The sequence below is a fragment of the Streptomyces sp. NPDC001606 genome (assembly GCF_053596835.1).
The window spans coordinates 115,343-171,145 of sequence record NZ_JBSFHC010000005.1; the positions used below are offsets into that span (position 1 = coordinate 115,343).

The 55,803-nt window shown below is 70.6% G+C and carries 54 protein-coding genes and 6 pseudogenes (2 of these 60 only partly in view); 33 read left to right on the plus strand and 27 right to left on the minus strand.

What is annotated here, in order from left to right; all coding sequences use genetic code 11:
- Together ACWCV9_RS12085 and ACWCV9_RS12090 are read right to left on the minus strand one after the other, a co-directional pair.
- Positions 1–1,081, minus strand: the 5' portion of a protein-coding gene (locus ACWCV9_RS12085) for a fatty acid desaturase family protein (RefSeq protein ID WP_450785899.1). It extends 38 nt beyond the left edge of the window; the window shows 1,081 of its 1,119 coding nt (coding positions 1–1,081); the start codon lies at positions 1,079–1,081; its stop codon lies beyond the left edge, outside the window.
- Between the two features lie 7 nt (positions 1,082–1,088).
- The gene (locus tag ACWCV9_RS12090) at positions 1,089–2,144 is read right to left on the minus strand and encodes a ferredoxin reductase (RefSeq protein WP_450785900.1); all 1,056 of its coding nucleotides are present in this window, start codon (positions 2,142–2,144) and stop codon (positions 1,089–1,091) included.
- A gap of 87 nt (positions 2,145–2,231) precedes the next feature.
- On the opposite strand from ACWCV9_RS12090, the gene ACWCV9_RS12095 reads away from it, so the two are divergent.
- Complete coding sequence (locus ACWCV9_RS12095) at positions 2,232–3,371, plus strand: PucR family transcriptional regulator (protein WP_450785902.1); 1,140 nt, start codon at positions 2,232–2,234, stop codon at positions 3,369–3,371.
- Between the two features lie 616 nt (positions 3,372–3,987).
- A complete protein-coding gene (locus ACWCV9_RS12100; protein WP_450785903.1) occupies positions 3,988–4,314 on the plus strand; it encodes an IS3 family transposase in 327 nt (108 codons plus the stop codon).
- A 39-nt stretch (positions 4,315–4,353) separates the two neighbouring features.
- On the opposite strand, the gene ACWCV9_RS12105 is transcribed toward ACWCV9_RS12100, so the two are convergent.
- The gene (locus ACWCV9_RS12105) at positions 4,354–4,857 is read right to left on the minus strand and encodes a hypothetical protein (RefSeq protein WP_450786249.1); all 504 of its coding nucleotides are present in this window, start codon (positions 4,855–4,857) and stop codon (positions 4,354–4,356) included.
- 2 nt (positions 4,858–4,859) lie between these two features.
- Positions 4,860–6,062, minus strand: a complete 1,203-nt coding sequence (locus tag ACWCV9_RS12110; protein ID WP_450786251.1) for a molybdopterin-dependent oxidoreductase — start codon at positions 6,060–6,062, stop codon at positions 4,860–4,862.
- Between the two features lie 442 nt (positions 6,063–6,504).
- On the opposite strand from ACWCV9_RS12110, the gene ACWCV9_RS12115 reads away from it, so the two are divergent.
- Complete coding sequence (locus ACWCV9_RS12115; RefSeq protein WP_450785904.1) at positions 6,505–6,948, plus strand: GtrA family protein; 444 nt, start codon at positions 6,505–6,507, stop codon at positions 6,946–6,948.
- Between the two features lie 409 nt (positions 6,949–7,357).
- Here ACWCV9_RS12115 and ACWCV9_RS12120 read toward each other — a convergent pair.
- Positions 7,358–7,630: pseudogene (locus ACWCV9_RS12120) on the minus strand (hydroxylase); the annotation flags it as partial.
- A gap of 11 nt (positions 7,631–7,641) precedes the next feature.
- On the opposite strand from ACWCV9_RS12120, the gene ACWCV9_RS12125 reads away from it, so the two are divergent.
- Positions 7,642–7,860, plus strand: coding sequence for a hypothetical protein (locus tag ACWCV9_RS12125; RefSeq protein WP_450786265.1), 219 nt, complete (start codon positions 7,642–7,644; stop codon positions 7,858–7,860).
- A 140-nt stretch (positions 7,861–8,000) separates the two neighbouring features.
- Here ACWCV9_RS12125 and ACWCV9_RS12130 read toward each other — a convergent pair.
- Together ACWCV9_RS12130 and ACWCV9_RS12135 are read right to left on the minus strand one after the other, a co-directional pair.
- Positions 8,001–8,183: pseudogene (locus ACWCV9_RS12130) on the minus strand (trimeric intracellular cation channel family protein); the annotation flags it as partial.
- Positions 8,156–8,371 (minus strand): hypothetical protein, encoded by a 216-nt coding sequence (locus tag ACWCV9_RS12135; RefSeq protein WP_450785905.1) that lies wholly within the window; start codon positions 8,369–8,371, stop codon positions 8,156–8,158. The pseudogene ACWCV9_RS12130 and the gene ACWCV9_RS12135, both read right to left, overlap by 28 nt.
- A gap of 490 nt (positions 8,372–8,861) precedes the next feature.
- Here ACWCV9_RS12135 and ACWCV9_RS12140 point away from each other — a divergent pair, with 490 nt between their 5' ends.
- The 5 genes and pseudogenes from ACWCV9_RS12140 (at position 8,862) to ACWCV9_RS12160 (ending at position 14,083) form a co-directional block, all read left to right on the plus strand.
- Complete coding sequence (locus tag ACWCV9_RS12140; RefSeq protein ID WP_450785907.1) at positions 8,862–9,644, plus strand: MEDS domain-containing protein; 783 nt, start codon at positions 8,862–8,864, stop codon at positions 9,642–9,644.
- A complete protein-coding gene (locus tag ACWCV9_RS12145) occupies positions 9,641–10,591 on the plus strand; it encodes an anti-sigma factor RsbA family regulatory protein (protein WP_450785909.1) in 951 nt (316 codons plus the stop codon). Before ACWCV9_RS12140 ends, ACWCV9_RS12145 begins: the two co-directional genes overlap by 4 nt.
- A 243-nt stretch (positions 10,592–10,834) precedes the next feature.
- Positions 10,835–11,257: an STAS domain-containing protein gene (locus ACWCV9_RS12150; protein ID WP_450785911.1), complete on the plus strand. Its 423-nt coding sequence runs from the start codon at positions 10,835–10,837 to the stop codon at positions 11,255–11,257.
- 446 nt (positions 11,258–11,703) lie between these two features.
- Positions 11,704–12,796 (plus strand): annotated as a pseudogene (locus ACWCV9_RS12155) (IS110 family transposase).
- Between the two features lie 186 nt (positions 12,797–12,982).
- Positions 12,983–14,083: an IS110 family transposase gene (locus tag ACWCV9_RS12160; RefSeq protein ID WP_450785913.1), complete on the plus strand. Its 1,101-nt coding sequence runs from the start codon at positions 12,983–12,985 to the stop codon at positions 14,081–14,083.
- A gap of 512 nt (positions 14,084–14,595) precedes the next feature.
- Here the strand turns inward: ACWCV9_RS12160 and ACWCV9_RS12165 are convergent.
- From ACWCV9_RS12165 to ACWCV9_RS12180, 4 genes and pseudogenes are all read right to left on the minus strand, one after another.
- Positions 14,596–16,275 (minus strand): SpoIIE family protein phosphatase, encoded by a 1,680-nt coding sequence (locus ACWCV9_RS12165; protein WP_450785915.1) that lies wholly within the window; start codon positions 16,273–16,275, stop codon positions 14,596–14,598.
- A gap of 327 nt (positions 16,276–16,602) precedes the next feature.
- A complete protein-coding gene (locus ACWCV9_RS12170; RefSeq protein ID WP_450785917.1) occupies positions 16,603–17,028 on the minus strand; it encodes a transposase in 426 nt (141 codons plus the stop codon).
- Positions 17,029–17,260: 232 nt separating this feature from the next.
- Positions 17,261–17,611, minus strand: a pseudogene (locus ACWCV9_RS12175) (helix-turn-helix domain-containing protein); the annotation flags it as partial.
- 154 nt (positions 17,612–17,765) lie between these two features.
- Positions 17,766–18,326, minus strand: coding sequence for a TetR/AcrR family transcriptional regulator (locus ACWCV9_RS12180; protein ID WP_030645405.1), 561 nt, complete (start codon positions 18,324–18,326; stop codon positions 17,766–17,768).
- 110 nt (positions 18,327–18,436) lie between these two features.
- Between ACWCV9_RS12180 and ACWCV9_RS12185 the strand changes: the two genes are divergently transcribed.
- The 3 genes from ACWCV9_RS12185 to ACWCV9_RS12195 all read left to right on the plus strand — a co-directional run bounded on the left by ACWCV9_RS12185 (position 18,437) and on the right by ACWCV9_RS12195 (position 21,238).
- Positions 18,437–19,123, plus strand: coding sequence for an SDR family oxidoreductase (locus ACWCV9_RS12185; protein WP_450785919.1), 687 nt, complete (start codon positions 18,437–18,439; stop codon positions 19,121–19,123).
- A gap of 127 nt (positions 19,124–19,250) precedes the next feature.
- Positions 19,251–20,255: an NADP-dependent oxidoreductase gene (locus ACWCV9_RS12190; RefSeq protein ID WP_030645400.1), complete on the plus strand. Its 1,005-nt coding sequence runs from the start codon at positions 19,251–19,253 to the stop codon at positions 20,253–20,255.
- Positions 20,256–20,347: 92 nt separating this feature from the next.
- Positions 20,348–21,238, plus strand: a complete 891-nt coding sequence (locus tag ACWCV9_RS12195) for an alpha/beta fold hydrolase (protein ID WP_351092540.1) — start codon at positions 20,348–20,350, stop codon at positions 21,236–21,238.
- Between the two features lie 632 nt (positions 21,239–21,870).
- On the opposite strand, the gene ACWCV9_RS12200 is transcribed toward ACWCV9_RS12195, so the two are convergent.
- Positions 21,871–22,923 (minus strand): fatty acid desaturase family protein, encoded by a 1,053-nt coding sequence (locus ACWCV9_RS12200; RefSeq protein WP_450785921.1) that lies wholly within the window; start codon positions 22,921–22,923, stop codon positions 21,871–21,873.
- Positions 22,924–23,178: 255 nt separating this feature from the next.
- Between ACWCV9_RS12200 and ACWCV9_RS12205 the strand changes: the two genes are divergently transcribed.
- The 4 genes from ACWCV9_RS12205 to ACWCV9_RS12220 all read left to right on the plus strand — a co-directional run bounded on the left by ACWCV9_RS12205 (position 23,179) and on the right by ACWCV9_RS12220 (position 26,159).
- Entirely contained in the window at positions 23,179–24,156 is a 978-nt protein-coding gene (locus tag ACWCV9_RS12205) for a magnesium transporter CorA family protein (RefSeq protein ID WP_385842444.1), read from the plus strand.
- 190 nt (positions 24,157–24,346) lie between these two features.
- Complete coding sequence (locus ACWCV9_RS12210; protein WP_386417322.1) at positions 24,347–24,883, plus strand: DUF5994 family protein; 537 nt, start codon at positions 24,347–24,349, stop codon at positions 24,881–24,883.
- A gap of 6 nt (positions 24,884–24,889) precedes the next feature.
- The gene (locus ACWCV9_RS12215) at positions 24,890–25,414 is read left to right on the plus strand and encodes a hypothetical protein (RefSeq protein WP_385842446.1); all 525 of its coding nucleotides are present in this window, start codon (positions 24,890–24,892) and stop codon (positions 25,412–25,414) included.
- A gap of 259 nt (positions 25,415–25,673) precedes the next feature.
- Positions 25,674–26,159 (plus strand): DUF5994 family protein, encoded by a 486-nt coding sequence (locus ACWCV9_RS12220; protein WP_450785924.1) that lies wholly within the window; start codon positions 25,674–25,676, stop codon positions 26,157–26,159.
- Between the two features lie 38 nt (positions 26,160–26,197).
- Here ACWCV9_RS12220 and ACWCV9_RS12225 read toward each other — a convergent pair whose 3' ends face one another.
- The 4 genes from ACWCV9_RS12225 to ACWCV9_RS12240 form a co-directional block, all read right to left on the minus strand.
- Complete coding sequence (locus tag ACWCV9_RS12225; protein WP_450785925.1) at positions 26,198–27,466, minus strand: ATP-binding protein; 1,269 nt, start codon at positions 27,464–27,466, stop codon at positions 26,198–26,200.
- A 119-nt stretch (positions 27,467–27,585) separates the two neighbouring features.
- Positions 27,586–28,446 carry a slipin family protein gene (locus ACWCV9_RS12230; RefSeq protein ID WP_450785927.1) on the minus strand — a complete coding sequence of 287 codons (861 nt, stop codon included), beginning with the start codon at positions 28,444–28,446 and terminating at the stop codon, positions 27,586–27,588.
- Positions 28,434–28,757: a hypothetical protein gene (locus ACWCV9_RS12235; protein WP_450785928.1), complete on the minus strand. Its 324-nt coding sequence runs from the start codon at positions 28,755–28,757 to the stop codon at positions 28,434–28,436. Before ACWCV9_RS12235 ends, ACWCV9_RS12230 begins: the two co-directional genes overlap by 13 nt.
- 3 nt (positions 28,758–28,760) lie before the next feature.
- Complete coding sequence (locus ACWCV9_RS12240) at positions 28,761–29,450, minus strand: DUF5994 family protein (RefSeq protein ID WP_450785930.1); 690 nt, start codon at positions 29,448–29,450, stop codon at positions 28,761–28,763.
- Positions 29,451–29,794: 344 nt separating this feature from the next.
- Here ACWCV9_RS12240 and ACWCV9_RS12245 point away from each other — a divergent pair, with 344 nt between their 5' ends.
- Positions 29,795–30,400, plus strand: a complete 606-nt coding sequence (locus ACWCV9_RS12245; protein WP_450785932.1) for a DUF5994 family protein — start codon at positions 29,795–29,797, stop codon at positions 30,398–30,400.
- Between the two features lie 63 nt (positions 30,401–30,463).
- Here ACWCV9_RS12245 and ACWCV9_RS12250 read toward each other — a convergent pair.
- From ACWCV9_RS12250 to ACWCV9_RS12280, 7 genes and pseudogenes are all read right to left on the minus strand, one after another.
- Positions 30,464–31,695: pseudogene (locus ACWCV9_RS12250) on the minus strand (PP2C family protein-serine/threonine phosphatase).
- Positions 31,696–32,049: 354 nt separating this feature from the next.
- Positions 32,050–32,205, minus strand: coding sequence for a DUF6131 family protein (locus ACWCV9_RS12255; protein ID WP_099054839.1), 156 nt, complete (start codon positions 32,203–32,205; stop codon positions 32,050–32,052).
- Positions 32,206–32,290: 85 nt separating this feature from the next.
- Entirely contained in the window at positions 32,291–32,899 is a 609-nt protein-coding gene (locus tag ACWCV9_RS12260; RefSeq protein ID WP_353757239.1) for an alkaline shock response membrane anchor protein AmaP, read from the minus strand.
- Between the two features lie 28 nt (positions 32,900–32,927).
- Positions 32,928–33,554, minus strand: coding sequence for a DUF6286 domain-containing protein (locus ACWCV9_RS12265; RefSeq protein ID WP_450785933.1), 627 nt, complete (start codon positions 33,552–33,554; stop codon positions 32,928–32,930).
- A 112-nt stretch (positions 33,555–33,666) separates the two neighbouring features.
- Entirely contained in the window at positions 33,667–34,074 is a 408-nt protein-coding gene (locus tag ACWCV9_RS12270) for an Asp23/Gls24 family envelope stress response protein (protein ID WP_385842456.1), read from the minus strand.
- Complete coding sequence (locus ACWCV9_RS12275) at positions 34,071–34,238, minus strand: hypothetical protein (protein ID WP_030645371.1); 168 nt, start codon at positions 34,236–34,238, stop codon at positions 34,071–34,073. Before ACWCV9_RS12275 ends, ACWCV9_RS12270 begins: the two co-directional genes overlap by 4 nt.
- 84 nt (positions 34,239–34,322) lie before the next feature.
- Entirely contained in the window at positions 34,323–34,814 is a 492-nt protein-coding gene (locus tag ACWCV9_RS12280) for an Asp23/Gls24 family envelope stress response protein (RefSeq protein WP_450785936.1), read from the minus strand.
- A 153-nt stretch (positions 34,815–34,967) separates the two neighbouring features.
- Between ACWCV9_RS12280 and ACWCV9_RS12285 the strand changes: the two genes are divergently transcribed.
- From ACWCV9_RS12285 to ACWCV9_RS12330, 10 genes and pseudogenes are all read left to right on the plus strand, one after another.
- The gene (locus ACWCV9_RS12285; RefSeq protein ID WP_450785937.1) at positions 34,968–35,543 is read left to right on the plus strand and encodes an RNA polymerase sigma factor; all 576 of its coding nucleotides are present in this window, start codon (positions 34,968–34,970) and stop codon (positions 35,541–35,543) included.
- Positions 35,534–36,205, plus strand: a complete 672-nt coding sequence (locus tag ACWCV9_RS12290; RefSeq protein ID WP_450785939.1) for a hypothetical protein — start codon at positions 35,534–35,536, stop codon at positions 36,203–36,205. Before ACWCV9_RS12285 ends, ACWCV9_RS12290 begins: the two co-directional genes overlap by 10 nt.
- Positions 36,202–36,570 (plus strand): hypothetical protein, encoded by a 369-nt coding sequence (locus tag ACWCV9_RS12295; RefSeq protein ID WP_351092570.1) that lies wholly within the window; start codon positions 36,202–36,204, stop codon positions 36,568–36,570. Before ACWCV9_RS12290 ends, ACWCV9_RS12295 begins: the two co-directional genes overlap by 4 nt.
- Before the next feature lie 376 nt (positions 36,571–36,946).
- On the plus strand, positions 36,947–38,182 hold the full coding sequence (locus ACWCV9_RS12300; RefSeq protein WP_099054838.1) for a PP2C family protein-serine/threonine phosphatase: 1,236 nt from the start codon (positions 36,947–36,949) through the stop codon (positions 38,180–38,182).
- Positions 38,183–38,906: 724 nt separating this feature from the next.
- The gene (locus tag ACWCV9_RS12305) at positions 38,907–40,004 is read left to right on the plus strand and encodes an IS110 family transposase (RefSeq protein ID WP_450785941.1); all 1,098 of its coding nucleotides are present in this window, start codon (positions 38,907–38,909) and stop codon (positions 40,002–40,004) included.
- A 32-nt stretch (positions 40,005–40,036) separates the two neighbouring features.
- Entirely contained in the window at positions 40,037–41,326 is a 1,290-nt protein-coding gene (gene pcaDC / locus ACWCV9_RS12310) for a bifunctional 3-oxoadipate enol-lactonase/4-carboxymuconolactone decarboxylase PcaDC (protein WP_450785943.1), read from the plus strand.
- Positions 41,327–41,398: 72 nt separating this feature from the next.
- Positions 41,399–42,034 carry an MBL fold metallo-hydrolase gene (locus ACWCV9_RS12315; protein WP_450785945.1) on the plus strand — a complete coding sequence of 212 codons (636 nt, stop codon included), beginning with the start codon at positions 41,399–41,401 and terminating at the stop codon, positions 42,032–42,034.
- A gap of 38 nt (positions 42,035–42,072) precedes the next feature.
- Positions 42,073–42,852, plus strand: a complete 780-nt coding sequence (locus ACWCV9_RS12320) for an exodeoxyribonuclease III (RefSeq protein WP_450785946.1) — start codon at positions 42,073–42,075, stop codon at positions 42,850–42,852.
- Positions 42,853–42,868: 16 nt separating this feature from the next.
- Complete coding sequence (locus tag ACWCV9_RS12325) at positions 42,869–43,288, plus strand: DUF6278 family protein (RefSeq protein ID WP_450785948.1); 420 nt, start codon at positions 42,869–42,871, stop codon at positions 43,286–43,288.
- 61 nt (positions 43,289–43,349) lie between these two features.
- Positions 43,350–43,619: pseudogene (locus ACWCV9_RS12330) on the plus strand (amino acid ABC transporter permease); the annotation flags it as partial.
- Between the two features lie 49 nt (positions 43,620–43,668).
- Here the strand turns inward: ACWCV9_RS12330 and ACWCV9_RS12335 are convergent.
- On the minus strand, positions 43,669–45,231 hold the full coding sequence (locus ACWCV9_RS12335) for an alpha/beta fold hydrolase (protein ID WP_450785950.1): 1,563 nt from the start codon (positions 45,229–45,231) through the stop codon (positions 43,669–43,671).
- Positions 45,232–45,357: 126 nt separating this feature from the next.
- A complete protein-coding gene (locus ACWCV9_RS12340; RefSeq protein ID WP_450785952.1) occupies positions 45,358–46,104 on the minus strand; it encodes a hypothetical protein in 747 nt (248 codons plus the stop codon).
- Between the two features lie 107 nt (positions 46,105–46,211).
- On the opposite strand from ACWCV9_RS12340, the gene ggt reads away from it, so the two are divergent.
- Entirely contained in the window at positions 46,212–48,014 is a 1,803-nt protein-coding gene (gene ggt, locus ACWCV9_RS12345) for a gamma-glutamyltransferase (RefSeq protein WP_450785953.1), read from the plus strand.
- 32 nt (positions 48,015–48,046) lie between these two features.
- Here the strand turns inward: ggt and ACWCV9_RS12350 are convergent, their stop codons facing one another.
- The gene (locus ACWCV9_RS12350) at positions 48,047–50,611 is read right to left on the minus strand and encodes an ATP-dependent Clp protease ATP-binding subunit (RefSeq protein WP_450785955.1); all 2,565 of its coding nucleotides are present in this window, start codon (positions 50,609–50,611) and stop codon (positions 48,047–48,049) included.
- Between the two features lie 126 nt (positions 50,612–50,737).
- A complete protein-coding gene (gene map, locus ACWCV9_RS12355; RefSeq protein WP_450785957.1) occupies positions 50,738–51,514 on the minus strand; it encodes a type I methionyl aminopeptidase in 777 nt (258 codons plus the stop codon).
- Positions 51,515–51,587: 73 nt separating this feature from the next.
- On the opposite strand from map, the gene ACWCV9_RS12360 reads away from it, so the two are divergent.
- The 5 genes from ACWCV9_RS12360 to ACWCV9_RS12380 form a co-directional block, all read left to right on the plus strand.
- Complete coding sequence (locus tag ACWCV9_RS12360) at positions 51,588–51,839, plus strand: helix-turn-helix domain-containing protein (protein WP_385842991.1); 252 nt, start codon at positions 51,588–51,590, stop codon at positions 51,837–51,839.
- 126 nt (positions 51,840–51,965) lie between these two features.
- Entirely contained in the window at positions 51,966–53,396 is a 1,431-nt protein-coding gene (locus ACWCV9_RS12365) for a hypothetical protein (protein WP_450785959.1), read from the plus strand.
- Between the two features lie 206 nt (positions 53,397–53,602).
- On the plus strand, positions 53,603–54,445 hold the full coding sequence (locus ACWCV9_RS12370) for a nitrilase-related carbon-nitrogen hydrolase (RefSeq protein ID WP_450785961.1): 843 nt from the start codon (positions 53,603–53,605) through the stop codon (positions 54,443–54,445).
- A complete protein-coding gene (locus tag ACWCV9_RS12375) occupies positions 54,442–55,725 on the plus strand; it encodes an aspartate aminotransferase family protein (RefSeq protein WP_450785962.1) in 1,284 nt (427 codons plus the stop codon). Before ACWCV9_RS12370 ends, ACWCV9_RS12375 begins: the two co-directional genes overlap by 4 nt.
- A 22-nt stretch (positions 55,726–55,747) precedes the next feature.
- Positions 55,748–55,803, plus strand: the 5' end (the start) of a protein-coding gene (locus tag ACWCV9_RS12380) for a PucR family transcriptional regulator (protein WP_450785964.1). Its footprint extends 1,531 nt past the window's final position; 56 of the gene's 1,587 nt are visible here — the first part of the coding sequence; its start codon is at positions 55,748–55,750; its stop codon lies off the right edge, out of view.

A 55,803-nucleotide genomic window follows, 5' to 3' on the forward strand; every position in this document is an offset into this window, starting at 1 on the left:
TGACCTCGGGCTTCTTGTTCGGCAGCGAGAGCCGGAAGACCTTGCGCCACGCGGAGAACACCTGCTTGGGCAGCGGTCCGGTGACGTACTCCAGCTCGTACTTCTCGAACAGCGCGCGCACCTTCACCGCGACCTCGGCGTACCGGTTGCTCGGCAGGTCCGGGAACAGGTGGTGCTCGATCTGGTGCGACAGGTTGCCGGTCATGAAGTGCATGGCCCTGCTGCCGCTGATGTTCGCCGAGCCCATCATCTGGCGCAGGTACCACTGGCCGCGCGTCTCGCCGTCGATCGACCGGCGCTCGAAGACCTGCACGCCCTCGGGGAAGTGCCCGCACATGATCACGGAGTGGGACCAGATGTTGCGGACCAGGTTCGCGGTGAACGTGGCGGCGAGCGTGGGGAGGAACGACGGGCCCGACAGCAGCGGGTGGATCACGTAGTCCTTGAGCACCTGCTTGCGGATCTTACGGCCCACGGCCTTGGCCCGCGCGCGGAACTCCGGGTTCTTGCGGCGGCGCTTGTCCAGGTTCTTGCCGAGCTCCAGGTCGTACGCCGCGATGCCGTACTCGAAGAAGCAGGCGTTGACGAAGTTCCACAGCGGCTGGCCGAGGTGGAGCGGGTGCCACTCCTGGTCCTCGTCGACGCGCATGATGCCGTAGCCGAGGTCGTTGTCCTTGCCGATCACGTTCGTGTACGTGTGGTGCAGCTCGTTGTGCGAGTGCTTCCACTGGTCGGCCGGCGAGACGTGATCCCACTCCCAGGTCGTGGAGTGGATCTTCGGGTCTCGCATCCAGTCCCACTGGCCGTGCAGGATGTTGTGGCCGATCTCCATGTTGTCCATGATCTTCGCCACGGACAGCCCGGCGGTGCCGAGCAGCCACGCGGGCGGGAACATCGAGAACAGCAGCACGCCCCTGCTGACCAGCTCGAGTGTGCGCTGCGCCGAGATGACCTTGCGGATGTAGGCGGCGTCCTTCTCGCCGCGGCCGGCGATCACCTCGTCACGGATCGCGTCCAGCTCGCGGCCGAGCTCCTCGATCTGCTCCGCCGTCAGGTGGGCGGTGGGGTCGATGGCGGTCAAGGTGCTCCTACTGTTCGATGTCGCAAGGGCCCGCCGCGGCGGACACGCAGGTCTGGATGAGGACGCCCGGCTCGGCCTCGGTGATCTCGCCGGTGCGCAGGTCGCGGACGGCGCCCGCCTTGAGCGGCGTGACGCAGCCGAAGCAGATGCCCATGCGGCACCCGGAGGGCATGAGCACACCGGCCTCCTCGCCGATGTCCAGCAACGGCGTGGTGCCGTCCGCGTCGACGGTCTTGCCGGTGGTGCTGAACGTGACCTCACCGCCGTCGCCGGTGGCGACGATGCCGGGGCGGAAGCGTTCGGTGTGCAGCCGCTCCGGTACGCCGTGTTCGCTCCAGTGCTTCTCGGCGGCGTCGAGCAGGCCCGCCGGCCCGCAGGCCCAGGTCTCGCGCTCGGCCCAGTCGGGTACGAGTGCGTCGAGACGGGTGATGTCGAGCATGCCGTGGGTGTCGGTGTGCAGCTCGGTGAGGCGCAGCTTCCCGGCCGCGACCAGGTCGTGCAGTTCGCTGCGGAAGATCACGTCCCGCGGCTGCGGGGCGGAGTGGACCATGACGACGTCGTCGAACTCGGAGTCGCGCAGCATGCCCATCACGGGCGTGATGCCGCTGCCGGCCGTCAGGTAGAGCACCTTGGCGGGCTTGACCCGCGGCAGCACGAAGTCACCGGTCGCCTGGTCGAGCTGGATCAGCGTGCCCGGCTTCACCCTGCGAACCAGGTGGTTGCTGACCTTGCCGTCCGGGATCGCCTTCACGGTGATCGTGACGCGGCCGTCGGGGCGGTGGGTGGGCGAGGTGAGGGAGTAGGCACGCCACAGGCGGACCCCGTCGACGTCGACCCCGATCCGCACGTACTGACCGGCCAGGTGGCCGCGCCAGCCCCGTCCCGGCCTGATCACGATGGTCGCGGCGTCATCCGTCTCGGGGTGCACGGCCTCGATGCGCCCCCGCAGGTCAGCGCCCGCACGCAGTGGGCTGACCAGGTCGAGGTAGTCCGACGGCAGCAGCGGCGTCGTGACCATCTCCAGCAGTTTCCACGCCCTGCTGCGAAGGGCTGCACTCGTCATGACTCCAGCTTGCTGCGTCTCAGCGCGTAAAGTCCTGACCGTAGGACGTGAATCTGGTGGGTTGGATTGTTCGCAGGGAATAAAAACGTGAGTCGTGTAACCCAGAGGGCCAGCGAACTGGCCCTCGATGAGACGACGGTCACCGCACTTCGGGCTGCGCTGAAGACCACCGCCGACGAGGTCGTCCAGGCGATTATCGACGAGGTCCCTTCCTACGCCAACGCCCTGTCGGGCAGCATGGGCGGCACCATCCGCCGAGCCGTTCGCACCGCCCTCGGGCACTACCTGGACCTCGCGAGCGGCAACGCCATGGGCGGCGACGGCGGTGACGCGGCCTACGAGCTGGGCCGTGGCGAGGTGCGCGACGGCCGTTCGATGGACGCCCTGCTCAGCGCCTACCGCGTCGGCGCCCGCGTGGCCTGGCGATGCCTGGCAGCGGGCGCCGTGTCCGCAGGTCTGCCCGCCGCCGAGGTCGCCAAGTTCGCCGAGCTGACCTTCGCCTACATCGACGAGCTCTCCGCCGCGAGCGCCGCGGGCCACGCCGACGAACTGGCCGCCCGGGGCAGGGCCCACGAGCGCCACCTGGAACAGCTGGCGCGCAACCTCCTCGCCGGCGCGAGCCCGGACGTGCTGCTGGCCTCTGCTCAACGGGCCGGATGGCAGCCTCCGGTTACGCTGACGGCGGTCCTGCTGCCCGCCGCCCAGGCCCGGCCGGCCTACCGCGCGCTCGACCCGTGCACCCTCGTCCTCGACGATCTGCCCGACGCCACCGGTGTGCTGCTCGTCCCCGATGCCGACCGATCACATCTCCTGCGGCAGCTGACCGACCGCACCGCCGTGGTCGGCCCGGCCCGGCCATGGACGCGTGCGTCCGCTTCATACGCACGAGCCCTACGCGCGCGCTCCCTCTCCTCCGATATCCGCGACACCGAGGACCACCTGCCCGAGCTGGTGCTGAGCGCCGACGCGGACGCGTTCGCAGACCTGCGTGCCCGAGCCCTCGCACCGTTGCGGACCTTGCCTGTCGCGACCGCACGGCGGCTGGAGGAGACGTTGCGGGCGTGGCTGCTGCACCAGGGCAGGCGGGACGAGGTGGCGGCGGCGTTGTTCGTCCATCCCCAGACGGTCCGGTACCGGATGTCGCAGCTGCGGGAGCTGTTTCCGGATCTCGCATCGCCACACCGGGTCCTTGAACTGACGCTGGCGGTCGGTCTTCGGGCCAGTTGACGCGTACAAGCGACCGCGGCCGGGAGGTCTTCCACCTGGTCAGACCTGTGTAGCCGCAACCTCCGTTATAGGGGCAGTCTGTGACAGCGCCAGTGATAGGGCGAAGCCCCGCCGGGAAGCAGCCTCTGCCCAGAGCCAGGAGACGAAGCCCCACCGGAGCGTTCCGGTGGGGCTTCGCCGTGAGCTCGACTGTGCTTCCGCGCATAACGCGTTCGGCCCCTCATGCGTCCGTGTTCCTGCGATGCTCTCGGGACGCTGGATTTGTGATCGCACCGATCGACATGGGATCCGTGAGACGACGCGGCCCCGCCGAGATGTCGGGCGGGGTTCTGTCATGTGGTGGGTCGATGCCGTGTGCCCTCCTCCGGCGAGCCCAGTGGTACGCCGGCTGTCAGTGGGGGTGTGCCGAAGTGGCCACCCTTGATGCTGAACATGTGACGCACGCCGGACCTGGTCGTGTGTGCCGGACGTTGGGCGGTCACAGGGCACATGAGCTGACCCCGGATCAAAGCCGCGAGCGCGTTTTTTGCAGCCGAACTCGACCGTCCCCGGACGAGGCCGACCAGGTGATCGAGCACCTCAAGCACAAGGGTCTCGGGGTCGGGTTCGCCTGCCGGTGCTGGGGCTGTCCGAGTGGGCGTATTACGCACGCAAGAAGCGGCCGAAGTCGGCCCGCCGGCTGCGCGACGAGCAGCCCATGCCGCTGATCGAACAGGTCCATGCCGAGTCCGGCGGCACCTATGGTGTCCGCCGGATCACCCGCGCGCTGCGACGCAGAGGCGTCCTCGTGGCACGCTGCACCGTCGAGCGGCTGATGCGTGAGCTGGGCCTGGAGGGCGTAATCCGCGGGCAGCGTCGCCGCACCACGGTCCCGGAGCCGTCGGCACCCAGGCCGCCGGACCTGGTCACCGGTTCTCGGCCGGGGTGCAGGGCGAGCGCGTAGGGGTCCTCGTCGGCGTCGTACAGTTCGCCTCGTCCGTTGTCACGGTGCTGCGCCGTGCCCTGCGGCGGGTCGGTTCTTGTCGCCGCGGCCGGCCCGCCTCAGGCGGCGCAGTCTCATCGCGAAGGCCACGGCGGAGGCGGCGAAGAGTGCGCCGGTGATCGCCAGCCATCGGCCGAGGTAGACGCTGTCGGACAGCCCGGTGTCGCCGGGGTAGGGGCCCGCCAGACGGAGGACGAGGGGGAACCAGACCAGCAGGAGCAGACCTGACAGGAAGACGGGGACGCGCAGGTAGTTGATCCACGGCACCGTCGGCCTGTCGGCGGCTCGGTGCCGCAGTACGGAGAGGGCCGACAGGTCGGCCAGCGAGTACAGGGGCAGCAGGATGAGGTCGTGGAGGATCGCCGCACCGACGAACCAGATCGCCACCTCCCAGGGCTGGGCGGCGAACAGGCGCAGCATGGCGTAGCCGGTCAGGGCGAACGAGGCGATCAGGACGAGCAGGTGCAGGGGCCCGGAGCCGTACCAGCGTGCGAATCGTGTCATCGTCACGCCCTGAAGGTGAGCCGGTGGACCCACTTGGTGTTGTTCACGCCGGGGTTGGCCGGGACGATGATGCGGGCCGGGTAGCCGTGGTCGAGTGAGAGGTTCGCGCCGTTGACGCGGAGGGCGAGCAGCGCTCGCGGGTCGTGGATCTGGTTGCCGCGCAGCACCACCCGGGTGAAGGGGCCGGGGGGTTGAATGGACTGGACCAGGACGCTTGCGGCGTCGGGCAGTCCGGCCAGAGCGGCGAGGTCGGCCAGCCGCAGGCCGCTCCAGTGCTGGTCCTCGGTGGACCATCCCTCCACACAGGCGATCGGCAGTGCGGCGGCGTGCTGGGGCATCGCCAGGAGCTGCTCGCGGGTGAAGACCCGTGGCGCTCCGTGTCCGTGGACCTCCAGCCGCCAGGTGGGGCCGACGAGCGCGGGGGTGATGCCCACTTTCGCCGCCGTCTTGTTGATCTGGAAGCTGTGCGGCCCGCTGCCGGGGTTGCGGTTGTGTGGCGCGAGCAGCGCTGTACCGCGCAGCCGGCCGCCGATGCTCTGTCCGGCGGTCACGACGAGGAGGAGCAGCGATCCCGCTCCCACCATGCCCACCGCGCCGCGGCGGGTCATCGTGGGCGGTGCGGGCGCGGTTGCCACCAGGCCGTCGGGATCGGGTGGTTCGGGCACGGTGTGGGCGAGGTCGGTGCGCAGTTCGGTGCCCAGGTTGCGTGAGCGCAGTGCCCGTGTCATCCGGCCGAGTCTCAGGCACACGTGGACGACGAAGGCGGCGATGAACACCCAGGCGCCGTAGAAGTGCAGGCGGTAGAACGAGCCCGGGAAGACGTAGTAGAGCTGGATGTTGAAGATGCCGGTGACGAATTCGAAGATGACGCCGCCGACCAGCATCAGCAGGGACAGTCTCTCCAGGCCGTGGGCGATGGAGCGTACCGGAAGCCATTCGAACAGCTTCGGGATCACCGACCACAACTTGGCCAGCAGCACCGGCACCAGCACCACGCCCAGCGTCACGTGCACGCCCTGAAGCAGCCGGTACAGCCAGTACGGGTGCGTGGGCCAGCTGAAGAGGTAGAAGCCCAGGACACCCTTGTCGGGGGTCTCGTCGTTGAAGGGGCTCAGCCCGGGGTTGTAGGCGGCGTAGGAGAGCAGTCCGGTGACGAACAGCAGCGGAATGCCGATCAGGAGGACCAGTCCGAACACCGATGTCAGCCAAGGCCCGCGGATCGGACTGCGCCAGAATCCAGGGCGGAACGGACCCGGGGGCGGAGGAGTCCGCTCGACCCGGCGCACGAGGGCCCTGGTATGAGCGGCCCCCTTGGTGGCCCGCGCCGCCGCGGCAGCGCGAACGCGCTTGAGGCGCCCCTGCGCGTGACCCTCGTCCGATCCCCGCCGCTGCGGCCCGCCGGAGCCCGCAGCCGGTGGCCGTCCGCCACTGTCCAACGACTGCCTCCCCTGTCCTCGGGCCGTCTCTCAACCTGGGGATCGAACCCCGCAGCTCCGTCAGTTCCTGTCACATCGTCAGCTACAAACCGGCACAGATCGGGTCGGCTCTCCGCGCCTGTCTTGCATGCGGGTGTCCGTCGTCAGGCGAACGGTTCAACCGGCGCTGCGCACGACTCGACGGGCCGCACGGCGGCCTCATGATGGTGGGGTGCGACGCCTCAGCGCACGGCGCAGCGCCACCACCTGGCTCAGCCGCACCTCGCTGACCCGGGAAGTGTTCTGGTTCGTCGTGATCGGCGTCGCCTCCACTGTGGCCCAGGCCATGCTGTACTGGGTTCTGCGCCAGTGGTCGCAGCCCATCCTGGCCAATTTCACCTCCCTGCTTGTCGTCACCGTCCTCAACACGGAGGCCAACCGCCGACTGACCTTTCGCGAGTCCCGGGTCCGCGTCCTCCAGGCGCATCTGACCGCAGGCGGCCTGTTCGTCCTGGCGTACCTGGTCACCTCAGGCGCTGTCCTGCTCTTCCGTCACTACCGGCCCACCGCCTCACCGGCAGCGGAGACCCTGGTACTTGCGCCGAGCTTCGCCCTGGTGACCGTGGTGCGCTTCACGGTCCTGCGGATGGTCGTCTTCAGACGCCGTCGCCAATGACCCCCTCGCGCCTATGCGACCGACACGCCTCGAACGATGGACGCCGAGACAGATCGAAGCGGCACACGCCGGCACCGGCCAGTCCGGCCAAGGACAATCCGAGGACAGGCGCCGGCCACTCGCCGCTCGCTTCCGACAGCTCGTGCAGTGGTGGCAACGGCACTAGTCCGGGCTGCGGTCGACCCTGGCCAGGGGTGCGGCCGGCGTCGTGTCAGGACTCCTGCCGCCACCGGTGCGATAGGTCGCGGCAGGAGTGTTCAGGGGAGGGTCAGACCAGGACGCGTATGCCGGCCGGCAGTCCGAACTGGTCGCGGGACCAGCCTTCGTAGATGCTGTCGGCGACGTTACGTAGGTGGTTCATCGTGGCGTGGACGTCGCGCCAGTGGCGCTGCAGGGACTGGTCGAGGCGGAGGGAGCCGCCGCCGGCGCGGCGGAAGAGTTCGTCGACGGCGTCGGTTGCGCGGCGGGATGCGCGGACCTGGTTGCGGCGGGCCGCGGCCCGGGCCTAGATGCCGTTGGTCCGGCCTGCGAGGACGTCCTCGTACATCCGGTCCATGGTGGACAACAGGTGGCTACGGCTGGCGTCCAGGTCGGCTGCGGCCTCGCCCAGACCGGTGGGCTGGTGCGGGTCCTCAGCGGCGCGGCTGTCGGCGATGGTGATGCGCTGACGGGTGTAGGTCAGGAATGCGGCAAGTGCGCGCCCTCGGCGATGCCGAGGGCGGCGGCGCTGATCGCGCTGGAGAACAGGACGCCGAACGGCATCGCGTACAGCGGGTTCCCGGGCCGGTTGCGCTCGGCGAGGATGCCTTCGCTGACCTCACGGGCATCCAGGGTGCGCTGGTCAGGGACGAAGGCGTCCTTGACGACGTCCTTGCTGCCGGTGCTGGCGAGGCCGACGACTTGCGCGAATGAGTTGCTTCCCCAGGGGCGGATGGCCCAGTCGACGGCGTTTTTGAGGGCACCCGGAATGGATCGGTTGCAGGTCCCGGATGGCCCCCGCCGCCGACCGCTGTGATGGTGCCCAGCAGCACGGCCGGCAGCCAGCCCAGGCCGACAGCGAGTGTCTTCTGCGCGCCGGCGACCGCCCATACACTGAGCGCCGAGGCATCCAGGAGGGTGAAGGCCCAACCGGAGGTGTGGCGGCTCAGGTCGGCCAGGAAGGCCAGCAGGGTGCCGGCGATGGCGACCGTGAGATAGGTGTAGTCGGTCAGGGCCACGGGGGTGCCGTGCTGCAACAGGGTGTCGCGGAGGATTCCGCCGCCCAGGCCCGAGACGATGCCATGACCAGGAAGCCGAACAGGTCCAGACGACTGGCCCGGGCCAGCACCCCACCGAGCGTGCCGTTGGCGACCACTCCGCTCAGGTCCAGCGCCCGGGTCAGCTCGGTCAGACTCTCTGGCGACAACGCCCGGGCCACAGACACCGGCGTCTCCCTTCACCCTTCCACCATCGAAACAGCCGGAGATGCCACGTGCCCGCGGGGCATGGCATGCGAGGCAGCTTCCCCGGCCGGCCGGACTGCGACGGTGACGTCCGTTCGCAGATGAGGTGCCATACGGGTGGCGAGAACCACTGAGCAGGTATGGGGTCACCCCGAGCAGGGGAGCGCCAACGGCATCCGACGCCGTCACCGGCTACCTCTCCGGGCGCGATCCCAAGGACCCCGGGGTCCTGGCCCAGGCCGGCCTCGCGGGCTGCTCCACGGCCTACTGGTGGTCGGCGGCCGTCTTCGTCGCCGGCCTGGTTGTCACCGCCCTGCTCTACCGCCGTGGGGTATCCCGGCAGAACGGGAACGCTTCACCTGTCGTGCACATGCAGGAGGGCAGGTAGTGCCGCTCCGAGAGGCCACCTCCGAGGCCGGGCACGTGTCGGCACCCTGTCAGTAGAGTGAGACGCGTGAGGATGGAGGAGCAGTGAGAGCGCCGCGCACTCTGGCCACTCTGGACGAGGTCGACACCGGTGATCACGTCTGCCAGGTGTTGGACCGGAGCGACCACGTCATCGATCGCAGCCGGTCCTTCGTCGCGGACGGGGCCCTGTACGGGGACAAGGTGGTGATCGTCGGGCCGCCTCTCGAAGCGGGGAGTGAGTTCGCGCAGCTCGTGCTCGACCCGGCTCGGCTGGACGGCTCTCTGCTGGCCGCGGTGCGCCGGGAGGCGGCCAACGCCGACCGCGAGGGGTTCCGCTCGCTCCGGGTGCTGCACCACGTCGGGCCCGACTGCCGTCCGGAGCGGACGAAGGAACTGTTGCGCAGTGAACTCGATCTCGAGGAGTTCGCCGCCGACACCGGAGCCCTGGTGGTCTGCGCCTACAGCGGTGCGGACCGGGATCCCTCCCTCCTGGAGCGGATCAGGTGCGTGCACCCCCACAGTCTGGGCAGCCGTCCGACGGCACCGGCGTTCCAGGTGTACCGCACGGGGAAGGAAGGCTGGACGGTGAACGGGATCGTCGACAGCGAGGGCGCGGTGGCCTTCGGCTCCATCCTGTGCGCCCTCCTCGCCCAGAAGGCCACGGTGCGCCTGCTCTGCCACGCACTTGAGTTCTTCGACGCCGCCGGCATGAGCGCCCTGGCTGATGCGGCCAGGCACCTTCCGGACCGCAAGGTCGTTTTGGAGGGGACCAACGACACCGTCCGGCTCACCTGGCAGCTGTCCGGCTTCGCGATCCCCGAGATTCCGGTGGTGATGGCGCCGTGACCTCCTCTACTCCCTCCGACGCTCCGGGCACCGGATACCGGCACGAGCTGTATCCGTACTCCGGCAGGGACGCGTTCGTCGAGGGCGCCCTCAGTTTCATCCAGGACGCCCTCGCGGGTGGTGAGGCCGTCGTCGTGGCTGTCCCGCAGGACAAGGCGTCCCTGCTGCGCGCCGAGATCCGCGACGAGGATGCCGTCCGCTACGTCGACACCGCAGAGGTCGCGCACCATCCCGGTCGGCTCATCGGAGCCTGGCAGGAATGGCTCCAGGAGTACGCCTCGCAAGGGCGGCCTGTGCGCGGGATCGGCGAATCACCCTGGGACAAGGTCCGCAGCCCGGCCGAAGCCGAGGAGCTGCGCTATCACGAATGGCTCCTCAACAAAGCCTTCGCCCGGGGCCCGGCCTGGTGGCTGCTGTGCCCCTACGACATCGCTCACGACAAGGCATCACTGGCGGAAATGGCCCGGTGCCACCCCGAGCTGCGCCAGGACGGCCGCACGATGCCGTGTGCGGACTACGACCCGCAGGCACCGTACCGCTTCACACCGCTCACCGACCCGTGCGACCCGTACGAGGAATTCGCCTACAGCAGCGGTGACCTGCCCGCCCTGCGCGAGAAGATCACCGCGTGCGCCGAACGGCACGGCCTGACCGGCCGACGCCTGAGAGAACTGCACCTGGCCGCCACGGAGGTGGCCACCAACAGCATTCGTCACGGCGGCGGACACGGTGTGCTGCGCACCTGGAGCGAGGAGCGCCGACTCGTGTGCGAGTTCCGCGACGCGGGCTACATCGAGGACCCCCTGATCGGACGGAGAAGGCCGGACGCCACGCAGGTCGGTGGTCGCGGCCTCTGGCTGGTCCATCAGCTCTGCGACCTCGTGGAGATCCGCTCCGCACCGGATGAGGGGACCAGGGTCAGGCTCCACACCGAGCTCCCGGAGTAGACCCACGGCATAAACCGCACCGATCTCACCCGGCCCGGACGGTGGCCTGAAGCCAGGCACCCTCCCGGGCGGGACGGCGGATGGCGTTGCATGCGGCAGACCGCCACCCGCGGCGGGCATCGCACCCGCATATGCATAGGTCTGCCCCAAGACAAATGGGGCAGACGGTGGAACAGAGGCAAGGCCCGCAGCACACCTGGGACCCGGCCCGATGAGAACGATCTGGAACGGAGTCCCTTCTTCATGCTCACTGTCCGGATGCAGCACGAGGACGCGACGATCGCACAGCTCCCGGAGGCGGTCGACTACGACAACGCGCCCCTTGTCGGCGCCCAGTGCGAGGACTTGGTCAACCGCGGCTGCACCACCCTGGTGCTGGACGCATCCCAGGTGCAGTACATGGACTCCTCCGGCATCAGCATGCTCATCACGCTGTCGCGCACCCTCAACCGCCGCGCCGGCACCCTGCGCGTGGCCGTTCTCAGCGCCCACTACGAGCAGGTGTGGCGCATGCTCGGGCTCGAGGAAGTGTTCCCCGTCTTCCCCACAGTGAACGCCGCCCTCCAGCCTCCTGCCGCAGGCAACATCCCCGGGACACCCGAGGAATGGACCACGCCTGACATGCCTGCCGCATGGGCAACCCGGACGGAGAAGACGCCGGGGTAGGGCGTGCCGACCTCATCGGTGCGGCGGCTGCACACGGAGATCCGCCGCAGTACCGACGTGGCCGGGATCTTTTCCGACCGCGTCGCCCTGGTGAGGTTTTCGGCGCCGTCCCGGCCGAGCAGAACGGCGAATGGACCGCGTTCACCGTTGCGTGGCAACCACTTCAGTCGTTCGTACATTTTCCGGAGGTGCCGACGCCGCCGCCGACTTCTGCCTGGCTGAAGATGCCCGTCGACGTTTCCTGTTCCGTGCTGCTGTCGGCGCACGGTCGGAAGTCGAGAACTCCGGCAGCGTGCGGAACCCGCGATCAGCCATAGCTCGCGCAACTATCGACACGTACTGTCCCAATAGGGGCCTTGCCGAGTTCAGGCGCCATCACGGTTCAGACCGCCCGAGCAGGCCGGTGCCATCCATCCAGCACGTCACCATGCGAGAGGCGAACCACCATGACGATCAGACAGCTCAGCACCTCCTCGAGCACAGACCCTCCCGTGCGGAAAGAGGTCGTACTGGGCGTGGACACGCACGGCGAGGTGCATGTCGCCGCCGTGATCTCCCCGCTGGGGAAGGTAGGTCCTGGGCACCGCGTCCTTTCCGGCCACGGCGGCCGGCTATCGGCAGCTTCTCGTGTGGGCCCGCAAGCGGGGGACGGTGCGCCGTGCCGGTGTGGAGGGCACCGGCACCTTCGGCGCGGGCCTGGCCCGCTACCTGCTGGCGCAGCAGGTCGAGGTATACGAAGTGAACCGCCCCGACCGCTCGGCCCGCCGCCTGCTGGGGAAGTCGGATCCGCCTGACGCTCAGGCCGCCGCGCAGGTCGTGCTCAGCGGTCGCGCCCGGGCCCGGGCCAAGTCCGGCGGCGGTCCGGTGCACAGCGCCCGGATGTTCAAGCTCGCCAAGGACTCCGCGGTCAAGGCCCGTACCCAGGCGATCAACCAGCTCAAGGCCGCCCTGGTCATCGCCGATCCCGCCCTTCGGGAACAGCTGTCCAGCCTGGGCAATCGTGAGCTGTTCCGCACCTGCGCACGCCTCGGGCCAGACGACGGCGAGGACGCGGTGGCCCAGGCCACCCACCTGACCCTGCGCATGCTCGCCGAGCGCATTGAGCAGCTCACCGGGCAGATCGACGAGCTGAACCAACGCCTGACCCGGCTCGTCGAACGCCACGCCCCACAGCTGTTCGTGCCGGTGGGGATCGGTCCGGACAGCGCCGTCACTCTCCTGATCACCATGGGGGACAACCCCGAGCGGCTGAACACTGAGGCGTCCTTTGCTGCCCTTTGCGGAGTCAGCCCCATCGAGTACTCCTCCGGTCGGCGGCGCACGCGTCGGCTCAACTACGGCGGCGACCGGCAGGCCAATGCCGCCCTGCACCGCATCGTCTTCACCCGCCTGCGCCACGACCCGCGCACCCAGGAGTACTACGAACGCCGCACACAGGAGGGCAAGACCCGACGCGAGATCATCCGATGCCTCAAGCGCTACGCGGCCCGCGAGGTCTTCAACCTGGTCAGACCGGTTGCCCGCACCCCTGCGTTATAGGGGCGTCTGACCGGGGTGTCCTGATCACACTGTGTCGACCACCGGCCGGGGGCGGCGCGTTGCTGGTCTCGGGCTGACCGGGCGTGTCTCGATAGGGGCCTGCCAGAAAGGCGTCATCACGATTCTGACCGTCCGCACGGCCCGGTGCCGGCTAGCGATAGGCCGTCGGCCTGAAAGGGAACGAACGTGACCGGCACACCATCCGCTTCGCGTTCTCGTCGGCGCCGGCCGACGGCGGAGGTGGTCCTGGGAGTGGGCACGCACCGGGATGCCCATGTTGCCGCGGTGCTCTCCCTGGTGGGGGAAGTGATCGGCACCGCAGAGTTCCCGGCCAGTGCGGCTGGGTACCGGGACCTGCTGGGGTGGGCCAGGGCGTCGGGTACGGTGCGCCGGGCCGGAGTGGAAGGGACCGGTTCCTTCGGGGCGGCCCTGTCCCGCTACCTGCTGGCCCAGGGCGTGGACGTTTTCGATGTGAACCGGTTCGACCGGGCCGACCGCCGACGGCGAGGCAAGTCCGACCCGCTCGATGCCGAGAACGCGGCCCGGGCGGTGTTGAGCGGACGGGCGCGCGCCCAGGCCAAGACTGGCGACGGGCCGGTGGAGATCGCCCGGATGTACAAACTGGCCAAGGACTCGGCGGTCAAGGCCCGCACCCAGGCGATCAACCAGCTCAAGGCCGTCCTCATCCGTGCCGATTCTCAGCTGAGGGAGGAACTTGCCGGGCTGGGCAACGCAGAACTCTTCCGCACCTGCGTCGGGCTCGTCGACGACAGTCTGAACCACGAGGCCGACGAAGGGGCGGTGCTCCACGCTACGCACATCACCCTGTGCCTGCTGGCCAGGCGCATCAGTCAGCTCAGCGAAGAGATCCAGGACCTGGAAGGCCGCCTGACCCGGCTGGTGGAACGCCACGCTCCGCAGTTGCTCGCGGTGGTGGGCATCGGTCCGGATACGGCCGTCACTTTGCTGATCACGGTGAGGGACAACCCGGAACGCCTGGGCAGTGAGGCGTCGTTTGCAGCGCTGTGCGGGGTCAGCCCGGTCGAGCGTTCCTCGGGCAGTCGGCAGTACCGTCGCCTCAACCGCGGCGGCGACCGGCAAGCCAACGCGGCCCTGCACCGTATCGTGCAGACCCGCCTGCGCGTCGATCCGCGCACCCAGGAGTACTACGAACGCCGCAGCAAGGAGGGCAAGACCCGGCGCGAGATAGTCCGAAGCCTCAAGCGTTACGCGGCCCGGGAGGTCTACCACCTGGTCAGACCTATGCAGCCGCAACCCGCGTCATAGGGGCAGTGTGATAGCGGTGTTCGACGAGAAGCCTCGCCGGTGCGGTCCGACGGGGTTTCTCACAGGTGCGTGCAACGTCCGCCGAGGGCACCGTTTTGCCCGGCTTCTCCCCTCCTGAGCACCCGAAGCAAGGAGGGGGCGACGCCGCCGCTCTGACGGCCGAGGCACAGCCTGTCACCCAGGGACTCTCCGCCCAAGCGGGAGGCACTCTTCGCTTCTGCAAACTCATCGGCCTTTGAGGAGTGTCTACGGCACGGCATGTCTCTCCGAGGCCGGGCGGATCGCGAACCGCGCCCACGCGACCAACCGAGCGTCGGTGAACTCGGTGCGTGGTCGTGCGGCCGACGTACTGGAAGCGGTCGCGTCCACGTCACACCAGATCCCTTCCACCAAGAAGGGCAGGCGTGCGGGTCTCACGCGAACCCGTCTCCTCGTCATCGACCAGGGGGAGGTAACGCTCCGCGACCGCTCCGCAAGATGAGGTCCACGCCTGTAGTTGCCCACGTCATGGTTCAGGACGGCATCCGCAGGGCGAGCAGGGCCACGTCATCGGTGTTGCCGGGTGGCATGCGGCCGAGTAGCTGATCGCACAGGGTGTCGAGCGGTTCGTGGGCGAGAGCGAGGGCGTGGTGGCGCAGACGGGTGAGGCCGGTGTCGAGGTCGCTGCCGGGGATTTCGATCAGGCCGTCGGTGTAGAGCAGCAGGGTGGAACCCGGCGGCAGCGACTGCGCGGCGTTCGGTCGGCTGCCGACGGTGCTCGAACCGGCGCCAAGGAGGAGCCCCTGCCCGGCTTCGAGGTACTGCGCGTGTCCGCCCTGGGCCAGCAGGAGGGGCGGCGGATGCCCGGCGCTGGTCCACCGCAGCGTCCATGGGCCGGTGTGCGGGCTGCCTTCGAGCAGGGCGAGGACGAGGGTGGCCATGGGGACGGTGGTGATGGCCGGCAGGGCGTCGTCGAGGCGGTCCACGACAGCGCCGGGTGGGCCGGCGCGGTCCCAGGCCAGTGACCGCAGGATGCCGTGCAGTTGTGCCATGCCGGCCGCGGCGGTGAGATCGTGACCCAGGACGTCGCCGATGACCAGCGCGAGCGTGCCGTCCTTCAGCTCGAAGGCGTCGTACCAGTCGCCACCGACCTGGGAGCCGGCCGGGGCGGGCTGGTAACGGGCGGCCAGTTGCAGGCGGCCGAGCCGGGGCAGCGGGGCGAGCAGGTTGCGCTGCATGGCCTCGGCGACGGCGCGCTGGCGGCCGAACCGGCGGGCGTTGTCGATGACCAGGCCGACCCGGCGGCCGATGTCGCCCACCACTTTCAGATCGTCGGTGTCGAAGGGGGTCTCCGGGGCGGTGCGCACCAGCGTCAGGGCGCCGGTGACCTGACGGGCGGAGCCCAGCGGCACGGTGAGGGCGGATGTCGCGCCCACCGCCCGCAGGAAGCCGCTGTGGACGGCGGCCAGGGCAGAGCCGGCCGGCTCGGCGACGTCTGCTTCGCGCTGCAGAACGGGATCACCGCCGTTCAATACCTGGACGAGCGGAGAGTGGGCTTTTCCCACCTCCGTCTGGGGCAGGCGCTCGCGCCAGTCCTCCTGCGCGGCGTGGCGGCCCCCCGGGCCCGTCACCGCCACACGGTGGACCTGTCCGGTACCGACCCGCAGGTCTACCGCCGCCCAGTCGGCCAGGCGGGGAACCAGCAGGCGGCCCAGCCGGGCGAGGGCCTCGTCGATCTCGAGTGTCTGACCCAGCACGTCGGTGATCTCCGCCACCAGCGTCAGCCGCTCGGTGCGGTCCTCCAGAGCCCGCGTGTAGGCCGCACGCTCCCGGCGCGTGCTGCGGTTGCCGGCGGCGTCGGTCAACAGCACGGCCATGCCCTGGAAGGCGCTGTCGTCCCTCAGAGGGGAAGCGGACCAGGAGATCGCGGTCAGACGGCCGTCACCGCGTAGACAGATCTCACCCTCCCCCCGTGCCTCGGCTCTCTCGGCCAGGGACCGCAGTAGTGGGCACTGCTCCCGGGGCACCGGGCCGCCGGCCGCGTCCCGGTGCAGCAGGTCGTGTGCGTCCTCGCCCCGCATGGCGGCGGCGGCACGGCCCAGCAGGCGCTCGGCAGCCGGGTTGACCGCGAGAATCCGTCCAGTGGGGTCCACCACGATGAGAGCTGTGCCCAGCCGTCGGACGACCTGCCGCCAGAAATCCGGCTCGGCCACCGACCGGCACCGCCCCTCATCTCCCATGTCCTCCACCATGCCGCCTTTCCAGCCATGCAAACCCTCGCCGGAAACCGCGGACGCGTTGGCAGGCCGACACACCAGCGGATCGACGACTGCGGAGTTGACAACGATCGGTACGACCTGCATCAACGCTATGCCCGAGCGGCAGGGAACGGGCTCGTCTCGACCGGTCTGAGTAGTCTTCGTCGTAAGTCCTTCGGGGGTTGATCATGCGGCGAGTCGGGGCAAGGATTCTTCTGGGCGATCGGCGGCGTGTCGGTCGAGCCTGGCCAGCAGATCGTCCAGGTCGGAGGTGGTGAACTTTCACTGGAACGGCTGCGCCGTGGCGTTGTAGCGGTCTTCGAAGGCTCGGAGCCGGTTCCCGACTTGGCAAAGGTCGGTGAAGTCGTTGGGCGAGAGGGCCTTGCGCTGTACGGCGGAGAAATAGACCTCGACTTGGTTCAGCCAAGAGGCGCGCACGGGGGTGTGGACCAGTACCGCGTTCGAGAACCCAGTGGTCAGCCGGGCTGTTGCGGCCTTGCCGCAGTGGGAGGAGCCGTTGTCGACGATCCAGAACACGCGTTTCGCGCTGGCGTAGGGTTCTTGGCTCATGACCTGGGTGACCAGGTTCATGAACGGGCCGATGCCGGTGGTCGGCTCGCAGCGGCCGAACACCTTGGCCTGGTGGACGTCGTAGGCGGCCAGGTAGGCCAGTGCTCCGCCGCGCCCGTAAGTGTGGTTGACCCGCACCGCCCTGGCCTGCCCGGGGGCGAGGGGTGGGGTGACAGCGGCAGCGGGCCTGGATGGAGGTCTTCTCGTCCGCGCTGATCACATACTCGTCCGCGCCGAGCGGCTCGCCGTCCCAGGCGCGGGTGTACAGGTCAAGGACACGGGCTGCCTTGAGCCGGAAGCCGGGGTCGCTGATGAAGATCCAGGACCGGTGTTGCCAGGGTTTGATCGCGTCCTGGACGAGCCAGCGTCGCACTGTGGAAGCGGAGATTGTGTCGACGATGGCGCGGGCGATGACCTCGCGGGCCAGCTCCGAGGCCGACCGGCGGGACAGTGGCGTGCCGCTCTCCGCGGGCAGTTGACAGGCCAGCGCCTTGACCTTGGCCCTCTGTAACGGGGCGAAGGAAGCGGGACGCCCGGAACGCTTGCGGTCGGACAGGGCGGGCAGCCGGTTCCCGGCGAAACGGTCGCGCCAGGTGCGGACGGTCTCCACCTGCAGCCCGGTCTCGCGGGCGATGCGCGCGTTGGAGCGGCCCCGAGCCGCGTACAAGACGACCTGGGCGCGCTGGCGCAGCCGGTGCTCTGTCTTGTGGCCGTAGGCCATCTTCTTCAGCCGCTCACGCTCGGAGGCCGTCAGGACGATCGGGCATGCGGCGGTGCGATGCAACGCGGGAGAGCCGTGCACGAGAAGTGGATGGCGACGGGGTGCAAAGAAGCGCGCCCTTCCTGCGGCGTGCCGCCCTGCACCGTCTCTGTGGTCAGTTGGTGCCGATCAGTGCCGTGCGTGCGGCGGTGAGGATCTCGTCGGAGAGCGGGGTGCCGTTGGTGGCTCGGGACAGGACGAGTGCGCCGAGCATGGTGCACAGCCGGGTGATGCCGTCCTGGTCCTCGGTGGCGAGGAAGTCGGCGAAGTCGCCCACGCCCTGGCTGTAGACGCGGTGGGCCTCGGTCTCTCCGCCGTCGCGGGCCATGTCGGTGGCGAGTGCGGCGGCGGGGCAGCCGTCAGCCGGGCTGTCGCGGTGTTCGACGGAGAGGTAGGCGTCGATCAGCGCCCGCTGGGCGGCGTCGCGCTGCCCGGCGTACTGATCGAGCCCGTCCTTGTGGTGCTGGGCGAGTTCGGCGAACGCGTGGGCGGTGGCTTCGTCGATGAGGGCCTCCTTGGAGGCGAACTGCTTGTAGAAGCCGCCGTGGGTCAGGCCGGCCGACTTCATGAGGTCGGCGACGCTCAGGCGGGTGCCCTCTTCCCGAAGCAGCCGAGAGGCGGTCTCCACGACCCGTCGGCGGTTCTCCTGTGCCTGTGCCTGCGATACGCGGCCCATCGGTCACCCCTCCCAGTTGGATGTCGAGCGAAATCTATTCTAGGCTGAGATTTAGATGACGGATGCAATCTATCGTGCGGTCGTCGCCGTGCTCAACGCTGGGAGTGCTCATGGAACTGAAGGACGCGGTCGCGGTGGTCACCGGCGCCAACCGGGGGCTCGGGCGGCATCTGGCCGCCCAGCTCATGGCGCGCGGGGCCAAGGTGTACGCGGCGGCCCGCCGCCCCGAGGCGGTGGACCTGCCCGGGGCCGTCCCGCTGCGGCTCGACCTGACGGACGCGGAGTCGATCCGGGAGGCGGCCCGCACCGCCTCTGACGCGACGCTGCTGGTGAACAACGCCGGCATCTCCACCGGCACGCCGCTGATCGCGGGCGGCTTGGAAGCGGTGCGCCTGGAGATGGAGGTGAACTTCTTCGGCCCGCTCGCCGTGACCCGGGCCTTCGCCCCGGTCATCGAGTCCAACGGTGGCGGCGCCGTGCTCAACGTGCTGTCCGTCCTGTCCTGGCTGCACCCGGCCGGCCTCGGCTCCTACGCCGCGGCGAAGGCCGCCGCCTGGGCGCTGACCGGTGCGGTCCGGGAGGAGCTGGTGCCCCGCGGCATCGCCGTGACGGCGCTGCACGTCGGATACATGGACACCGACATGGCCGCCAGCGTTCCCGCCGAGCAGAAGGCCGACCCGGCCGAGGTCGCCGCCCAGGCTCTGTCAGGCATCGAGACGGGCCTGCCCGAGGTCCTCGCCGACGACGTCACCCGGCACGTGAAGCAGGGCCTGGCCGCCGCGCCGAATGCGGGGTGAGGCGCCCCCGCCGCATCGGCGCGGAGCCCTCTGAACCAGCAGTGCAGACAAGAAAGTACCTCGTACCGGGGCAAGCCTGGAGCGAGCGGAGACCCCGTCCCCCTGCGGGCGGAAAACGGAGATGATGATGAAGGCGTACCTGATCGAGAAGTACGGTGACCAGTCCGCGGTGCGCGCCGCCGAGCTGCCCGATCCGAAGCCGGGCGCCGACGACGTGCTGGTCAAGATCCACGCGGCGAGCGTCAACCCGCTGGACTTCAAGATCCGCGACGGTGCCTTCAAGCGGATCCTCCCGTACCGCCTGCCTCTCATCCTGGGCAACGATCTCGCTGGAGTGGTGGTCAAGGTCGGCTCGGCCGTCACCCGCTTCGCGGTGGGCGACGAGGTCTACGCGCGGCCCGACAAGGACCGCATCGGCACCTTCGCCGAACTCATCGCCGTCCACCAGGACGACCTGGCCCACAAGCCGGCCACCCTCACCATGGCGGAGGCCGCCTCCCTTCCCCTGGTCGCCCTCACCTCATGGCAGGCGCTGGTCGAGAAGGCACGGGTCCGGCCGGGCCAGAAGGTCCTCATCCACGCGGGCTCCGGCGGGGTGGGCACCATCGCCCTCCAACTGGCCAGGCACCTGGGCGCACACGTGGCCACTACCGCGAGCGCGGCCAATACCGCCCTGTCCAAGGAGCTCGGCGCGGACGTCGTCATCGACTACCGCACCCAGGACTTCGAGGACGTCCTGGACGGCTACGACGTCGTCCTGGACACCCTCGGCGGCAAGACCCTGGAGAAGTCCCTGCGCATCCTCAAGCCCGGTGGGAAGGTCATCAGCATCGCCGGACCCCCCGACGCGGACTTCGCCCGCGAGCTGGGCGCGAACCCGGTCCTGCGCCAGGCGATGAACGCGCTGAGCTTCACGACCCGGCGCCACGCCAAGCGCCAGGGCGTGACGTACTCCTTCCTGTTCATGAAGGCCGACGGCGAGCAGCTGCGCGAGATCACCCGGCTCGTCGACGCCGGGAAGATCCGCCCCGTCGTCGACTGTGTCTTCCCCTTCGAGCAGGGCCGCGAAGCCATGGAGTACGCCGAGAAGGGACGCGCCAAGGCCGGCAAGGTCGTCATCGCGACGGTGTGAGCACCAGCCCCCGCCGCTCCACCGCCAGGCCCCGGGCGGCGAGAGGATCCCACACCCCACCACCCCTACCCTCCACACCCCAGGAACCGATCATGAGCGCACCGCGCAGGTCCCCCACCCCCAGGCCCGCCCCGTCGACGTACAAAGATGCACCGACCCGTTCGGTGTCCGTGCGCGGCGTCGACTTCGTCTACCGCCAGCTCGGCTCGGAAGGAGACGGCGTACCACTGATCCTGCTCCACCACCTGACCGCTGTCCTGGACAACTGGGACCCCCGCGTCGTCGACGGACTCGCCGCCCGGCGCCAGGTGATCGCCTTCGACAACCGCGGAGTCGGCGCGTCGGGCGGCTCCACCCCCGACACCATCGAAGCGATGGCCCGCGACGCAGTGCTGTTCATCCGAGCCCTGGGCTTCGAGCAGGTCGACCTGCTCGGCCTGTCGATGGGCGGCTTCATCGCCCAGGTCATCGCAGCCGAGGAACCGCAGCTGGTGCGCAGGGTCGTCCTCGCGGGCACCGGCCCCGCCGGAGGCCCGGGCATCGACAAGGTCACCGCACTGACCCTCCGGGACATCCTGAAGGGCTTCCTGACCCGCAAGGACCCCAAGCAGTTCCTCTTCTTCACCGACACCGAACACGGCCGACGCGAAGCACGCGCCTTCCTCAAACGGCTGAAGGAACGCACCAGCGACCGCGACAGGGCCATCTCGCTGACGTCGTTCCGCGCCCAGCTCAAGGCCATCCACCGATGGGGCCTGCAGGCGCCCGCGGACCTGTCGCGCATCCACCAGCCAGTCCTGGTGGCCAACGGCGAGAGCGACCGGATGGTGCCGAGCGAGAACACCCTCGACCTCGCCGCACGCCTGCCCCGGAGCGAACTCGTCCCCCTCTACCCGGACGCCGGACACGGCGGGATCTTCCAGTTCCACAACGAGTTCGTGGCCAGAGCCCTCGCATTCCTCGAAGCACAGCCCGTCGCCTGACTCCTGACGCCACATCCCTCCGCCGCCTCGGCCCCAGGCGCGCCCGGGACAAGGCGGGGCCGGGCGAGCCAGCCTCCCCCGATCAGACGCCTCCTGTACGCCGGCATTCCCATCGGCACCCGAGAATGCCCTCGGCATCGCATGCCAGATCCGCCCCGTCACCTGGCCACAAGCCCGCCGACGCCCAGCCGCGAAGTCAACCCCCGAAAGACTTACGACGCAGACCACTGAGTCGTACTGCCCAGAAGTACGCTGGAGTTACCGAGGACCCTTCGAACATCGGCCTTCATGTCTGTGTAGTTCTCGGTGATCCAATACGCCGGGCCGCTTCCGGTCGGCCCGAGGCAGGGTTCGCGTCATGACTGCGACCATCTCCCGCCCGGCTTCACCCGAAGGCGGGTTCGCCCCGTCCTTCGCCTCACGCTCGCTCCCACCCGGTTCCGCACCGGCCCTGCTGCACCGCCTGGTGGCCGCGCTCGCGCGACCGCGTTAGCAGCCACCTCAAGGGGAGCCGTGAGGCGGCGCAGCCCCGCCGGGAAGCCGACGGGGCTGTTCCGGCAATTGCGTTTCACCGGATCACTGCAGCCGGGCACCGGGACAGGGCTCTGGAGTACGCCGCCGGCGCCGGTGCGTCATGCTGGGGCGCTGCCGATACGGGCTCGCCGCAGTGGCGCTCCTGCTCGGTGGAGGCTGGCGAGTGCTTGCCGGTAGGAGGCGATCAGTCCGGTTTCCAGGTAGTCGACTCCCAGGTCCTGGCAGTAGTGGCGGACGAGGGGCCGGGCCTTGCGCAGGTTGGGGCTGGGCATGCTGGGGAACAGGTGGTGTTCGATCTGGTGGTTCAGTCCGCCCAGGGCGAGGTCGGTGAACCAGCTGCCGCGTACGTTGCGTGCGGTGAGGACTTGTCGGCGCAGGAAGTCGGGGCGGTCGTTGCCGGTGAGGATCGGCATGCCTTTGTGGTTGGGGGCGAAGAGGCAGCCGAGGTAGAGGCCGAACAGGCCCTGGTTGACGGCCAGGAACGCGATCGCCATGCCGGGCGGGAGGACGAGGAACACTGCGGTCAGGTAGGCGGCGGTGTGCCCGTAGAGCAGCGTGCCGTCCAGGGCGCGGTTCTTCAGGGCGCGGTTGCCCAGTGCTCGCGCGCTGGAGACGTGCAGGTTGACCCCTTCGAGCAGGAGCAGGGGAAAGAAGAGGAACGCCTGCCGGCGGCCGATGATCCTCGGCAGTCCGGTCGCGGCGCGGGCCTGGTCCTGGGACCACACCAGCAGGTCGGGGGTGATGTCGGGGTCGAGGCCCTCGTGGTTGGGGTTGGCGTGGTGGCGGGTGTGTTTGTCCTGCCACCATCCGTAGCCCATCCCGATCGCGGCCCCGGCGATGCGGCCGGCCGTCTCGCTGGGCCGGCGCCGGCGGAAGACCTGGCGGTGGGCGACGTCGTGGGCGAGCAGAGCGACCTGCCCGAACATCACGGCGAGGAACGCGGCGAGCGCCAGGGTCCACCACCCGGCGCCGATGAGGGCGAACGCGCTCCAGCCGCCGGCGTAGGCGACGGCCACGACGATGGACCGGACGGTGTAGTAGCCGGGGCGCCGGTTCATCAGGCCGGCCTCGGCGATCTTCTTCGACAGCCGGGCGAAATCACTGCCACCTGCGGGGGGAGGCGGGCGACGGCGCGGGGTATGCGTGGTCATGGTCTCGGAGTGCCCTTCCCGGCTGACGGGCCGCATCCGGTCATGCGGTGTACGCCGGATGCGATGCGGCAGCCGGGTACCCACATCCCTGCCTTCGGACCGGCACCCCGGTGCTTGTTGGCCGGAGCCTGCGGATGTCGCCGGGCTTTGACGTCGTGAGATCCTCCCCGGAGGGTGACTGCTGTCGATGAACCTGCCGCGCTGGCAATCGGGGCGAAGCGGCATGGAAGGGATATAAGACACTAGCCTCGGGTCATGGTGACGCGTACCCGGCTGTATCACGACGGCACTCTCGTCCTGGAGGACTTTCCCGTCGGTGACGTCCCTGCGCATCTCGCTGATCCGGCGTCGGTCCTGTGGCTGGACCTGCACCGGCCCGGAGCCGCTGAACTCACCATGCTCGGTCAGGAGTTCGGCATCCACGAACTGGCTCTGGAGGATGCCGCCCAGCGTGGACAGCGGCCGAAACTCGACCGCTATCGCACCCACGAGTTCCTCAGCGCCTATGCCGTGACCGTCAGCCCGGACGGTGCGCAGCTGACGTACAGCGAGATCGCCGTATTCCTCACCGGCCAGGCCATGATCACCGTCCGCAAGGACGACGGCTTCGACATCGAGGACGTCGTCGCCCGCTGGGACGAGAGCCCGGACCTGGCCGGCCACGGCGTCGGATTCCTGCTGCACGGCCTGCTCGACCATCTCGTGGACGGACACTTCGCCGCCGTCCAGCAACTGGACGACGGCATCGAGGAGCTGGAGGGCCTGCTCTTCGCGGCTGGGCGCCGTGAGATCGAAGCCGTGCAGCGCCGGGTCTTCGCGCTGCGTAAATCGCTCGTCCGGCTGCGCCGCGTCGTGCTTCCGATGCGCGAGGTGGTCAATGGGCTCATGCGCCCCGGCCTGCACCTGATCACCGACCCTCTCGTCCCGTACTACCAGGACGTCTACGACCACGTGCTGCGTGCCACCGAGTGGACGGAATCACTGCGGGACCTGGTGGCCTCGGTCATGGAGACGAACCTCTCGGTCCAGGCCAACAGCATGAACCTGATCATGAAGAAGGTGACGAGCTGGGCCGCGATCATCGCCGTACCCACCGCGATCACCGGCTACTACGGCCAGAACCTCCCCTATCCCGGTTTCGGCCGCGAGTCGGGATTCATCACCTCCGCCGCAGTCATCGTGCTCCTGTCCGCATTGCTGTATCTGACGTTCAAGCGCAAGGACTGGCTCTGACCGGCATCGGCACCGGCGACCCGGTCCCGAAGGCAGGAAACTGCCTGGTCATCCCGGGCTTTTCGGACCGGTGAGCGGAGTAGTGTTGAAGACACCGGGAGTTCTTCGCGCACCGGCTCCGATGCGGGTGCCGTTCCCGGTGATCGACAGCGCCGGGCCGCACCCACGAGCCCGGGGACAGGTCCGCGCCATGGCTGTGACCATTGACCGTACGACATCGATCAGATGTGCGCCGCCGCAGCCGGCCCGGCTGTCCCTGACGCCCGCGCCGGGCGGGCTGGACGGTATGTGGTGGCCTCGCTCCCGCGCCTTCACCCGTGAGCTGCCGTCGTTGACGGCCGCATTGGGCGATCTCTGGGGTCGTATCACGAGTGTCACCGTGCACCCGGCCTACTGGCCCGTCCTGCCGCACTGGGTGTCCTACGCCGGGCGCACCGTGCAGGTGGGCTGGTCCACCGAGGAGCAGGATCCCCACAGACTCACTCTTTTCTCCGCTGACGGCCGCCGGGACGTGCTGGTGATTCCGCCGGAAACCGGTGCGGATGCCGCCGCGCAGCTGATGGCCGGCGACGGCGTCGATGCCTCGGCCCGGGAGCAAGCAGCAGACAGGATCGATGCACGAAACAGGGAAGAAGCCTGGGAGGCCGACGGCGGAGCAGGTCGACCGTCGTCCCTGCCCCGGCCCATCGGCTCGGCAGGGCCTTCGCCCGCCGGTCGGCGGAGGTGAGATCCCATGCTCGTCATCGCCGTGGCCGTGCTGCTCGTCCTGATCGCCGTCGGAGTCGTTCTGATCCACCGGCTCAACGGCCAGCACGCCGAACGGATCGCTGCCTTCCACTACAGCGATGTTCTGCCGGGGATCGGGCGTCGGCCCCGGAGACACCGTCGGTCGGTGGACGCGACCGTTCCGACGCGCCCCACCGCGACGGCGACCGCGGATGACATCGGCTTCGGCCCGACCGTGGGCGGTAGAGGAAGGCGCGTCATGGCGATGTTGCGAGACCGAAAGACGTACCGCGAGAGGATCATGCAGGCTCTGTACCAAGCCGCCGAAGGCAATCGCCTCCTGGGTGTCGATGGGGCGAAGCTCCGCACGGACCTGGGTATCCCTGAGCAGGACATGGCCGCTGCCTGTATGTACCTGGCAGGTGAAGGCTGGGTCGTCGTGGACTGGGAGAGGGGCAACACGCCCGGGATGATCACGCTGACGCACCAGGGGATCCGGCAGATGGAGACGGAAGAGGAAGGGCGTGGCTGAGCCGCCGCGTCGGCGTCTCGGACCGAAGTGAACCCTCGCAAGGATTGCTTACGACGGATGCGGGTCGGCGCACGCTCACGTGCAATGACCCGGAAGGGCGGCTCCGGCGGGTATACGCCGGAGCCGTTGCCTGTTTTCGCAACCGCGCCCTGCGGCGAAGCGCTCGCGGGCGCGTCGTGCGGAGTACCGTGAGGTAGGAGGGTCGTATCGTGGCCGCACGCCGTGCGGTCGCACTGCTCTCTGCGGACGGGCGGACACCATGGCAGGCTCAGACACCCCCGACTTCCCCAGGCTCCTGCCGGACGCCGTGCACCGGTCGGTGCACCCCGGGACGGCCCTGCTGCGGCTGGAGACGACACACGCACGCGAGGGAATCCTGGACGGCGCATGGTGGCCGCGGTCCCGGGACATCGGTGCCGAGCTTCCCTCGCTGATCTCCGCGTTGACCGAGCATCTCGGGCCTGTCACCCGGGTCGGTCTGGACGGCAGTGCCTGGGACGAACTGCCGACCCGGGTGATGGTCGACGACCGGGTCGTGCACATCGACTCCTTTCCGGTCGGTGACGACACCGTCCTCATCACCCGGGGCGACCGGGACCATTTCTCCCTGATGCTGGTCCCTCCGGACACGCCGCCCGATGCGGCACGCGCCGCGATGGCCCGGGCCGTACGGGCCGAAAACGTCACCGAGGCCAAACAGATCCTCATCGATACGGGCGGCGGCATGCCTCCTGCGCCGGCCTGACACGTCCGTCGCAGATCGACTCTCCACCGGCCTGGACGCTAGATGCGGGCGAACTCCTCCGTCTGCTGGGCGAATTCCCGGGCCATGGCGGCGCTGACCGTGGGCTTGGTGTCGCGGATCGTGTCCAGGTAGTCGTCGGTGGTGGGGGTGGTCCGGGTTCCGGTGTCGAAGGTGCGCTCGAACTGGGCCTGGGAGACGGTACGCGCCGCGTGGGCGATGTCGGCGGGGGTGAACCCCTCGCTGGCGGCCGCGAGTACCGCGCTGTCGGCCCGTGCGCCCGCTCGGACCAGGTAGCTCTCCCACAGCGCGGTCCTGGCGGTGTGGTCGGGAGGGCCGATCGGCAGCACGTAGTCGAAACGGCCGTGCCGCAGGAACGCGGAGTCGAGCGTGGTCACGTTGTTCGTGGCGCAGACGAGCAGCCGTCCGTCCTGGCTGCGGAACCGGACGATCGCCTTGAGCAGTTCGTTGACGACGCCGACAGCGGTCGCGTCCGCGCCGCCGCGTTCGCCGGCGACCTCCTCGACCTCGTCGATGAAGACGAGGACGTGGTCGAGCCGGGCGATCTCGTCGAAGCGCCGGTTCAGCCCGGTCGCCAGGCCGTACTCGGCGGCCAGACGGGCGGGGAACAGTTCGAGGAAGGGCCATCCCAGGCGGCTGGCGATCGCGTGCGCGAACGTGCTCTTGCCGGTCCCGGGCGGGCCGAACAGCATCACCGCCCGTGGCAGTTCCACTCCGTGCTGGGCGGCCAGTTCGGGATGGGCCAGCGGCAGGACCAGGCGCCGCTCGATGAGCTGCTTCTCCCGTTGCATGCCCGCGACCTTCTGCCACAGCCCCCCTGGCGGCAGCTCCGCTCCGAGCGAGGACAGCGTGCCGGCCGACTGCGGGGTCACCGGTCCGCGTTTCTCGAAGAAGACCAGCCCGGGGCGGGCGCCGAAGTCGCAGTTGCGCAGGGCGGTGGCACCGGTCTCGCCCTCGGGCAGGGCGGCGTGCACCGCGCGGACGCCGACGGCGAAGAGCCGTTGCTCAAGGGCGGTGATCAGGGCACTCCCCAGCCCGCGCTGCCGCCAGCCGGGCGCCATGCAGATGCGCAGGATCCATGCCCGTTCGCCCTCCACCCTGCTCACCGCGGCGCCGATCAGCACGTCGTCGGCCGTGGCCACCACGGCCGGGTGGCGTGCCTGGAGGGCCGTCACGGCGTCCGAGAGCGGGAAGAGCGGCGGCTCCTCGGTCGTGCCGCTCTCCATGTCGACACGGATCACCGCTTCGAGATCGTCCTGGGCGTAGTCCCTGACCCGCCAACCCGTCATGATCAGCTCCGCGTGTTCGGCCGTACCCCCATCATCAGCCGGTGCCCGGAGGATGCGCGCGACAGGCGACGGTCACGAATCCTCCCTGGTGCCACGGATCGCTCGGGCCGTAGTCGGCTTCACGCCGCGGTGCCGGGCGCGCTGCCTGCCGGGCTGAGGGACGTGTCGGTGCGGCCGGTGCCGGCCGGTGGCGCTGCCGCGGCGGGTGCGGCGGCAGCGGTTTCCCGGGCGAGGAAGGAGCCGAGCTCGCCGATCGTGCTCATGAGGGGCGGGAAGACGACGGTGGTGTTCTGGTCGACACCGATCTCCACCAGGCTCTGGAGATTGCGGAGTTGAAGCGCCAGGGGGTGGGCCATCATGGTGTCCGAGGCGTCGCCGAGCGCGGCTGCGGCCAGGGACTCGCCCTCCGCGTTGATGATCTTCGCTCGCTTCTCCCGCTCGGCCTCGGCCTGGCGGGCCATGGCGCGCTTCATGGTGTCGGGCAGCTGGATGTCCTTGAGCTCGACCAGCGTGACCTGCACACCCCAGTCGACGGTGGTGACGTCGAGGATCTGGCGGATGTCCAGGTTGATACGGTCCGTCTCCGACAGCGTCTCGTCGAGTGTGTGCCGGCCGACGACCTTCCGCAGGGTGGTCTGGGCGATCTGGTTGATCGCCGCGTTGACGTTCTCCACGGCGACGACCGACTTCACGGCGTCGACGACCCGGAAGTAGGCGACCGCCGACACGTCCACGCTCACGTTGTCCCGGGTGATGATGCCCTGGGACTGGATCGGCATGGTGACGACCCGCAGCGACACCCGGTGCAGGGTATCGACGAACGGGATGATGAACCGCAGTCCTGGGGAGCGTGTTCCGACGAGTCGACCGAAGCGGAACAGCACTCCCTTCTCGTACTGCTTGACGACCTTCACGGACAGGGCGAGAGCCAGGACGGCCAGGAGGCCGATCACGACGATGAGAACGATCACGACTTGCATGTGCTGCTCCTCGGGACGAGGACCACCTGGGGCGGGGACCCGCCGGTCGAGACCTCTGCATGGGCCTGCGTCGGTTCGTGAGACAGCGCCGAAACCCGTCGGTACGAACCGCGCCGACGGCCGGCGACCTGGACGGTGCTGGTCGCAGGGGGTTGTGCCGTGTCGGTGCTGCGGCGCGGGCCGCCGGGCAGCGCGCGACTGTACCGGTGCACGGCGATCCTTTCCGCCTGCTCGAAGTTGAGCCGGTGGATCACGGACGCCGCCGCTGCGATGAGGACCAGGAAGACGCTGGTCGTCAAAAAGGTGCTCATGTCTCACATGCCGATGATCAGGCGACTGACGCGACCGGTCTGTGCCGGATCGGCCGCAGAGGAGGGGCCGCTCTCGTACTTCCCTGCCTCGTCCGGTTCGAGCGGCCGGTCGGCGGCGGAGACGGCGTGCCGGGTCTCGTCCGCGGCCATGAGAGCGCTTGACGTCAGCGGCGGACCGTCGTAGTCGGACGCGGCCGCCATCAGGCGGGCCGCCGACTCCGTCTCGGTCTCGGGTGGGATGACCAGCAGGTCCCAGCGGCCGGTGCCGTAGGAGAGCAGCAGCAGCTTGTGTGGGTCGATCTCCGGGGTGAACCATCCGACCTTGACGACATGACCGCCCACGGGGATCTCGTGCGGGATGACCGGCCAGTACTTCGGGTTGACGGCGATGCGGGTGATGCGGCCCCACAGAGGGTCCAGCACATCGGTCAGTGCGGGCAGCTCGCTCAGCAGGTCTCGGGAGCGGGGCCACCAGGCACCGTCCAGGAGGCCGCGCGACGGGCCGTCGGTCTTCAGCGCGAGACGCACGGCCGGGGCTGCGACGGGCTCGTGGTGTGGCAGGAGTTGGTGCAAGGTCGCCGACATGATGCGGACCCGTCTCCGGGCCGCCTTCGCGGCGACCCGGGTTTCATCTCTCGCCGAGAACGACCCGGCGTGGAAGCCGGTGTGCGAAATGCCCTCGGTGCTGTCCACGGTACTCCGCACACGCCGGGGCGGTTGTGGAGACGCCGCCGCATTCGGCGAAGCGGCCGTCGATACCGGCGGCAGTGGGCCGAGGGCGCCGGGGCCCTTGGTATGCCGGCTCCCGGACCGGTCTCACGCCCGACGGCCCGCATGCCCCGGCCCAGCACTCCCCTGGCTCTGTGACGTGTGTCGTTCCGTTCAGCCCGTCACTCCCCGCCAGTCCGCCGGGCCTCGGCGAGGAGTATCCTGGTGATTACCGAGAGCATCTCGTACACCGGCTTCCACGCCGGGTCGTTCTCGGCGATTCATGGCAACCGGGCCGGCCGTGACCGGCCCGGGGTTGGGTCCGCGTCATGACCGCGACCATTCCGTTCACACCCGCAGTCGGAGACCGGGCCCCTTCTTCGTCACCGCTCCGACTCACGCTGGCGCGGGCCGGCGCCCCTCCGGCCCTGATCGACGGTGCCTGGTGGCCCCGTTCGCGCAACCTGACGGAGGAGCTCCCGGCGCTCGTCGAATGTCTCGACCCGCTGTGGGGGCGGATCACCCGGATAGCGGTGAGCCGCACGTTGTGGCCGGTCATCCCGGGTGAAGTGCCCGCGCACGGCCACATGGTGCGCGTCGGCTGGTCCAACGCCGGGCAGGACCCGCACAAGCTGTTGCTGCTGTCCCACACCTTCGGCCGCTGGGACATGCTGGTGATCCCACCGGAGACAGCCCCGGCCACCGCAGCCCGGCTCATGGCCACGGCCACCGACCCGTCGCGGAGCCTCACGGCGACCGGCCTGATCCATGAGGCCGAACGTTTCCGGGCCGCGGCAGAGGCAGCGGCCGACTCGGACTCGCTCCGGGAGGCGGTCTGGGACTCCGAAGGCGGACACGACGCCCCCCACCCCGCCTCACGCACTCCTGACGGACCGGTCACCCGTCACGTGCCCACCGCGGCAGCAGGAGTGTGAGAGATCGGCGGTGGGGGGAAAGGCTGCGTGCCGTCGGCCTTTCCTTGGGGGCGGGAGGCCGGCTCACTCCGGGAGGGCGAGGTCGTCGGTGGCGGTCCCGCGCCATTCGATCAGCAGGAGCGTCGCATCGTCCGTCGTGATCCCGCCCCGCGCCCGTTGCAGCGTGTGGGAGAGGGAGCGTGCCACCGTCCGGATCTGCTGCGCCGTGGGCTCAAGACGGTTCACCCACCCGAAGAGCTGCTCCTCACTGAATTCCTCACCGCCGACATCGCGCTCCTCTATCAGTCCGTCGGTGAAGCACAGGATCCGGTCGCCGGGCATGAGAGCCACTTCGCTGATCCGGGGCTCGTGACCGCCGAAGCCGACGGGCAGCGTCGTCGGGCCCTGCAGCCGTCGTACGACACGGTGTCCACGGATCAACAGAGGAGCGGGATGTCCGGCATTGACCCACTGAAGCCTGCCCGTTGCCGTGTTGAGCCGCATCATCTGAGCGGTCACGAAGTGGTCGGGGCCGAACTGATCGGCGACGGCCCGGTCCATGAACGTATAGATCTCCGACAGGCCGACGCTGCTGCGCCGGGCATGCCGGTAGGCTCCGTGGCCATCGTGGCGGCGTCCAGTCCGTGGCCCATCGCGTCGACCATGGCCACATGCAGGACATCGCCGTTGAGGGCGTAGTCGAAGCTGTCGCCGGCCACGTCGTAGGCGGGTTCCAGCATCCCGGCCAGCTCGACCCGGGGCGTGGACATCGCCAGCGGTGGCAGCAGCGACCACTGGATCTCCGCCGCCACACTCATCGGTTCTCTGCGGCGCAGCCGGAAGAACAGATCGGTGTAACCGTGCTTGGTCACCAGCATGTCGGCCACGAGTGAGGCGAGCCTGCGCAGCAGCCGTCGCTCGTCGTCCTGGAGACGGTCCAGGGTGACGGCCATGACGCCCACCTGGTCGCCACCGTCCAGCAGGGGCAGATAGACCCGCACACCGTCGGCCTGCGAAACCTCGACGGGACGCGCTTCCCGGAAGGCGCGTCCGGCGTCGGAGGCGTCGATCGGCTGCGGTTCCCCGGCCGCCAGCCCGTCGCCCGGCAGGGGGACGAACCACACCTGGCCGTAGTCCTGCAGGAAGATAGAGGTCTCGCGGCCGTCGAGCCTGCCGATCTGCCGTGCGACGAGCGGACCGAGCTGGTGCGGCGGCAACTCGTGCCCCTGGTCCAGCAGGACTCCCAGAAACTCCTCCCCGAAGCACTCCGACCGGGTGGAGCCTTCCGCGGGTCCTTGCCGCTCACCGCCCGCCATCGCTGTGGCCCCGGGGGACGTTCGGGCGGATCCTCACGAAGGTGCTGTGCATACGAACTCCCGACGGAGACTCACGGGCCGACGCGGTGGGGAACTTCCGCCCGGATCGTGGGGGCCGATCCACCGACTCCCCAACGAGTCGGCCGTGCGCTCGTGCGGCGAGGACCGGCACAACGGCCACCGGGCGCGCCCCGGTCGAGCCTCGGCGGCTGGCCGGCATCGGCGGCGGCCTCAGCCGGCTCGACCTCTCCGCCGCCGCCGTCGTCCGCCGCCGCGGAACGTCTTGGTGGGGTCCGCGACGTCTGCCGGCCTGCCCGCAGCCTGGATCACTGCCCTGCAGGGCGACGATTCCGACTACCAGTAGTGGCGTCGGCCGGCGACGGCGTGTCCCATCGCGCCGAGGATCCACAGGATGGCTCCGACGACCAGCAGGATGATCCCGATGGTCCACAGGATGGACAGGCCGGTGAGGAAGCCGACGACGAGCAGTATGACGCCCAGGATGATCATGATCTCTCCTTCGGGGAGTGGTGTCGGCGCGCCCGCGGACCGCGGTGGGCCGCAAGGGCGTCGGCGGGAACGGCCGATCTCCTCCTTACTCCACGCGGTGTGGTCCGTGGCGGCTGACCTGTAGGCGGACCTCGGCGGGCATGTCGATGAGGCCGGTGGACCGACGCGCGGTGCCGATCGGGCCTTCGCACAGGGCACCGAGAGTGGCGCCGGGCGTGCCCTCGGGGGTGAGGGTGAGCTTGATGCGGGTGCGGTGGCGGCCCGGTCGGCCGGTGATGAGTACGGCCGCATGGCCTACCCCTGGCAGGGCACCGGCTTCGTTCGCGATCGCTTCGCTGAGTGCGCGGTCGCGCAGTTCGACGCCTTCCTGCGGGGGTGTGCCGCCGACGGGTAGTGAGCCGGGGCGGTGTCGGCTCAGCTGGGCGAGCAGCCACCACAGGGCGAGCAGGGCGGTGAGGACGAGGGCGGCGATGACCGCGGGCCACCACCACCAGCCCTGGCTGCTCCAGCGTGCCCGGTCGGCGGAGCCGAGCAGGACGTCGGCCGGGGTGGTCAGGGGCCAGCCGGCGGGTGGGGCCAGATCGTGCCGCCGGTAGAGGTCGAGCCCGGCGAAGAGGATGAGCAGTCCGCCGCCGAGGAGGACCAGTCCGGCGAGGGCCAGCAGAGTGCGGTTGAGGGCGGATCGCGGCGTCATGGCGGGCTCCGGTGCTGCGGGTCTTGTGTCAGCGGGTGCGTCGCCGCGCCCGTACGGCGATGCGGGGAGGACGGGCGAGGGCGAGCCGGTCGCGCTCCTCGTCGAGGACGGCGGTGAGGTCGTCCTTCACCTGTCGGGGGTCTCGGAAGCGGACGTCCGCGCGGGCTTTGATGCGGTGGCGGCCCACCAGGACGTGCGCCGCGCCGACTCCGGGGACCCGCATGGCGGCGTCGCGCAGCAGGACGGCGGCTCCGTCGCGGTCCACGAAGGCCCGCAAGCGCGGGCAGCCGGCGGGTGAGCGCAGGGGCAGCCAACGGCGTTGACCGGGGGTGAGGGCCAGGACGATCAGCCAGACGCCCACGGCGGCGGCCACGGCGGCCCCCGTCAGCATCCACACGTCGTCCACCGGGCGGGTCGCCAGTTCGTCGGCCAGGTGCCGTCGCCAGGCCGCGGCCGGACGTCCCGCCCGTACGGCGACGACGTCGACGAGCGTCGCGACCGCGGCCGCGAGGATCACCGCGGCGACCAGCGCCGCCGTGACGCTGCGTGCCGACCACTTGCGACGGGTTCGGTGCCCTCCTTCGCGCTCACCGGCTGTGACGTCCGAGGTGGACACGTCGCGTTCGGGAGAGTCGGGCTCCTTCGTCAGCGGCACCGCGGCACGGAGCGCGGACGACGCGGAGCCGCGGCCCGGGGGACGTGGACCGGATGTCATCACGATCGCCCTTCCTGCACGGCGTGCCCGGTGACCCGGGCCGCCCGGCCGCTCACCGGACCCGCCCCCGGCTCGAGTCGGTGGCGGTCACCAGCCGCCGGACGGTGAGGAGGACCTCTCCCACTCGCAGCCCGGTCAGCTGGGCGACCCGTTCGGCGACGTCCCGCTGGATCCGCTCGCAGACACGGGGGATGTCGGTGGGGTAGGGCAGGTCCATGGTCAGATGCAGGCGCACCGATCCGGTACGGACGGCGGCGGAGGCGTGGGGTGCCGCGGGTCCGCCCCGATCGGGCGGTACGGCGGCGCGCCGCGACTGCGCCGCGCGCGCGGCCTGCGCGGCGATGCGGGCGACCACCCTGTCCGGGATGACGGTTGCGCCCCGCTCGGCCGGGAGCGGCAGCCCGGCGGCCGGCGCCGGCGGGCCCGACCCCTCACCGGGGGAACCGGGCCGGGTCTTCACCGCTGCCTCCGTGTCCGGAGGTCCAGGTCGCCCTGTACGACGAGGCCGACGATCAGCCCTGCCGCACCCAGGACCAGCACCAGCAGAAAGGCCCAGAAGCCGCCGAAGTAGCCGGCGAAGCCGAGGGCCATGCCGGCCGCGAGTCCCGTCGTTGCTGTGTTCATCTCGCACTCACCCGTCTCGCGAGCGTCCCTCTCACCGTGTTCATCCGCTCGGGCCCGAGGACACGGCGGTGCTCCCGGCAGCGGTCACCTCACGCGGCCCTCGTCCGGTTCGGTCTGTTCCTCCTCGTCGTCGGGCAGGTGGACGTCGTCGACGGCGATGTTCACCTCGACGACCTCCAGGCCCGTCATCCGCTCCACGGCGCTGATGACGTTGGTGCGTACGCCGCCCGCGACGTCGACGATGGAGACGCCGTACTCGACGACGACGTCCAGGTCCACCGCGGCCTGCCGTTCCCCGACCTCGACCTTGACGCCGCGGGTGACCGCTCCGCCTCCGCCCGCGCCGGGGACGCGTTCCCGCATGGCGCCGAAGGCGCGGGCCATCCCCGCTCCCAGGTTGTAGATGCCCGGTACCTCGCGGGCGGCCATGCCCGCGATCTTGGCCACCACACCGTCCGCGATGGTGGTCCTGCCCCGTGTCTCGGCCGGAGCCCCGGCCCCGGTGCGGCCCTTGAGCGCGCTCACGCCCGCATCGGGCCGGCTGCCCCCGCCGACGCTGGTGATGTTGTCCGTCATGGCGGTCGCCTCGATCGGTCGGCCGGACACCGGAATGGTGCCCGTCGAACGTTGGACATACCGGGCGGCACAATCCTCACGCGTCTGGCATGTGATGTGCGTCACAACTCGTATCGGGGGTACACGATCGTTCCGAGCCTGCGTGGGAGCGTCATGATCGAACGCACTGCTTCCCCACGACTGGGGTGCGACCTGCCCGACCGCCTGCTGGCGGTACGGGCGGCCGAGGGAGACGAGGACTCCTTCGCCGTTCTCGTCCAGCGGCACAGCCGGTCCCTGCTGACCCTGGCCCGTTGCATGCTGGGCAACCCCCAGGACGCCGAGGAGGCCGTTCAGGACGCCTTCGTCAGCGCCTGGCGCCACCTGCCGGAATACCGCCACAGGGCGGAGTTCCACACCTGGATGTACCGGATCACCGTCAACCGCTGCCAGACCATGTGCCACCGACGGCCGCCGCCTCTTTCCCTGGACACCGTCGCCGAACCCGCGGCGGGCGACGCGGGGAGCCAGCCCGCCCGGACCGCCGAGGAGGACGCGGCCATGGCCGCCCTGTTCCGCGCGCTCGCCGAGCTGGACGCCGGACAGCGGGTCTGCTGGATCCTGAGGGAGGTGCAGGGCCTGCCCTACAAGGAGATAGCGCACGTGACGCGTACCGACGAGCAGACGGTACGCGGCAGACTGTTCAGGGCACGCCGATCCCTGCAGGAGGCGATGGGCTCATGGCGCTAGACGACCCGCACACGCGGCCTCCCGGACCGCCCGGAGCCGGCGGGCCCCGCAACGGCTGGGCCGCCGCCGACGTGCCCCCGATCGCAGGCGATGAGGTACTGCCCTGCGGCCGCCTGCTCAGCCGGGTCTGGGAACAGGCGCGGGACGCACCACCGGCCGCGGACCCGCACCCGGTGTCCTGTCCATACTGCCGAGAGGCGGTCGAGGGACTGGCCACGGTGAACGCGGCCGCCCGGACGCTGCGCGACGAGGACCCTCCGGGCCTGCACGCACTCGCCGACCGGGTCATGGACGTCGTCAGGGCAGAGGTCCGGTTCGGGCGGCTGCTGCCCCTGGCCGACCCCGACCGGGACCTGCGGATCGCCGAGAGCGCCGCGGCCAAGGTGCTGAGGCGGGCCGCGGACACGGTCCCCGGTGCCAGGGCCGCGACCTGCCGGCTCGTACACGAGGGCAACGGCACCGACGTGCGGGTGACCATGACCCTGGCCGCCGCCCTCGACCGCCCGCTGGCCGACCGGGTCCACCAGGTACGCCGATCGGTCCTCCACTCGGCCGGACAGGACCTGGGGCTCACGGTGACAGCCGTCGACATCACCGTGGCCGACGTACTGGAACCGGGACCGACCCTCGGTCCCCGCCTCCCGACGGGCGGTGGCGCATGATGACCGCCACCGGCACCACCGCGCTCCCCGGCGTCGCGGCCGAGGCAGCCCTCGCGGTTCCTGGCGTGGCCGCCCTGCAGCCCCGCCTCGCCCGGCGCCTCGCGGCAGCCGCCGCGCCCACCCGGGCGGACACCACGCCACCTGAGGCCGGCGTACGCGCCGACCGGGCGCCGGACGGTTCGGGATGGCACATCGAGGTGCGCTGCGTCCTGACGGAGGGTCGTCGGGCGCTGGACATCGCCCGAAACGTCCACGACCGGGTGACAGCCGCCCTCGTCACCCACCTCGCCACCCACGGTGCCGCGGAGCCGGTCACCGTCGCGGTCACGGTGACCGGTATCGCCGCCTGGCGCGACGCGGCATGAGCGGCGGCGCGGGCACAGGCCCCACGAACCGTCGTTCGGCAAGCGGCAGGTCGCCGACCGTGGGAGCGCGCTGCTCCCCGTCCGGAAGTCCTACATGGGTGGTCGCGGCTCAAGCCTCGGTGCCGCCGACGATCCGGCTCCCGTACGGGGTGACCGGCTGTGAGTTACTCCTCCGGACGTGCCCGTCGAAGCCCGCCCACCATGGAGCTCCAGACTCTGGCGTGTCGCATAAGACATCGGCCTGTCGAGCCGCTTTTGTACAGAGCAGCCGTGGCGGCCCCGTCCGCGGGCGAACGCCGGAGCGTGACTGTTCACGGATTGACGCTCACTGCGGTGATTACCAAGCTGGTGGGGGGTTGCGGAAGGGACTGCGGTCGTGAGCGGTGGACAAAGTGGGCTCACTCGATTGCTGACAGCAGCGGAGACAGCGGCGCCGGCGGACGCCGTCGACGTGATCGCGGAGGACCTGCGGCGGCGTTTCGAGGCCACTAAGGTCTCTTTCCTCATCGTGGACCTGACGGGGAAGGCGGTGGCTCGGCTGTCCACCGCTCCCACTCAGGGTGGGCGGCAGGCCGAGCGGGTTCCCCTGTTCGGCAGTGTCTACGAGGAGGTGATCCGTACCCAGCGCCTGTATCAGGACGCGACCGGCGAGGGGCAGCGGGTGATCGTGCCCGTCACCAACCGCGGGGATGCGATCGGGCTGCTGGAACTGCTCCTGCCGACCGGCCCTGGCGAGGACGTGCTCGACGCAGTCGGGGAAGCCGCCCACATCCTGGCCTACATCGTGATCGCCAACGGCCGCTTCACCGATCTCTACACCTGGGGCAAACGCTCCAAGCCGGCCACCCTGGCAGCTGAAATCCAGTACCAGCTGCTGCCCCTGTCGCTGTCGTGCGAGGCCGCACAGTTCACCCTGTGCGGGAACCTGGAGCCCTCCGAGGACCTCAGCGGCGACACCTTCGACTACACCGTGGACCGCGACACCTTGCACGTGTCGGTGACCGATCCCATGGGCCACGACATGGATTCCGCCCTGGCCGCCACGGTCCTGGTGGGCGCCCTGCGCGGTGCCCGCCGGGCGGGCACCGGCCTGGGCGAACAGGCCCACCGGGCAGACCAGGCACTGATCGAACACGGCCACGGTCATGCCACCGGGCAGCTCCTGCGCATCAATCTCCATACCGGGCGGGCCCGGTTCGTCAACGCCGGTCATCCCTGGCCGCTGCGCATGCGCGACGGGGCTGTGGAGACGATTGCCTGCGAGGTGGACCATCCCTTCGGGCTGTCTGAGCTGACTCCCCACCCGTACCGTGTGCAGGACCTCGACCTGCGGCCCGGTGACCGTCTGCTCATGTTCACCGACGGCATGCTCGAACGTCACGGAGAGAAGGTCGATCTGCCCGCCCTGCTGGGGTGCACCCGGAATCTGCACCCGAGGGAGACCGCGCTGGCGCTGACGTCCGCGGTCCGGGACGCCGCCGACGGCCGGCTCGAAGACGATGCCACCGCCGTCTGCCTGGACTGGCACGGCCCCCAGGAGACCCAGCGGCACGTCAGCAGCGGCGCAGACACCCGGCAAGCCTCAGCCGCACGCACGAAGGACCAGTCGTGACCTGGGTGAACGGTGCCAACGCGAATGAGACATCACGAGGTGTCTGGAGAACCGTCCCACTTCTCCTCGGCGGCCCACCCATCGGGCGGCGCCGGGTCGGTGACGGGGGCCGCGAGCATCGGGTCCGGCAGCGCCCACATGCGCCATGCCTTCCACGCGGCCGCCCCTTCGTGCGGTGCTGCTGTTCCCCGTTACTCGAGTAGACCGAGTTCCCAAGCACTCGCCGGTGCCTTTGCCGAGTTGCTAGGCAGCCTCTTTGGCAGCCCGCTCCATGACTTGCGGACAACCGTGCACCAGAATGAGGGCTCGAAGCCGTTCGTGCGATGGCCGATGGAGGGCGACCGTAAGGCGGCCCAGACGGCTGTCTGTCATTGCCGGTCGCGAGTGGGCGGGGAGTCAACTCATTCTCAGCCTGCTCCGGCCAGGTTGGGCATTGGTTCGGGCGAAGCCATCCGGCTGTGGTCGGTAGATGCCGATACGCCGGGATCGATGCGACGGTTGCGCGATGCCGACCCGGACGGGGGTCTGACTCTTGAGATCTTTGACCGAAGTGTCCAGTCACAGGCTTGTCGACCGTCGTTGCGGGCTGGCTTCTGCTGTCACCGAGCCACAGGGCGTGTCCCAATAGGGGCCTTGCCGAGTTCCAGGCGCCATCACGGTTCAGACCGCCCGAGCGGGCCGGTGCCATCCACTCAGCGTGTCACCCTGCGGGAGGCGAACCACCATGACGACCAGACAGCGCAGCACCTCCTCCGGTACGGATCCTCCCGTGCGGAGAGAAGTCGTGCTCGGCGTGGACACGCACGGTGAGGTGCACGTCGCCGCCGTAATCTCCCCGCTGGGGAAGGTCCTTGGCACCGAGTCCTTTCCGGCGACGGTGGCCGGCTACCGGCGGCTGCTCGTGTGGGCCCGCAGGCGGGGGACGGTGCGCCGGGCCGGTGTGGAGGGCACCGGTACCTTCGGCGCGGGCCTGTCCCGCTACCTGCTGGCCCAGCATGTCCAGGTGTTCGAAGTGAAGCGGCCTGACCGCACAGCCCGCCGTCTGCTCGGCAAGTCGGACCCGCTCGATGCGCAGGCCGCAGCGCGAGCCGTGCTCAGCGGTCGCACCCGGGCCCAGGCCAAGTCCGGCGACGGCCCGGTGCACAGCGCCCGGATCTACAAGCTCGCCAAGGACTCCGCGGTCAAGGCCCGCACCCAGGCGATCAACCAGCTCAAGGCCGTCCTGGTCATCGCCGACCCCGCCCTGCGGGAACGGTTGTCGAGCTTGGGCAATGCCGAGCTGTTCCGCACCTGCGCGACCCTCAGCCCACCCGATGGTGGGGGAGACGAGGACGCGGTGGTCCAGGCCACCCACATGACATTACGCATGCTCGCCGAACGCATCGAACAGCTCACCGGGCAGATCAACGAGCTGAACCAACGCCTGACCCGGCTCGTCGAACGCCACGCGCCGCAACTGCTCGTACCGGTGGGCATCGGCCCGGACAGCGCCGTCACTCTCCTGATCACTATGGGAGACAACCCCGAGCGGCTGAACACCGAGGCGTCCTTTGCTGCCCTTTGCGGAGTCAGCCCTATCGAGTACTCCTCCGGCCGGCGGCGCACGCGCCGCCTCAACCACGGCGGCGACCGGCAGGCGAACGCGGCCCTGCACCGCATCGTGTTCACCCGCCTGCGCCACGACCCGCGCACTCAGGCGTACTACGAACGCCGCACCCAGGAGGGCAAGACCCGCCGTGAGATCATCCGATGCCTCAAGCGGTATGCCGCCCGCGAGGTCTTCAACCTGGTCAGAACGGTATCCAGCGTTCCCCCGTTATAGGGGCGTCCGTGAGACGTGAGAGGGTCTGGGGCGTGAGTGAGACACCCCCGAACACCCTGCAATACCGCTTCGACGGGCCAGAAGACGCTCCGGTCCTGATCCTGGGTCCCTCACTGGGTACCACATGGCACATGTGGGACCGCCAGGTGCCGGAACTGGCCAAACAGTGGCGGATCTTCCGCTTCGACCTGCCCGGGCACGGCGGCGCCCCCGCCCATCCCGCCGGTTCGGTCGGCGAGCTGACCGCGCGGCTGCTGGCCACGCTGGACGCGCTCGGCGTGCAGCGCTTCGGGTACGCCGGCTGTGCGCTGGGCGGCGCCGTGGGGATCGAGCTGGCGCTGCGCCATCCCGAGCGGCTCGCCTCCCTCGCCGTGGTGGCGGCCTCGCCCCGGTTCGGCACCGCCGACGAGTTCCGGCAGCGCGGGGTGGTCGTCCGTACCAACGGGCTCGACCCGATCGCGCGCACGGCACCCGAGCGCTGGTTCACCGGCGGGTTCGCCGCCGCCCAGCCCGCGATCACCGACTGGGCCGTGCAGATGGTCCGCACCACCGACCCGGGCTGCTACATCGCCGCCTGCGAGGCCCTGGCCTCCTTCGACGTACGGCCCGAGCTGGGCCGGGTCGGTGTGCCGACGCTGGTGCTGGTCGGCTCCGAGGACCGGATCACCGGCCCGGCCGAGGCCCGCACCCTGGTCGCCGGGATCCCCGACGCCCGGCTGGCGGTCGTCCCCGGCGCCTCCCACCTGGTGCCGGTGGAACAGCCGGCCGCCGTCACCGATCTGCTGGTGCACCACTTCTCCACCGCCTGGCAGCAGCCGTACGAGACCGGCCAGACCGCCCTGCCCGCGGCGGCCGTCGTCCCGGCCCCGGCCGTGCCGCAGCCGGCCGCGCCGGTCGCCGAGATCGCCCCGGCCGCCGTACCCGCCCAGAGCGCCGAGCTGCCGGACCGGTACGAGACCGGGCTGAAGCTGCGCCGGGAGGTGCTCGGCGACGCGCAGGTGGACCGGGCGCTGGAGCAGGCCGACGAGTTCTCCGGGGACTTCCAGGAGTTCGTCACCCGATACGCCTGGGGCGAGATCTGGGACCGGCCGGGCCTGGACCGCCGTACCCGCAGCTGCGTCGCCCTGACCGCGCTGGTCGCCGGCGGCCATCTGGAGGAGCTGGCGGACCACACCCGGGCGGCGCTGCGCAACGGCCTCACGCCGGACGAGATCCGGGAGGTGCTGCTCCAGGCGGCCGTGTACTGCGGCCTGCCGGCGGCGAACCGCGCCTTCACGGTGGCCCAGCAGGTGGTGCGGGAGGAGACCACCCCGGCGGAGTGATCGTCGTCCTGGCAGTGCGAGCACCACCCTGGGAGATCCCCGGAGGGGCGCTCGCACGGCAGGATGGGAGTCATGAAGCTCACGAAGAAGTCGCACGCCTGCGTCCGCCTGGAGAAGGACGGGCGGACCCTCGTCATCGACCCGGGGATGTTCAGCGAGGAGGACGCCGCGCTCGGCGCGGACGCGATCCTGGTCACGCACGAGCACCAGGACCACTTCGACGAGGGCCGGCTGCGGGCCGCCCTGGAGGCGAACCCCGAGGCGGGGATCTGGACGCTGAAGTCGGTCGCCGAGCAGATCTCCGCGGCCTTCCCGGGCCGGGTGCACACCGTCGGCCACGGCGACACCTTCACCGCCGCCGGCTTCGAGGTGCAGGCGCACGGCGAACTGCACGCGGTGATCCACCCGGACATCCCCCGCATCACCAACGTCGGCTTTCTGATCGACGGCGGCCGCGTCTTCCACCCCGGCGACGCCCTCACCGTCCCCGACCACCCGGTGGAGACGCTGATGCTCCCCGTGATGGCGCCCTGGAACAAGATCTCCGAGGTCATCGACTACGTCCGGGAGGTGAAGCCGCAGCGCGCCTACGACATCCACGACGCCCTGCTCACCGACCTCGCCCGCCCGATCTACGACCACCAGATCGGCATGCTGGGCGGCGCGGACCACCAGCGGCTCACCCCGGGAGCCTCCGCGGAGGTGTGAGGACCGCGTTGTCGGACCCTCCGGGTAGGTTGGTGGACATGCGCATCGCCACCTGGAACGTGAACTCGATCACCGCCCGCCTTCCGCGGCTGCTCGCCTGGCTGGAGAGCAGCGGCACCGACGTGCTCTGCCTCCAGGAGGCCAAGCTCGCCGAGGAGCAGTTCCCGTTCGACGAGCTGCGCGCGCTGGGCTACGAGGCCGCGGTGCACGCCACCGGCCGGTGGAACGGCGTGGCGGTGCTCTCCCGGGTGGGCCTCGCCGACGTGGTCAAGGGCCTGCCCGGCGACCCGGGGTACGACGGGGTGACCGAGCCGCGCGCCATCTCGGCGACCTGCGGCCCGGTCCGCGTCTGGTCGGTGTACGTGCCCAACGGCCGCGAGGTCGACCACCCGCACTACGCCTACAAGCTCCAGTGGTTCGAGGCGCTGAAGGCGGCCGTGTACGGCGACGCGCAGGGCAGCCGCCCGTTCGCCGTCCTCGGCGACTACAACGTGGCGCCGACGGACGACGACGTCTACGACCGGGCGGCCTTCGAGGGCGCCACCCACGTCACCCCGGCCGAGCGCGCCGCCCTCGCCGCGCTGCGCGAGGCCGGGCTGAACGACATCGTGCCCCGCCCACTGAAGTACGACCAGCCGTTCACGTACTGGGACTACCGCCAGCTCTGCTTCCCCAAGAACCGCGGCATGCGCATCGACCTGGTGTACGGCAACGAGCCCTTCGCCAAGGCCGTCGAGGACGCCTACGTCGACCGCGAGGAGCGCAAGGGCAAGGGCGCCTCCGACCACGCGCCGGTGGTGGTCGACCTGGACGTCTGATGCGACGCTGGAACCCATGAACCTTCCGTTCCTGGGCCCCCGGCACAAGAAGCACGGTGACGCGGCACCCCCGGCGGACCCCGAGGCCGTCGCCGCGCTGCTGTCGGAGTGCGAGCTGCTGCGCTCGCAGGCGGCCCGGGCCGGCGTCCGCCTGGACGACACCCCGGCCTCCCTGGAGGCACTGGACCAGCTGGTCCCGCGCTGGCGCGACGACGCCGAGACCCTGCCCGGGCTGGCCCATGACGCCGGGCTCTACCTCGGCACGGTCGTGGTGCGCACCGTGCCCGGCGCGGCCTGGGTGATCCGCCCCCACGGCGAGCCCGTCGTACGACTCGCCTCCGGCCGCGAGGTGGAGGTCGTGGCCGCCGGCCAGGAGTGGGCGGCGAGCGGTGTCCCGGAGCTGTCCCAGCGGTACGCGGAGATCGCCGAGAGCTGAACTCCTCCCGCCCCACCAGGGGGTGATGGCGTCGCCATATTGCCCGCCGTCATCAGCCCACACCTCGCCCGGTTTTCTCGTCTCCTACGAGGAGTTCCTCCACGCCGGGAAACGCATCGCGTCCAACCTCGACTACGATTTGCCGTTCATCCCTGTGGTGATGGTGATCTCGCCGATCTCCATCGGGATGTGCATGCTGCTCTCGTGGTTCGCCGGCCGGGTGTCCCGCCGTGAGCAGCGCAGCCCCAGGACTCAGGCCGTGGCTCTCGTCGCGGCCGGTCCCGGGGCGCTGCTGCCGGGTGGGGAGCCCCCCATGGCCCCGAAGCCCTAGGTGGGGTGGCAGTTCACACGGGCGAGGCTCGTCCGGCGGCAGCCGGAGATCACTGCTCGCGCACGGGGACGGACACGTACGACGGGTCGTCCGAGGGCGAGGAGAAGGTCAGCTGCGCGCCGGACGGGTTGTGCTCGATGTACAACGGGTCGACGGTGTCGACCACCAGCGCGAGGCGGTGTCCGGCGGGGACGTCGTAGGCCGTGGAGAACAGGTCCAGGTCGACGTCGAACGGTGTGCCGGGCGTCCGCTCGTGCCAGGTGTAGGGCGCGTGCGTGACCAGCTTGCCGAAGCCGAGCGGGCCGACGTCGTACAGATAGGCGACGAGGGTGCCGCTCTCCGCGGTCGGGGTGAGCGTGGTGTGCAGAGTGGCGGTGCCGCGCACCTGTTGGGCGGTGCCGTACCGCTCGGACTGCCACACGGCCGCCCAGCGCCGCGGCAGCAGCGGGATCGAGGCCATGGGCGGCACCTGTGCGATCTGGTCCAGGATGCTGGAGAGGAAGACGATTCCGCCGTCCGCGCCCGAGTCGACGTTCGCGTGGATCGTGGTGGTGCCCGCCAGCGCGAGCTTGCGGCGGGTCGCGCCGACCGACTTCCAGTCCGGGTAGCCCTCGTATCCCCCCGCGCTACGGGACTTCAGCTGGACCGGCTGCTCGTGGTCGATGCCGTTGTCGGCGCCCTTGAGGTAGTGGTCGAACCAGCGCTCGGTGTCCGTCCACACGTCGTTGGGCAGTCCGAACAGCCCGGTCAGCTCGGCCGTCGCATGGTCGCCGGGGCGCAGTTCGAGCCGCTTGGGGCCGGTCAGCTTCTGGTAGAAGCCGGCGTACTGGTTGGCCGGGAAGATGGTGTCGCCCCAGGCGTTGGCGAGCATGACCGCGGCGCCGTTGCGGTTGAGCTGGTCGACGTAGGTCAGCGCGGAACGCTGTCTGCCCCAGTCGGTCATCTTCTGCTCCTCGGCGAGGTTCGAGGAGTACAGGTTGTCGAAGATCTCCCGCACCTCCGGGCTCTCCCGGCCGGTGAGCGTGGCCAGGCCGTCCAGCACGTGCAGCGCCTCGACGTGCTGGGTGCGGCCCGAGTAGATCGAGTCGACCAGGTCCGCCCAGCCGCTGAGCGCGGCCACGGCCTTGATGCGCCGGTCGTGCGCGGCGGCCAGCAGGCTGATCCCGGCGCCGTACGACACCCCCGCCATGCCGATGTGCCGCGGGTCGGCCGGGGTGTGCGCCAGGGCCCAGTCGATGACCTTGGACGCGTCCGCCACGTCCGGCGGACCGGCCACTTCTATGTCGCCGCCGGACTGCCAGAAGCCGCGCACGTTGTAGGTGAGGACCACATAGCCGGAGTCGGCGAGCTTCTGAGCCTGCGCCAGGTACTCCACCTGCGGCAGGCTCCAGCTCGTGGGCAGCACGATGAGCGGGTAGTCGTGGCTGCCGTCGGCGCCCGCCGGGGTGACGACGTTCGCCTTCAGGACCGTGCCGCCGTCGCCGGTGATGTCGACGAAGCGGACGGAGCCGACGGCCTGGGCCGCCGGGGCCAGGCCGACGACGGCTCCGGCCAGCAGCGCGGTGGAGACGGCTCCGGCGGCGGTACGCAGCGCGGTGCGACCTCTTCCCATGGGTCACTCCTTCACTCGTGATCGGCTGATCCTTTGATCAGTGCAAAGTGACCCGACGGTAACCTCGATCGCTTACCGTAAGTAACCCGTCAGTAAGTTACGTACGGGTAAAGATTGTTGAACGGTTCATTCCGCCCCGGCGGGGGCCCGCTCCGGCAGCGGGGTGCGCGCCGCCCGGGTCACATCGGCGACCAGTTCGACCACGTCGGGGCCGTACGCGTGGGAGTTGAGCACCTTCAGCAGAAGGACGAAGGAGCCGGTGCCGTACTTCCGGTGCAGCCGTTCGTGGTTGCGGGCGAGGTAGCGGGTGGCGGCCTGGTTGGTGATGGCCCGCTGGCCGCAGAAGAGGAAGACCGGCCGCGAGCCTCCCTGCCCCTCCGCGGTGACCCTGGCGAGCAGCACGTACTCGGCGACGCCCCGTTCCATGCGGTACTGCTCCCCGCCGATGCGGAACGCGCCCCGCTCCTCGCCCGGTTCGGCGTCGACGTTCACCCGCACGCCCGGGAGCAGGGACGAGAGGTGGGCGGCCATACGGTGATTGGACGAGGGACCACCAAGGCAGAACTCCGTGCGGTCGCCGAATCCCTGCTGGGCGGCGTCGTGTGCGACCACCCGGGCATGCGCATGGCAGTCCTTTATCAGGGCGGCCAGCTCCAGCAGGGCGAACACGTCGGTCCGGGTCACCGTCAGCTCCGGGCCGCCCGCGTCCCGGTTGACCACGAGCAGCGACTCCGAGTTGTCCGGCATCCCGAAGAACGCCTGCTTGCGCCGGAGTCTGCGCCGCCACAGACCCGTGCGGGCGAGCCAGCCCAGCGCGGCGGATATGCCGGTCGCCACCAGGCCCAGGACGATGTTGCGCACGTCGTCGTTCATGGTCGGGCATGGTAGGCGCTCCGCCACAACTGCACCGGCCGGTGGCGTAGTTCCCCGCGCCCCGCCGGAACGCTAGGCTGCGCGGACGGTTCCGACGGGAGGTACGGATGCGTCGTCCTGGGAGACGGAAGCTGGCTGTGCTGGCGGTCTCGGCCGCCATGGTGTCGGTGGGGGCGGCGGCGCCACCCGCCGCGACGACGGGCGGACCGGCCACCAAGGTTCCGGTGGCCGTCGGTTACGGCGGCGCGGTCGCCAGCGTCGACCCGGACGCCTCCGCCGCCGGCATCGAGGTGCTCCGGCACGGCGGCAACGCCGTCGACGCGGCCGTGGCCACCGCCGCCGCGCTCGGCGTCACCGAGCCGTACTCGTCCGGCATCGGAGGCGGCGGCTACTTCGTCTACTACGACGCCAACACCCGTACGGTGCACACCATCGACGGCCGGGAGACCGCGCCGCTCACCGCCGACGCCGACCTCTTCAAGGAGAACGGCAAGCCGCTCGCCTTCGCCGACGCCGTCAGCTCCGGGCTGAGCGTCGGCACCCCGGGCACCCCCGCCACCTGGCAGACGGCGCTGGACGCGTGGGGCAGCCGGAAGCTCGGTACGGTCCTGAAGCCCGCCGAGCGGATCGCCCGTGACGGCTTCACCGTGGACGACACCTTCCGCGCGCAGACCGCGGCCAACGAGACCCGGTTCCGCTACTTCCCCGACACCGCCAGGCTGTTCCTGCCGAACGGGCAGCTGCCCGCCGTCGGCTCCACCTTCAAGAACCCCGACCTGGCCCGGACCTACGAGGAACTGGCCGACAAGGGCGTGGACGCGATCTACCACGGCGACCTCGGCCGGGACATCGTCAACACGGCCGACCACCCCCCGGTGGACCCCGGCTCCGGCTGGAACGCCCGCCCCGGCAAGCTGTCCGCGCAGGACCTCGCCGCCTACCGCGCCAAGCTCCAGAGGCCCACGAAGGTGTCGTACCGGGGCCTGAAGGTGTACTCCATCGCCCCGTCCTCCTCGGGCGGCACCACGGTCGGCGAGGCGCTCAACATCCTGGAGAGGACGGACCTCTCCCGGGCGAGCGAGGTGCAGTACCTCCACCACTTCATCGAGGCCAGCCGGATCGCGTTCGCCGACCGCGGCCGCTGGGTCGGCGACCCCGCCTTCGAGGACGTACCCACGAAGCAACTGCTGTCCCAGCGGTACGCCGACTCCCGCGCCTGCCTGATCAAGGACGACGCGGTGCTCACCAGCCCCCTCGCCCCCGGTGACCCGCGCCGCCCGGCGGCCTGCGGCCAGGGCGGCACGGCGGCCCCCACGACCTACGAGGGGGAGAACACCACCCACCTCACCGTGGCCGACAAGTGGGGCAACGTCGTCTCCTACACCCTCACCATCGAGCAGACCGGCGGCAGCGGCATCACCGTGCCCGGCCGGGGCTTCCTGCTCAACAACGAGCTGACCGACTTCTCCTTCGCCCCGGCCAACCCGGCCGTGCACGACCCGAACCTGCCCGGGCCGGGCAAGCGGCCGCGCTCCTCGATCTCCCCGACCATCGTGCTGGACCGGCACAACCAGCCCGTCGTGGCGCTCGGTTCGCCCGGCGGGGCGACCATCATCACCACCGTGCTCCAGACGCTCACCGAGTTCCTCGACCGGCATCTGCCGCTCGTCGACGCGATCGCCGCGCCCCGCGCCAGCCAGCGCAACGCGGCGAAGACGGAACTCGAACCCGCCCTCTACGACTCCGCTCTGCGCACCCAGCTGGAGGCCATCGGGCACTCCTTCTCGCTCAACCCCGAGATCGGCGCGGCGACCGGCGTGCAGCGGCTGCCGGGCGGCAAGTGGCTCGCCGCCGCCGAGAAGGTACGGCGTGGCGGCGGCTCGGCGATGGTGGTGGACCCGGCACCCTGACGCTCACCTATCGCGTGCCGGCGCCCTGACGCTCACAGCTCGGGTGCCGGCGGCCGGGCTTCCTCGGGCGGGGTCTGCCGCGGGGCCTCGGTGCGGAAGTCCAGCCGTCCGTCCCTGACGTCGACCGTGACCCGGCTGTCCTTGCTGATGGTGCCGTCCAGCAGCAGCCGGGACAGCCGGTTGTCCACCTCCCGCTGGATGGTGCGGCGCAGCGGCCGGGCGCCGTACTCCGGCTGGTAGCCGCGCTCGGCGAGCCAGTCGACGGCCGCGTCCGTGAACCCGACCGTGACACCCTGCCCCTCCAGCAGCCGCCGGGTGCCGTTCAGCAGCAGATCCGTGATCTGCCGCAGCTGCTCGCCCGTCAGCTGCCGGAAGACGACGATCTCGTCGATGCGGTTGAGGAACTCCGGCCGGAAGTGCTCCCGCAGCGGGCGCAGGATCTGCTCCCGCCGCGCCTCCTCGTCGGCGTCCGCGCCGCCCGGCCCGAACCCGATCCCGGCGCCCCGCCGGGTGATCACCTCGGACCCCAGGTTGCTGGTCATCACGATGACCGTGTTGGTGAAGTCCACCGTGCGGCCCTGGGAGTCGGTCAGCCGGCCGTCGTCCAGCACCTGGAGCAGGATGTTGAAGACGTCCGGGTGCGCCTTCTCCACCTCGTCCAGGAGCAGCAGCGAGTACGGGTGCCGGCGCACCACCTCGGTGAGCTGCCCGGCCTCCTCGTGGCCGACGTACCCGGGCGGGGCGCCGACCAGCCGGGAGACGGTGTGCCGCTCCTGGTACTCGCTCATGTCGAGGCGGACCATCCGGTCCTCGCTGCCGAACAGCGCCTCGGCGAGGGCGCGGGCCAGCTCGGTCTTGCCGACACCGGTGGGGCCGAGGAACAGGAAGCTGCCGATGGGCCGCCGGGGGCTCGCGAGCCCGGCACGGGAGCGCAGTACGGCCTCGGCGACCACGGCGACGGCCTCCTCCTGGCCGACCACCCGCTGGTGCAGATGCTCCTCCAGGCCCAGCAGCCGCTCCTTCTCCTCCTCGGTGAGCCGGCTGACCGGGATGCCGGTCAGCCGGGACACCACCTCGGCGACGGCCTCCGCCGTCACCTCCAGGTCCTGCCCCTCGTCGGCCCGGTCGCCGCCACTGGCCTCCTCGATCCGCTGCCTCAGCTCGCCGATCCGGTCGCGCAGCTGCTTGGCCTGCTCGTAGTCCTCGTCCGCGACCGCCTGGTCCTTGTCCCGGGCCAGCTGCTCCACCTCGCGCTCCATCGCGCGTACGTCCGTGCCCTTGGTGCGCGCGCCGAGCCGCACCCGGGCGCCCGCCTGGTCGATCAGGTCGATCGCCTTGTCCGGCAGCCGCCGGTCGGTGAGATACCGGTCGGACAGCTCCACGGCGGCGGTCAGCGCCTCGTCGGTGTAGCGGACCTGGTGGTGGGCCTCGTACCGGTCGCGCAGGCCGCGCAGGATCTCGATGGTGTCCTCGGTCGTCGGCTCCGGCACCAGGATCGGCTGGAACCGGCGCGCCAGCGCCGCGTCCTTCTCGATCCGGCGGAACTCCTCCAGCGTGGTTGCGCCCACGATGTGCAGCTCGCCCCGGGCCAGCGCGGGCTTGAGGATGTTGCCGGCGTCCATCGCACCGCCCTCGCCGCCGGAGCCCGCGCCCACGACGGTGTGCAGCTCGTCGATGAACACGATCAGCCGGCCGGAGTTGGCGCGGATCTCCTCCACGATGTTGTTCAGCCGCTCCTCGAAGTCCCCGCGGTAGCGGGTGCCGGCGACGACGCCGGTCAGGTCCAGGGCGACGACACGGCGGGCGGCCAGCACATCCGGTACGTCCCCGTCGGCGATGCGCTGCGCGAGCCCCTCCACGACGGCCGTCTTGCCGACCCCGGCGTCCCCGATCAGGACGGGGTTGTTCTTGCCGCGCCGGGACAGCACCTCGATGGTCTGCTCGATCTCGTTGTCCCGGCCGATCACCGGATCGATCCGGCCCTCCCGGGCGAGGTCGGTCAGATCGCGGCCGTACTTGTCCAGGGTGGGCGTGCCGGTGGCCCGCTGCCGCTCGGTGCGCGGCTGGGTGCTCTCCGGGGCCTCGGGCGGCAGCGCGCCCGCCGAGAAGCGGGCCGCGTTCAGGATGTGCCCGGCGGCCGAGTCCGGGTTGGCGGCGAGCGCGCTCAGCACATGCTCGGGACCGATGTACCCGGCGCCGCTCGCCCGCGCCATGTCGTGCGCGTCCAGCAGGGCCCGCTTGACGGCGGGGGTCAGCGACAGCGAGGTCGGCGGCGGCACCTCGCCCGGCGGATGCAGCACCGGCCCGGCGCGGTCGTCGATCTCGGTCGCCAGCGAGTCGGGGTCGGCGCCCGCGCGGCTCAGCAGCGAGCGGGTGGGCTCGCTCTGCGCGGCCGCCCGCAGCAGATGCTGGGTGTCCAGGTCCCGGCTGCCGTGTTCGGCGGCGTACAGGGCGGCTCCGCGGACCAGTTCCCGGGCCGGCTGGCTGAGCAGGCGGCCGATGTCGATGTGGCGCGGCGTACCCCGGGCTCCGCCGGTTCCGCCGAAGAAGCGGGCCAGGAATTCACCGAAGGGGTCAGGAGGGTAGCCGTTGGTCATGGCGTTCCGTTCCTTCGCAGGGGCTGGCTCCGCCGGGTAACCCGGGGCTGGGGTGCTCATGCCCACGATGACATGATCCGTGGGGGGTGGCATGTGGGAGTCGGTCCCCTCGGGGAGTAGGTCCCCTCAGGGAGCCGTCCGCGCCGTGAGGACCCTGGGGCCCGACTCGGTGACGGCCACCGTGTGCTCCGCGTGGGCCGCCCGGGAGCCGTCGGCCGTGCGCAGGGTCCAGCCGTCGTCCGCCTCGTAGTAGGCGTCCTTGCCGCCGGCGATCAGCATGGGCTCGATGGCCAGGACCATTCCGGGGCGCAGGGGGAAGCCCCGGCCGGGGCGGCCCTCGTTCGGGACGTCGGGTTCCTCGTGCATCCGGCGGCCGATGCCATGGCCGCCGAAGCCCTGCGGGATGCCGTAACCGGCGCTGCGGCAGACCCGGCCGACCGCGTGCGCGATGTCGCCGATGCGGTTGCCCACGACGGCCGCCTCGATGCCGGCCGCGAGCGCCTGCTCGGCCGCCTCGACCAGGCGCAGGTCCGCCGGGCGCGGACGGCCCACGACGAGGCTGAGCGCCGAGTCGCCCACCCAGCCGTCCAGCTCGGCGCCGCAGTCGACGGAGAGCAGATCGCCGTCGCGGAGCCGGTACCGGGTGGGGATGCCGTGCACGATCGCGTCGTTCACCGAGGCGCAGATCACCGCGGGGAAGGGGGTCGGCGCGAAGGAGGGCCGGTAGCCGAGGAAGGGGGAGGACGCCCCGGCCTCGCGCAGCACCTCCCGTGCGACCTCGTCCAGCTCCAGCAGGGACACGCCGACGGCCGCGGCCTTCCGTACGGCCGTCAGGGCGCGGGCGACGACCTGGCCCGCGGCGTGCATCGCGTCGATCGATGCGTCTGTCTTCAGCTCCACCATGCCAATTAATATACCGGTATTTGAATGGGGGCAACGCGGAGTGGCGGGGGTGGCCGGTATTAGAATCGGGCTCATGGTGCGCACCCCTCTCACTCCCGAAGAGCGCGAACGCGGTGAGCGGCTCGGGCTGCTGCTGCGCGAGGCGCGCGGCGGGCGGAGCATGGCCGAGATCGCCGCCGCGGCCGGTGTCTCCGCCGAGACGCTGCGCAAGATCGAGACGGGGCGGGCGCCCACGCCGGCGTTCTTCACCGTGGCCGCGCTGGCCCGGGTGCTCGGGCTGTCCATGGACGAACTGATCGCCCGCTGTGCCCTGGTGGGCGTCTGACGCGCAGCCGTCGGCACCTCGTGATGAGGGGTCCGCTCGCTGCCGGAAAACTCTGCGTAGCAAGGCCGTAACACAACTGGTGTTGCCTACCGAGCGGAGTGCTGGCGGTCGGGCGGGAGCTGGGCGATGGCTGTGGATCAACTCCCCGCGAAGGTGCGGGAGTTCGTGAGCTACCTGGACGCCCTCGTGGCGCGCCTCGACCGGTCCGGGGGCTGGAACGCGGTCTTCTGGCAGCGCGACCCCGAGGGCATGCAGGCCTGCCTCGACGGCCGCGAGATGCCGCCGTGGGACGTGGTGGAGGCGCTGCTCCAGGACCTGGGCCTGAGGTACGGCGCCGCCGTCGCCGCGGCCGAGGGGGAGCGGGCCCGCGCGCTGCACGCCGCCGCGCTCGACGCGTACGACGCCCGGCCCGGCGCCCGGGACGCCCTCGCCGACCGCCTCGACGTCATGCTCCGGGAACAGCGGTACGCCGCCGAACGCCAGGCCGTCCTGAGCCGCCTGCTGTCCACGGCGAACTCCGCGGAAGAGGCCGAGTCCCTCCGTCAGGACCTCGCCTGGGCCCATGACGACCACACCCGCGCCACCGCCCGCTGCGCGGAACTCCGCGCCCGCCTCGCCCAGGTGGACCGCCGCGAGCTGGCCGGCGTGGTGGCGGATTCTCGGGTGGTCCCGGCTGCCGCGTCCCAGGTTTCCCGCCTTCAGCCGCCCGCGTCCGCCCTGCCGCTCGGACCCGACTCGCCCGGATCCCCGTCCTCCACGTCGCTCGCAGCCCCCGGTGTCCTTGCCGGCCGGACGGCAGGCGCTCCCGCGCCGGAGGCCGCGCCGGGCGGGAAGGGGCGGAAGCGCCGGCGGGGCAGTGCCCGGTTCGCCGGGGTGGGGGAGGGGGAGGACCAGCCGGTGGTCGTGCCGCGGGCCGGGGGGCCGGCGGACGGCGGGCGTACGCCGCGGGGGGCCCGGTTCGCGGGGGTCGCCGAGCCGGCTGAGCCGGCTGAGCCGGCTGAACCGGTGTCCGTGGAGCCGGTGGACGCCGGGGCGCACGAGGCCGTCGCCGCAACCGTGCTGCTGCTCGCGCGGCTCCGGGACGAGGGACGCAGCGGGGAGGCCCATGTCTTACTGGTGGAGGCCGCGCAGTGGCCCGCCGGCCGGTTCCCGCTGCTCGCGGACGCCCTGCGGCACGCCGGTCTCGGCGCCGACTGGGCCACCCTGCTGTGGGAGGCCGCCGCGCTGCCCGCCGAGCGGCTGGTCGCCGTCGCCGACGCGCTCGCCGGTGCCGGGTGGGAGGCCGACGGGGAGCGGATGCTGCGGCAGGGCGTGGCCCGCCCGGCGGCGGAGATAGGGGCGGCCGTACTGCATCTGGAGGAGGCCGGGCGGCGGCGCGAGGTGCTGGCCCTGCTGGACGCCTACGTCCGGGTCCGCCCCCCGGAGGAGGCCGCCCGCAGCGTCGCCGCGGACCCGCGCCGGCTCGTGCCGCTGCTGCTCCAGGCCGCGCGGGCCGTCTCCGAGGAGCGGCACTGGGACCTCGTGCACGCCCTGCGCGTCGCCGGACACACCCCGTGACCGGAGTGCGGTGGTGTCGTCCCGGTCTGCCCCGGTTACGACCCCGCCGCGGGGGCGTACGGTCACCCGCAGGAGTGTGAAACGAGATCGACCCAGCGGGTTGACGACGATGGTCTTGGCAAGGACCGTCCGGAGGCTTACGTTCGTCCCTCTACGGGCGTTTCTACGTGCGTAGAGGCTCTGACGTCCCGTCGAAGGAGCAGCTCATGGCCCACGTCGTACGAGCCGCACTGGTCCAGGCCACCTGGACCGGCGACACCGAGTCCATGGTGGCGAAACACGAGGAGCACGCCCGCGAGGCGGCCCGCCGGGGCGCGAAGATCATCGGGTTCCAGGAAGTCTTCAACTCCCCCTACTTCTGCCAGGTGCAGCAGCCCGAGCACTACCGCTGGGCCGAGCCGGTGCCCGACGGGCCGACCGTCCGCCGGATGCGGGACCTCGCGCGCGAGACCGGCATGGTGATCGTCGTACCGGTCTTCGAGGTCGAGCAGTCCGGGTTCTACTACAACACCGCCGCGGTCATCGACGCCGACGGCCGCTACCTCGGCAAGTACCGCAAGCACCACATCCCGCAGGTCAAGGGCTTCTGGGAGAAGTACTACTTCCGGCCCGGCAACCTCGGCTGGCCGGTCTTCGACACGGCCGTCGGCAAGGTCGGCGTCTACATCTGCTACGACCGGCACTTCCCGGAGGGCTGGCGGCAACTGGGACTCAACGGCGCCCAGTTGGTCTACAACCCCTCCGCCACCCACCGTGGTCTGTCCGCGCACCTGTGGCAGCTGGAGCAGCCCGCCGCGGCCGTCGCCAACGAGTACTTCGTCGCCGCCATCAACCGGGTGGGCCAGGAGGAGTACGGCGACAACGACTTCTACGGCACGAGCTACTTCGTCGACCCGCGCGGACAGTTCGTCGGCGACGTCGCCGGCGACAAGAGCGAGGAACTCCTCGTCCGCGACCTCGACTTCGGCCTCATCGAGGAAGTGCGGCAGCAGTGGGCTTTCTACCGCGACCGCCGCCCCGACGCCTACGAAGGGCTGGTACAGCCGTGAACGACCTCTACTCCCGTCACCGCCGGGTACTGCCCGACTGGCTCGCCCTCTACTACGACGACCCGATCGAGATCACCCATGGCGAGGGCCGTCATGTGTGGGACTCCGCCGGGAACCGGTACCTCGACTTCTTCGGCGGCATCCTGACCACCATGACCGCCCACGCGCTGCCCGAGGTCACCAAGGCGGTCGGCGAGCAGGCCGGCCGGATCCTGCACTCCTCGACCCTCTACCTCAACCGGCCGATGGTCGAACTCGCCGAGCGCATCGCCCAGGTCAGCGGCATCCCCGACGCCCGCGTCTTCTTCACCACCTCCGGCACCGAGGCCAACGACACCGCCCTGCTGCTCGCCACCGCCTACCGGCGCAGCAACACCGTCCTCGCGATGCGCAACAGCTACCACGGCCGCTCCTTCAGCACCGTCGGCATCACCGGCAACCGCGGCTGGTCCCCGACTTCACTGTCCCCGCTCCAGACGCTGTACGTCCACGGTGGCGTCCGCACCCGGGGGCCGTACGCCGAGCTGGACGACCGGGCGTTCATCGACGCCTGCGTCGCCGACCTGAAGGACCTGCTCGGCCACACCCGGCCGCCCGCCGCGCTGATCGCCGAGCCCGTCCAGGGCGTCGGCGGCTTCACCTCCCCGCCCGACGGACTGTACGCGGCCTTCCGCGAGGTGCTGAGCGAGCACGGGATCCTGTGGATCGCCGACGAGGTGCAGACCGGCTGGGGCCGCACCGGCGAGCACTTCTGGGGCTGGCAGGCGCACGCCCGCAGCGGCCCGCCCGACATCGTCACCTTCGCCAAGGGCATCGGCAACGGCATGTCCGTCGGCGGGGTCATCGCCCGCGCCGAGATCATGAACTGCCTCGACGCCAACAGCATCTCGACCTTCGGCGGCACCCAGATCACCATGGCCGCCGCCCTCGCCAACCTCACCTATCTGCTGGAGCACGACCTCCAGGGCAACGCCCGGCGCGTCGGCGGGCTGCTCATCGAGCGGCTGCGGGCCATCGCCGCCCCGCTGCCCGGCGTGCGCGAGGTGCGCGGGCGCGGGCTGATGATCGGCGTCGAGCTGGTACGGCCCGGCACGGACGAGCCCGACCCGCGGGCGGCGGCCGCAGTGCTGGAGGCCTGCCGGGACGGCGGCCTGCTCATCGGCAAGGGCGGTGGCCACAACACCAGCGCGCTGCGCATCGCCCCACCGCTGTCGCTGACCGTCGCCGAGGCCGAGGAGGGGGCGACGATTCTGGAACAGGCGCTGCGCAGGACGTACTAGACGAAAGAGCAGGTGCACAGCCATGACCACCCTCTCGGAGCCCCCGAGCGGCCACCAGCCGTCCCCCGGACCCGCCCT

Bases quoted from the DNA above. Each gene is read 5' to 3' on its own strand.
- ACWCV9_RS12090 (WP_450785900.1), bottom strand. From the start codon at position 2,144: ATGACGAGTGCAGCCCTTCGCAGCAGGGCGTGGAAACTGCTGGAGATG.
- ACWCV9_RS12105 (WP_450786249.1), bottom strand. From the start codon at position 4,857: ATGACACGATTCGCACGCTGGTACGGCTCCGGGCCCCTGCACCTGCTC.
- ACWCV9_RS12150 (WP_450785911.1), top strand. From the start codon at position 10,835: ATGCTCACTGTCCGGATGCAGCACGAGGACGCGACGATCGCACAGCTC.
- ACWCV9_RS12180 (WP_030645405.1), bottom strand. From the start codon at position 18,326: ATGGGCCGCGTATCGCAGGCACAGGCACAGGAGAACCGCCGACGGGTC.
- ACWCV9_RS12185 (WP_450785919.1), top strand. From the start codon at position 18,437: ATGGAACTGAAGGACGCGGTCGCGGTGGTCACCGGCGCCAACCGGGGG.
- ACWCV9_RS12190 (WP_030645400.1), top strand. From the start codon at position 19,251: ATGAAGGCGTACCTGATCGAGAAGTACGGTGACCAGTCCGCGGTGCGC.
- ACWCV9_RS12195 (WP_351092540.1), top strand. From the start codon at position 20,348: ATGAGCGCACCGCGCAGGTCCCCCACCCCCAGGCCCGCCCCGTCGACG.
- ACWCV9_RS12200 (WP_450785921.1), bottom strand. From the start codon at position 22,923: ATGACCACGCATACCCCGCGCCGTCGCCCGCCTCCCCCCGCAGGTGGC.
- ACWCV9_RS12205 (WP_385842444.1), top strand. From the start codon at position 23,179: ATGGTGACGCGTACCCGGCTGTATCACGACGGCACTCTCGTCCTGGAG.
- ACWCV9_RS12210 (WP_386417322.1), top strand. From the start codon at position 24,347: ATGGCTGTGACCATTGACCGTACGACATCGATCAGATGTGCGCCGCCG.
- ACWCV9_RS12215 (WP_385842446.1), top strand. From the start codon at position 24,890: ATGCTCGTCATCGCCGTGGCCGTGCTGCTCGTCCTGATCGCCGTCGGA.
- ACWCV9_RS12220 (WP_450785924.1), top strand. From the start codon at position 25,674: ATGGCAGGCTCAGACACCCCCGACTTCCCCAGGCTCCTGCCGGACGCC.
- ACWCV9_RS12225 (WP_450785925.1), bottom strand. From the start codon at position 27,466: ATGACGGGTTGGCGGGTCAGGGACTACGCCCAGGACGATCTCGAAGCG.
- ACWCV9_RS12230 (WP_450785927.1), bottom strand. From the start codon at position 28,446: ATGCAAGTCGTGATCGTTCTCATCGTCGTGATCGGCCTCCTGGCCGTC.
- ACWCV9_RS12235 (WP_450785928.1), bottom strand. From the start codon at position 28,757: ATGAGCACCTTTTTGACGACCAGCGTCTTCCTGGTCCTCATCGCAGCG.
- ACWCV9_RS12245 (WP_450785932.1), top strand. From the start codon at position 29,795: ATGACCGCGACCATTCCGTTCACACCCGCAGTCGGAGACCGGGCCCCT.
- ACWCV9_RS12255 (WP_099054839.1), bottom strand. From the start codon at position 32,205: ATGATCATCCTGGGCGTCATACTGCTCGTCGTCGGCTTCCTCACCGGC.
- ACWCV9_RS12260 (WP_353757239.1), bottom strand. From the start codon at position 32,899: ATGACGCCGCGATCCGCCCTCAACCGCACTCTGCTGGCCCTCGCCGGA.
- ACWCV9_RS12275 (WP_030645371.1), bottom strand. From the start codon at position 34,238: ATGAACACAGCAACGACGGGACTCGCGGCCGGCATGGCCCTCGGCTTC.
- ACWCV9_RS12280 (WP_450785936.1), bottom strand. From the start codon at position 34,814: ATGACGGACAACATCACCAGCGTCGGCGGGGGCAGCCGGCCCGATGCG.
- ACWCV9_RS12285 (WP_450785937.1), top strand. From the start codon at position 34,968: ATGATCGAACGCACTGCTTCCCCACGACTGGGGTGCGACCTGCCCGAC.
- ACWCV9_RS12290 (WP_450785939.1), top strand. From the start codon at position 35,534: ATGGCGCTAGACGACCCGCACACGCGGCCTCCCGGACCGCCCGGAGCC.
- ACWCV9_RS12295 (WP_351092570.1), top strand. From the start codon at position 36,202: ATGATGACCGCCACCGGCACCACCGCGCTCCCCGGCGTCGCGGCCGAG.
- ACWCV9_RS12305 (WP_450785941.1), top strand. From the start codon at position 38,907: ATGACGACCAGACAGCGCAGCACCTCCTCCGGTACGGATCCTCCCGTG.
- ACWCV9_RS12315 (WP_450785945.1), top strand. From the start codon at position 41,399: ATGAAGCTCACGAAGAAGTCGCACGCCTGCGTCCGCCTGGAGAAGGAC.
- ACWCV9_RS12320 (WP_450785946.1), top strand. From the start codon at position 42,073: ATGCGCATCGCCACCTGGAACGTGAACTCGATCACCGCCCGCCTTCCG.
- ACWCV9_RS12325 (WP_450785948.1), top strand. From the start codon at position 42,869: ATGAACCTTCCGTTCCTGGGCCCCCGGCACAAGAAGCACGGTGACGCG.
- ACWCV9_RS12335 (WP_450785950.1), bottom strand. From the start codon at position 45,231: ATGGGAAGAGGTCGCACCGCGCTGCGTACCGCCGCCGGAGCCGTCTCC.
- ACWCV9_RS12340 (WP_450785952.1), bottom strand. From the start codon at position 46,104: ATGAACGACGACGTGCGCAACATCGTCCTGGGCCTGGTGGCGACCGGC.
- ggt (WP_450785953.1), top strand. From the start codon at position 46,212: ATGCGTCGTCCTGGGAGACGGAAGCTGGCTGTGCTGGCGGTCTCGGCC.
- ACWCV9_RS12350 (WP_450785955.1), bottom strand. From the start codon at position 50,611: ATGACCAACGGCTACCCTCCTGACCCCTTCGGTGAATTCCTGGCCCGC.
- map (WP_450785957.1), bottom strand. From the start codon at position 51,514: ATGGTGGAGCTGAAGACAGACGCATCGATCGACGCGATGCACGCCGCG.
- ACWCV9_RS12360 (WP_385842991.1), top strand. From the start codon at position 51,588: ATGGTGCGCACCCCTCTCACTCCCGAAGAGCGCGAACGCGGTGAGCGG.
- ACWCV9_RS12365 (WP_450785959.1), top strand. From the start codon at position 51,966: ATGGCTGTGGATCAACTCCCCGCGAAGGTGCGGGAGTTCGTGAGCTAC.
- ACWCV9_RS12370 (WP_450785961.1), top strand. From the start codon at position 53,603: ATGGCCCACGTCGTACGAGCCGCACTGGTCCAGGCCACCTGGACCGGC.